Below are 40,643 nucleotides of genomic sequence, written 5' to 3'. Positions count from 1 at the left end.
CGGGGCGGGTTTCGATCAGGCCTTCCTGGTTGAGCAGGTCCACCACACGGGGTGTGGGGCTGGGCGACACCACAGCTGCTGCAGCGGCAGGCGGCGTCACCGTGCCTTCGGCTAGCAGCTTGAAGTCCAGCAGGCGCTGCGTGTAGTCGTAGGTGGGGCCCAGCACCTGGCCACCAGGCAGGTCCTTGAAGGTGGCGGAGATGCGGCGGTCCAGCGCCATGCGGCTGGTGTCCAGCGCGCAGGTGGTGCCCAGGCGTGGCAGCGTGGCGCGGTAGGCGCGCAGCAAAAAGATGGCTTCCACCAGGTCGCCTGCTGCCTGCTTGATGGCCAGGGCCGCAAGCTCGGAGTCGTACACCGATCCCTCGGTCATGACGCGGTCCACCGCCAGCTTGAGCTGCTGGCGGATCTGCGCTACCGAGAGTTCAGGCTGTGCGGCATCGCCCCGGCGCTGGCGAGCCAGCAACTGGTAGCTGTTGAGAATGGCGGCTTCTCCGCCTTTGACGGCTACGTACATGCTCAGGCCTCCTGAAGGGCTGCGGCGCTGCGCGTCGCCAGCGTGGTGCGTGGCAGGCCCACGATGTGGTCTGCAGTGGCCAGCAGCAGATCCACTCCGCGTGGAAACACCCCATGGTTGGCCGCCCACTGGGCCTCGAAGTCGTCGGGCAAACCATCCACCTGCAAGGCCGCCACCTCCTGGATGCCGGGGCCACGCAAGTGCCACGCATCACTCGCGTCCACCGTGGTGGCGGCACGCGATACATCGACCACGCAAGTCGCTGACTGATCGGGGTAGATGTCGGTACCCAGGGCCAGACGGTTCAGGGCAGGCAGCGCATCACCCTGCGCCACCCACACAAAACGAGCCTGCGCAGCGTCGGCCACCAGAGTGCAGCCTGTGTGAAAGCGCAGCCAGGCACCGGCATCGCTGTTTGCCAGTCTGGGGGAGAGCCACAACGTGCAGTCGCTGTCGAGCAGCGCCAGCAGCACGGCAGCCGATGCGGCATGCCCCACGGCAGGAGCCTGCGCGTCGTGTTCTACCGCCACCGTCCGACCAGGGTGCGACAGTGCCTGCAGCACCGAGCGGAATACCGCCTGGCTGCCAAAGGCTTCATTCGAAAATCCGGCACCCAGCGATGCCAAGGGGGGCGTGCTCATTCGGTGTCCTCATCGTTGTCAGAACCGCTCTCGCGCGCCACGGTGAAAAAGTCCACCTTGGTGCTGGCGGCCCGCGCCTGGCGCTCGGCCTGGGCGTTGCGCAGGTGGTTGCGGATGGGTTCGAGCAGTTCTGCGTCCAGCACCGGTTGCTGAACAGGGTCTTGCAGCAGCGCATCGGCCAGGGCCGCCAGCTGCACCTGGCGGTGCGACCGGCCCAGCACGTAGGCCACGCCCACAGTGGCCTCGGCGGCGTCCGATGTGTCGGCCACGCGCAGCGCGCAGCGGGTGACGGTAACCTCGCCCAGGTTGAAGCGCTCGCCCGTGCCACCGGCGCGGCCCTGCACCATCATCAGGCCGGTCTCTGGTGCACGCAGCCAGCGCGCGGGGCGCGTGGCGTGCTCGTGCAACGCAGATTCGAGCAGCCCCAGCGGCGCCCGGGCCAGCAGCGCCATCCACTGCGCGCGGCCCAGGGGGCGGCCCGGCCCCGGGTTGTCAAAGGCTTGAAACATGGAAGTGGTACCCTGAAAGTTGTATAGACAAATTGAACAACTGGCGCCAGCTTAAAGAGCGCGCATGTAGGTTTCATGACAGCCAGCACCACCTCTCTCACGACCCCGTTGCAGGTCCCGCAAGCACCACCACTGCGCCCTGCGCGCGACAGCTTCTGGACGCGCATTGCCGCCGAGTTGGCCGAGGCCATCGGCAGCGGCGTCTATCCGCCAGGCCAGCGACTGCCCTCGGAACACGCGCTGGCCGAGCAGTTCGGCGTGAACCGCCACACCATTCGCCGCTCGCTCGCCAGCCTGTGCAGCCAGGGGCTGGTGCGCATCACACAGGGCAGCGGCACCTATGTGGAAGACTTTGCGGTGGACCTGGTGCTGGGCAAGCGCACGCGCCACCAGCAGGGCCTGGCACAGGCCGGTCTGCGCGGCAGCCTGGTGGTGCTGCAGGCCCAGACCACGCGCGCCACGGCGGCGCTGGCCAAGGCGCTGCAGGTGCCCGCGCGCAGCCCGCTGCTGGCGCTGCGCGTGCGGGGCGACGCCGAGGGCCAGCCCCTGCACATCAGCGAGCGCTACTTTCCCCTGCCCCGATTTGAAAACCTGGCGGCCGTGGTGCGCGAAACGGGCTCCATCACCGCCGGCTTCACCGCCCACGGCGTTGCAGACTACACGCGCCGCGAAAGCCGCATCACCGCCGAGCTGCCCAGCGCCGAAGTGGCTGCCCAGCTGCGCCAGCCCACCTCACGCCCCGTGCTACAGGTAGAGAGCCTGAACGTGGACCTGGCAGGCAAGCCCATCGAATGGGCCCGCGCCTGGTTTGCGGGCGACCGCGTGAAACTGACCATTGACCACGATGAACACGCCTGACATGCCACCCACCCACCACCGCTATGCGGTCTATTTCGCACCCAACCCGGGCAGCCTGGGCTGGCTCGCCGGCAGCCACTGGCTGGGGCGCTGCGCTGCGCTGCTGCAGCCGCTGCAGCAGCTCGCCATCGACGGCGTGGCGGCGGACGACCTGCACCGCCTGACCGCAGCGCCCCGCCGCTACGGCTGGCACGCCACACTCAAGGCGCCGTTTGCGCTGGCGCCCGGCGCCGACTGGATCACGCTGCACCAGGCCGTGCAGTCCGTGGCGCGCGGGCTGCAACCCTTTGTGCTGCCGCCCCTGCAGGTGCAACGCATCGACGACTTTCTGGCACTGGTGCCCCCGGCGTTGCACCTCGCCAATGCGCAGATCCAGGAGACCGCCGCCACCTGCGTGACGGCGCTCCAGCCCTTGGCCGCTCCCTTGTCCGACGCCGACCTCGCCCGGCGCCGCTCGGTGGGGCTCACTGCCCGGCAAGACGCGCTGCTGCAGCAATGGGGCTACCCCTTTGTGCTGGACGAGTTCCGCTTTCACCTGTCGCTCACCGGCAGCCTGGCGCAGGTGGACACACAGACGCAGGCGCTGGTGTTCGAGGCCGCGCAGGAGTTCTTCTCGGACCTGCCCATCCTCAAGTTCAACAGCCTGGCCTTGTTCGCAGAGCCCACACCCGGCGCCGACTTTGTGCTGCTGGATCACCTGGAGATGGGCGCATGACCGCGGGCCGGCTGGTCTACTGCATGGGCCCCTCGGGTGCGGGCAAGGACAGCCTGCTGGACTGGCTGCGCGCCCACCTGCCCCAGCCCTGCCCCGTGCACTGGGCGCAGCGCACCATCAGCCGTGCCGCGACGTCTGCCGGCGAAGTGCATGAAAGCGTTTCGCCCCAAACGTTTGTTGCGCTGTGCAGCGACCACGCATTTGCCCTGCACTGGCAGGCCAACGGCCTGGGCTACGGCGTGCGGCATGCGCAACTGGCGCCGCTGGCGCAGGGCCACTGGGTGCTGCTCAATGGCTCGCGCGCCTACCTGCCCGAGGCCCTGGCGCGCTTCCCGGACCTGGTGGCCGTGCACATCACCGCCAGCCCGCAGGTGCTGCGCGGACGTCTGCTGGCGCGCGGCCGCGAGACGCGCGAAGAGGTGGAGGCCCGGGTGCAGCGCGCGCTGGCCTACAGCCCGCCGCCGGGCGCGGCCAGCCTGGAGGTGCACAACGACGGAGCGCTGGGCGATGCGGGCCTGCGGCTGCTAAACGCGTTGGAAAATTTACCGGGCTGGCCCCAGCGCAGTGGCAAACTTTCGCCCATTGTTTCCGTACTTTCCAGCACGCCATGACCACCATCACGATCTATCACAACCCCAAGTGCGGCACGTCCCGCAACACCCTCGCCATGATCCGCAACAGCGGCATGGAGCCCGAGGTCATCGAATACCTCCAAACCCCGCCCGACCGTGCCACGCTGGTGGCGCTGATTGCAGCGACAGGCGAGCCGGTGATCAACGCCGTGCGCACCAAGGAGGCGATCTTCGCCGAGCTGCAACTGGACGCACCGGGCGTCACCGACGCGCAGCTCATCGACGCGATGCTGCAGCACCCCATCCTCATCAACCGCCCCATCGTGGTCACGCCCCTGGGCACGCGGCTGTGCCGCCCGTCCGAGAAAGTGCTGGACATCCTGCCCGCACCGCAGCAAGGTGCCTTCACCAAGGAGGATGGCGAAGTCGTCATCAACGCGCAGGGCCAGCGTGTCTGAGGCAACCTCGCGCGCCCCCGCCATGGCCCACCGCGCGGCATGAGCGCCGCCTCGCAACGCTGGACCGTGGCGCGCCTGGGCACGGCCCAGACGCTGGCCTGGGCCTCGTCCTACTACCTGCCTGCCATGCTGGCCGCGCCCATGGCGCGCGACCTGGGTGTGGCCACCCCCACGGTGTTCGCCGCGTTTTCCGTGGCGCTCATCGTGTCGGCGCTGCTCGGGCCTTTCGCGGGTCGCGCCATTGACCGCCATGGCGGCCGCCCGGTGCTGATGGGCACCAACCTGTTGTTTGCAGCTGCTCTGGCGGGCATGGCCCTGGCGCAAGGCCCGGTGGGCCTGTTTGCCGCGTGGGTGCTGATGGGCGTGGCCATGGGGTCGGGCCTGTACGAGGCGGCGTTTGCCACGCTGGTGCGGCTGTACGGCCAGGGCGCGCGCAGCGCCATCACCGGCATCACGCTGATCGCGGGGTTCGCCAGCACCGTGGGCTGGCCGCTGTCGGCCTGGATGGAGACGCAGTGGGGTTGGCGCGGCGCGTGTGCGGGCTGGGCCGCATTGCACCTGCTGGTGGGCGTGCCGCTCAATGGCTGGCTGCCGCGCGCCGACGCCGCAGACAAGGCCCCCGAACCATCGACGGACGCCATCGCAGCGCCCGCCACAGAAACGGCCGTATCCGCCCCGCCCACTCCAGCACACCCGCTGCGCACCACCGTGCTGCTGTCCTTTGTGTTTGCGGTCACGTGGTTCACCAGCACCGCCATGGCAGCCCACCTGCCGCGCCTGCTGCAGGCCAGCGGTACGTCGCTGCATGCGGCAGTGGCCCTGGCGGCACTGGTGGGCCCTGCGCAGGTGGCGGCACGCCTGCTGGAGTTTGGTTTTCTGCGCCGCCTGCACCCGCTGCTATCGGCCCAGCTGGCAGCCGCCGCACACCCTGTGGGCGCGGGCCTGCTGATGGTGCTGGGCGGGCCTGCGGCAGCGGTGTTCACCGTGCTGCACGGGGCAGGTAACGGGATACTGACCATTGCCAAGGGCACGCTGCCACTGGTGCTGTTTGGGCCAGCAGGCTACGGCGCGCGCCAGGGCCTGATGATGGTGCCCGCCCGCGTGGCGCAGGCGTTTGCACCGGTGCTGTTTGGCATGCTGCTGGACAGCGCCGGGGCAGCGGCCCTGTGGCTCACCACACTGCTGGGCCTCGCCGCGTTGGGAGCGCTGTGGCTGCTGCGTCCCGTGGCGCGGGTCTGAACAATCAACCGCGCGGCACCACAAACGCCTTGCGCGCAGCGAGCGCAGCGGGGCGCGAGTGGCAGCCTTCCAGGTGGTCATTGACCAGCCCCATCGCCTGCATGAAGGCGTACACCGTGGTCGGGCCCACAAAGCTCCAGCCGCGCTTTTTCAGGTCCTTGGACATGGCAATGGAAGCCGGCGATGTGGACAGGGTGCGCGCCACTTCGCGCGTGATGCGCTCGGGCCGGTCGGTGGCAGCGGGCTCGTAGCGCCAGGCGTAGTGCGCCAGCGAACCAAACTCGCGCCGCAGCTCCAGCACACGGTGGGCATTGTTGATGGTGGACTCGATCTTGCCGCGGTGGCGCACGATGGCCGCGTCCTGCACCAGGCGCTCGACCTCGGCCGGGCCGAAGGCTGCGACCTGCTCGGCGTCGAAGTTCGCGAACGCCGCGCGAAAGCCCTCGCGCTTGTTCAGGATGGTGAGCCAGCTCAGGCCCGATTGAAAACCCTCCAGGCAGATCTTCTCGAACAGCCTGCGGTCGTCGGCCACCGGAAAGCCCCACTCGGTGTCGTGGTAGTGGCGGTACAGCGGCGTGGACTGGCACCAGGTGCAGCGCGGGCAACCGGCCTCGTCGGCGAACAGGCCGTCGGCCAGCGCGGGTTGGCGAGCAGGATCGGGAGCGGTCAAAGGGGTCATGCGCGGCATTCTAGAAACCACCACAGCCAGGCTGCTGACAGGGCGAGCGCAAAGGGTTCGATCTGCCCATAAACTGCCCCCATGCGCCAGCCACTTTCCCGCCTGCGGGCCACTTTCAGCCTGATGTTTTGCCTGGTGCTGGCCGGCTGCGCCAGCACCACCGGTCCCTCCAACGCGCTGGGCTACTACTGGCAGTCGCTGCGCGGGCACATGCAGATCATGCATGCCGCAGAACCGATTGACGACTGGGTGGCGCGCAAGGACATCTCGCCCGCCCTGCGCGAGCGGCTGCAGCTGGCGCAACGTGCGCGGGCCTTTGCTGTGGCAGAACTCGGCCTGCCCGACAACGCCAGCTACCGCCGCTATGCCGACCTGAAGCGCCCCGCCGCCGTGTGGAATGTGGTCGCCGCGCCGCCCTATTCGCTGACGCTGCACACCTGGTGCTTTCCGGTCACGGGCTGCATCGGCTACCGGGGCTATTTCACCGAGGCTGCGGCACAGGCCGAGGCCGCCGAGCTGTCCGCACAGGGCCTGGAGGTGGAGGTGTACGGCGTGCCCGCCTACTCCACGCTGGGCTACATGAACTGGGCGGGCGGCGACCCGCTGCTGTCCACCTTCATCGCCTGGCCCGAGGGCGACTTTGTGCGCCTGCTGTTCCACGAGCTGGCGCACCAGGTGGTCTATGCCAAGAACGACACCTTGTTCAACGAGTCCTTTGCCACGGCGGTGGAGCGCATTGGCGTGGCGCGTTGGCTGGCCACGCAGTCCACCCCCGCCGCGCGCGAGGCCTACGCCACCAGCGAAGCGCGGCGCAGCGCCTTCCGCATGCTCACCCGGGCCACGCGCACCCGCCTGGCGGCCATTTATGAGCAGAAGGAGCTTCAAGCGCCAGAAGATCATTCCTTGAGTGCTATGAAAAAAGAAGCAATGCAAGCGTTTCGAGACGACTATGCCGCACTGCGCGCACGCTGGCTGGACACGCCCGGCGGGACGCCCCCCCGGGCCACCACTGCCCAGGTGGCAGGCTACGACCGCTGGGTGGCCCAGGCCAACAACGCCAGTTTTGCCGCCCAGGCCGCCTACGACGAACTGGTGCCCGCGTTCGAGGCCTTGTTTGAACGCGAGGGGCGCAACTGGCCCCGGTTTTATGATGCCGTACGACAACTGACGCAGCAGCCCCTGCCCGAGCGGCACGACACACTGCGCGCCCTTTTACCTGACCCCCAACACCTCAAGGAGACAGCCGGTGCCTGACATTCATATCCACCGCGAACACCACCTGGGCTTCAAGGAAGCCCGCAAGGTCGCCTTCTCCTGGGCCGAAAAGGCCGAAGAAAAATTCGACATGGAATGCACCTACGAAGAAGGGGACAAGGAAGACCTGCTCACCTTCACCCGCTCGGGCGTCAAGGGCACGCTGCTGGTGGATGCGCACCAGTTCGAGATGAAGGCACAGCTCGGCTTTCTGTTCGGCGCGTTCAAGGACCGCATCGAGGCCGAAATTGGCGAACAGCTGGATGCACTGCTCAATGCACCGCACCCCAATGCCAAGAAGCCAGCGGCCGACAAGAAGAAAGCGGCGGCAGACGCGGATGCTGACAAGCCGGCACCCAAGGCAGCGGCCAAGCCTGCCGCCAAGGCCAAGAAGGCCTAGCCACCGCCATGACATCCACCGCGAGCGAGACCGCCGCCCACAGCCCGGCGTTTGACACCCTCTCCACGCTGCTCCACACCCGCTACAGCTGCCGCGCTTTTCTGCCCGAGCCGTTGCCGCGCGGCACCATCGAAGCCATCCTGGCCACCGCGCAGCGCACAGCATCGTGGTGCAACGCGCAGCCCTGGCAGCTCACCATAGCCAGCGGCGCCACGCTGGAGCGCCTGCGCAGTGCACTGCAGTCGCACATGACGACCACCGCAGCCCCCAACCCCGACCTGCCCTGGCCCCGCGAATACCGGGGCGTGTACCAGGAACGGCGGCGCGAATGCGGCTGGGGCCTGTACGAAGCCCTGGGCATTGCCAAGGGCGACCGCGAAGCCTCGGCCCGCCAGGCGGCGCAGAACTTCACGATGTTCGGCGCACCGCATGTGGCCATCGTCACCAGCGACGAGGCACTGGGCGTCTATGGTGCGGTGGACTGTGGCGCGTATGTGAGCAACTTCATGCTGGCCGCGCACAGTATGGGCGTGGGCTCCATCGCACAGGCGGCGCTCGCGTCCTACCCCGGCGTGCTGCGCGAGGTGCTGGGCATTGGCAACGACCGCAGCATCGTCTGCGGCATCTCCTTTGGCATGGCGGACCCGGCCCACCCGGCCAACCATTTCCGCACCACACGCGCCGACTCCGCCAGCAGCGTGGTCTGGAGGGACTGAGAACGGGTGACCGGACTGGCGTCAGGCCACAGCGCGCAGCAGGGGGTTGTGCGTGCGCAGCAGCCCAAACAGGTTCTTGGGGTCTGACAGCTGGGGGATGAGTTCGATGGGTTGGCCCATGCCCAGCTCGGCGGCCGTATCGCGCAAGAAGCGCAGCGCAGAAAAGTCCTCCAGCGCAAAGCCTACGGAGTCAAACACCGTTATTGCGGCATCGCTGGCCCGGCCGGTGTGTTGGCCTGCCAGCACTTCCCACAGCTCGGTCACCCCAAAGTCGGCCGGCAGCTGCTGGATGTCGCCTTCGATGCGCGTCTGCGGGGCGTATTCCACAAACACCTGGGCCTGGCGCAGCACGTCGGCATGCAGCTCGGTCTTGCCGGGGCAGTCGCCCCCCACGGCGTTGATGTGCATGCCGGGCGCCAGCATGCCGGGCGTGAGGATGGTGGCGTTGGTCTTGTCGGCCGTCACCGTGGTCACGACGTCGGCGCCGCGCACGGCCTCGGCCGTGCTGTTGCAGGCCACGGTGCGCAGGCCTGTGCCTTGCAGGTTGGCCTGCAGCTTGGCGGTGGCGGCCGGGTCGGTATCAAACAGCCGCAGCGTGGTGATGCCCAGCAGGTGGTGGAAGGCCAGTGCCTGGAACTCGCTTTGGGCGCCGTTGCCGATCAGCGCCATGGTGCGGCTGCCAGGCCGCGCCAGGGCGCGGGCGGCCACGGCCGACATGGCGGCGGTGCGCAGGGCGGTGGTGAGCGTGAGTTCGCTCAGCAGCAGCGGCGCGCCCGTGGCCACATCGGCCAGCACGCCAAACGCCATCACCGTAGGCAGGCCCCAGCGCGTGTTCTTGGGGTGGCCGTTGACGTACTTGAACGCATAGGTCTGGTCATCGGCAATGGGCATGAGTTCGATCACGCCGTCGCGCGAGTGGCTGGCCACACGTGCGGATTTGTCGAACGCGCCCCAGCGCAGAAAGTCGGCCAGGATGTAGTCGGCAATGCCGCGCAGGCAGGCCTCGACGCCTTTGCGCTGCACCATGTCGATGACATCGGTGGCACTGAGGTAGCGGGTGGAAAAAGGATGGTGTGAGGGCATGGCGCTTGTCTCCGAATGGGAATGGATACGGCTCCAAGCAGTGTCCCGAAGCGCCAAAACAATGGGAATCGCCCAATCTGCTGCATATTGCTGGGCTGTTTGCCGGTATGGCATCACAAATTGCCACTTTGTTCAAAACCCCCAGAGCACCTTCTGGCAGCGCCAGCGCGCTATCCTCGGCGGCATCCTCCGTCCAGCACCATGACGCAACCCCAAGTCCTCATCAGCGAAGTCGGCCCGCGCGATGGCCTGCAGTCCGTCAAAGCCACCATGCCCACGGCCGACAAGCTGCGCTGGATCGACGCCCTGGTGGCGGCCGGCCTGCGCGAGATCGAAGTCGGCTCCTTCGTGCCCGCCCGCCTGCTGCCCCAGATGGCCGATGTGGCCGAAGTGGTGCGGCACGCGCTCACCCACCCTGGCATCACCGTGATGGCCCTGGCGCCCAACCTGCGCGGCGCCGAGGCGGCGCTGGCAGCAGGGGTGCACAAGGTCACCCTGCCGGTGTCGGCCAGTGCTGCCCATTCGCTGGCCAATGTGCGCAAGACACGCGAGGCCATGGTCGAGGAGGTGCGCGCCGTGGCACAGCTGCGTAACGCGCAGGCGCCCGGCGTGCTGGTGGAGGTGGGGTTGTCCACCGCCTTTGGCTGCACGCTGCAGGGCGTGGTGCCCGAGGACGATGTGATCTGGCTCGCAGGCCTGTGCGCCGAGGCCGGCGCCGACGAGGTGGGCCTGTCGGACACCACCGGCATGGCCAACCCGGCGCAGGTGCGCCGCCTGTTCACGCGCCTGCGCGCCGAGCTGGGTGCCAAGGCCGGTGCGGCCCACATGCACAACACCCGCGGGCTGGGGCTGGCCAACTGCCTGGCGGCCTACGACGTGGGAGTGCGCACCTTTGATGCGTCGCTGGGCGGCCTGGGCGGCTGCCCCTATGCGCCGGGCGCGTCGGGCAACGTGGTGACCGAAGACCTGGTGTTCATGTTCGACGCCATGGGCATTGCCACGGGGGTGGACCTGGAGCGCCTGATGGCCGCCCGCGTGCCGCTGCAGGCGGGGTTGCCGGGCGAGGCGGTCTACGGCATGACGCCGGAAGCCGGGCTGCCCAAGGGGTGGGTCCAGCGTTAGGCGCCTCTGCCCCCAAAGAAAAAGGCGACCAAGGTCGCCTTTTTCTTTGGGGGTCACCGCCGTATCAGCTCAGCGAGGTGATCAGGTCCACATACAGTTGCTTGGCCTCGTCGGCACCCGTGCCCTTGAGCTTTTCCCAGGCGTCCCACTTGGCACGGCCCACCATGTCGGAGAAGCTGGGCTTCTTCTCGGTGTTGTCGCCGGCGGTGGCTTGCTTGTACAGCGCGTAGATCTTGAGCAGCGTGGCGTTGTCGGGACGCTCGCTCAGGTTCTTGGAATTGGCCACGGCGGCTTCGAAGGTGGCATTGAGGTCGGCCATGTCGGTGTGCTCCTTGGGATGTGTGGGGGGAGGGAAAGAACGGTGTCGGCAAGGGTTTGCTGCGTTGTATCTTACGGGCTGAGCACGGCCCGGGGCCGCTCAATCCATAGAGGCAAGCCCCCAAAAATCAAACAATAGGTGTACATCTGATGGTGACCCGCATTCCAGCCCCCCGCAAAGCCGCCCCAGGCCGCAGCACGAGCCCCCTGCGCACCATGCGCGACCAGGCGCCTGAGGTGGCACGCAAGGCCGCCCAGGCCCTGCCCCCCGCAGCCCGCAAGGCCGCCACCGTGGTGCAGAAGAACGTGCGCCGCGCGGCCACCGGCATGCTGGGCCTGTCGGGCGAACGCATGAGCAAGGTCGATACCGCCTGGCTGCGCATGGATTCGCACAGCAACCTGATGATGATCAACGGCGTGTGGACCCTGTCACCCGGCATCACCTGGGAGGCGTTGTGCGAACGCGTACAGCAGCGCCTGCTGCAGTACCCGCGCTTTCGCCAGCGGGTGGTGGAAGATGCCGCAGGCGCCACCTGGGTGGAGGACCGCAACTTCGACATTGCTGCGCATGTGCTGCGCGAAAAGCTGCCCCACCGCACAGGCCACAGCATGCAGCGCGCACTGCAGGACCGCGTGGGCGAACTCGCCATGCAGCCGCTCGATACACGCCGCCCGCTGTGGCAAATGCACCTGATCGAAGACTTTGTGGGTGATGACGGCGCGAAAGGCAGCGCGCTCATCGTGCGCATCCACCACTGCATTGCCGACGGCATTGCACTCATCTCGGTGACCATGTCGCTGGTGGACGGCGGCTCGGAGCCCCCCAAGCGCAAGGCGCGGGCAGACAAGGAAGCCGCCACCGCCGAGGACTGGATCGCCGACGCACTCATCAAACCCTTCACCGGCCTCACCGTCAAGGCTCTGGACCTGGCGGGCGACAGCGCCGCCAAGTCGTTGCAGATGCTGGGCGACCCGGAAAAGGCCATGCACCACGGGCTGACCGGCACCATGGACATGGCCCGCGTGGCCTACCAACTCGTCAGCGACGCGGCGGCATTGGCGCTGATGCCAGACGACTCGTCCACGCGCCTGAAGGGCCAGCCCGGCAGCGCCAAGCGCGTGGCCTGGTGCCCACCGATTCCGCTCGAAGAGGTCAAGGCCATCGGCAAAGCACTCAACTGCTCCATCAACGATGTGTTGCTGTCGTGTGTGGCGGGCGCCATCGGCGGCTACCTGCGCAGCCAGGGCGACGACCCCACGGGCCAGGAGATCCGCGCGATGATCCCGGTGAATCTGCGCCCCATGGAAGAGGCCTGGAAGCTGGGCAACCGCTTTGGCCTGGTGCCGCTGGTGCTGCCGATTGGCGTGGCCAACCCAGTCGAGCGCGTGTACGAAGTGCGCAAGCGCATGAACGCGCTCAAGGGCAGCACCCAGCCCATCCTGGCGTTTGCCATGCTCGCCGTGGCAGGCCTGATGATCAAGCCCGCGCAGGACGCACTGCTCAACCTGTTTGGCCGCAAGACCACGGCGGTGATGACCAACGTGCCCGGCCCCAAGGAGCAGCTCACGCTGTGCGGCGCACGCGTCACGCAGTGCATGTTCTGGGTGCCGCAGTCGGGTGACATCGGCCTGGGGGTCTCCATCCTCAGCTACGGCGGCGGCGTGCAGTTTGGCGTGATCACCGACACCACCCTGTGCCCCGAGCCGCAGCAGATCATTGATGCCTTTGCGCCCGAGTTCGACCAGCTGTCGCTGCTCACGCTGATGCTGCCGTGGGGCGACTGAACGCATCTGCGTTGCCAGAGCCACCACCCTGCGTGCGTCTGGGGTGGGTGGTGGCCTTGCTGCTGTCTGCGGGCGGGGCACACGCGGCCGTGGAGGAAGAAAGCACCCAGCGGCCCTACGTGGTGCGCGCCCAGCCCGGAGAGACACTGCGCGAGGCCCTGCATGCTGCAACCCCCATTTCGGTGGGTGGACAGCGCTTTCATGGCTACACCCGCTGGAACGTGCGCTGGACCTTCCGCTGGTGGCGCGAAGCCTCGGGCCGCTGTGCGATCACCGAAGTCAACACCCGGCTGCGCACCGAAGTGCAGCTGCCCGACCTGCAGGCCGCCAGCCCGTCGCAGCAGGCGGTTTTTGACCGCTATTTGCAGGCGCTGTCCCACCACGAGCAAGGCCATGTGCAGATCGGGCGCGACGCAGCGCAGGCCATTGACCAGGCCATCCGCCAGATGCCCGCAGCGTCCGACTGCGCCACGCTGGAGCGCGAAGCCAACGCCTTGGGCCACCGGCTGCTGCAGGACCACATGGCGCGCGAGAAGCAGTACGACCAGCGCACCCGCCACGGTGCCACACAAGGCGCGCGACTGGACTGACCGCCCGGTCGACCACCAGGAGCGTTCCCATCTTTTCTATCGACCGGCAGGCTCACCCCTTGCGCTGAGGAGGCGCCGCCACCAGCGCATCCGTCAGGCGGGACACTGCGGCCACCACAGAGGCCACAGGTTCGCCCATCTGCGCGCGCACGATGGCGCCCTCCACCACCAGGGTGAGCGCCTGCGCGTCCTGCGCACGGTGGGAAGGCGCAGGCAACAAGGCAGCCAGCAACGCCGTCATGTCGCGCTTGTGGCGCTGCGCAATCTCCAGCACCTCCGGCACTGTGTCTCCCAACTCGCTCACGCTGTTGATGAAGGCACAGCCCCGAAAGTGCTTGCTGCCCAACCATTCCGCCAGGGCAGGCGCCAATGCCCGCGTGCGATCCGCCCCTGAGGGCAGCGCGTGCGCATGGCGCTGCAGCGCGTCGGCGAACCAGCCCATCCAGCCCGCGTGCCGGTACTCCAGATACGCACAGATGAGCGCGTTCTTGCTCGGGAAATGCCGGTAGAAGGTCACCTTGGTCACGCCAGACTCCGCAATCACCCGGTCGATGCCCGTGGCGCGGATGCCATCCCGGTAGAACAGCGCGTGCGCCGTGTGCAGCAGGCGGTCTCGGGCGGGCAGGTCCTGCCAGCCGACAGGGAGAGGATCAAAGGTCATTCGCTCATTGTAGACAAGTCTGTCTACATGGCTTTATGATGGCACGTAGACAGACCTGTCTACATAACCCTTCATCGTCGAGGTTCCCATGGAAACACGCCCGCCTTTGCCCCCCTTTACCCAACACACCGCCGTCCAAAAAGTGCGCCTGGCCGAAGACGGCTGGAACTCGCGCGACCCTGCCCGCGTGGCCCTGGCCTACACCGAAGACACGCGCTGGCGCAACCGCGCCGAGTTCCCCGTGGGCCGCGAGGCCGCCCGGCAGCTGCTGGAGCGCAAGTGGGCACGCGAACTGGACTACCGCCTCATCAAGGAGCTGTGGGCGTTCAGCGGCCACCGCATCGCCGTGCGGTTTGCCTACGAATGGCATGACGACGCAGGCCAGTGGTACCGCAGCTACGGCAACGAGAACTGGGAGTTCAACGACGCAGGCCTGATGGCCGTGCGCCACGCCAGCATCAACGACCGCCCCATCCAGGCCGCAGACCGGCTGTTCTTCTGGCCGCTGGGGCGCCGGCCAGACGACCATCCGGGGCTGAGCGACCTGGGCCTTTAAGAATCGGCTGCCAGCCAGGGGGACGGCAAGGGCTCAGGCCTGCGGTGCCACCTGCGCCACCGCCAGTTCCCACAAGGACTCGGCCACTGGCGACATCTCGGCACGCTGGCGGTACAGGCGAATCTGCACCGGCACGTTCCAGTCGGCACCCCCGGCAGCCACCAGCGTGCCGGCGCGCAACTCGTCGGCAATCAGGCTTTCGGGCAGCCAGGCCACGCCCCGCCCTTCCTGGGCCAGGGTCTTGAGCAACACCGCGTGGTGCGCGGTGAACACCACCACCACCGGGCCGTCAGCACCGTCAGCGAACACCCCGCGCATGCGGGCCCGCATGATGCGGCCCAGGCCCGACGCCTCGCTGTAGGCCAGCACGGGCACCGGGGCCTGCTGGCCGAGGGCGTGCAGCGGCTGGCCTGCTGCGCCGCCGGGCTGCGGCGCACTGACTGGCAGCAGCCGGTCGTCCGCCAGGCGGCACATGGGGTACTGCGCCTCGTCCAGGCGCCCCGGCACCTCGGCGTGGCCATGGCACAGCACAAACTGCACACGCCGCTGGAGCATCAGGTCTTCGCAGGCCTGCGAGCTGTCGGACATGGTCTGGATGGGCCCCAGCCGCAGGCGTGCCTCCATGCCCACCAGCCAGCGCGGAAAGAACGTGAGCGAGAGCACGTGCGTGGCCGCAAAGCGCAGGCTGGCAGCCGCCAGGTCGTGTGCAGCGCGGGCCTTGATGCGGGCGGCCTCCAGATTGGCCAGGATGGTTTCGAGCAGCGGCAAAAAGCGCTGGCCTGCCGCCGTGAGCGCCGCAGGATGGGCACTGCGGTCGAACAGCTCCACGCCCACCCAGTCTTCCAGGGCGCGGATATGGCGGCTGAAGGCGGGCTGGGCAATGGCGCGGGCCTCCGCCGCACGCGAGAAATTGCCCGTCTCGGCCAGGGCGAGGAAATCCTCCAGCCATTCCAGGTCCAGGGGTCGGTTGCCGGGTCCCATGTGTCTCCGCGATGGATCGGTAGATAGTTGTATGCGATTCGAGTATTGGACCGCTGCAGCATGGCGCGGAATGATCCACCCCGTTGTTCACCAGCTTTTCCAACGGAGACAAGAAAGCATGCCTGCCATCTCGAATTATCGCGGGATCATCCCCGCCATCTCGTGCCCCTTCACCCCCGACCACCGCATCGACGAGCCCGCGCTGCGCAAGCTCGCCGCCTGGCTGGCGGGCCACGAGGGCGTGGTGGCCGTCATGACCAACGGCCACACCGGCGAGGTGTTCTCCCTCACCCCGGCTGAACGCGCCGAGGTCACCCGCATCGTGGCCGACGAACTCAAGGGGCGCATGCCTGTCATTTCGTCCATCGTCTGCGAAGGCCTGGCCGACGCGGCCGACCATGCCCGTGCTGCCGTCGAGGCTGGTGCCGTGGCGCTGGACGTGATGCCCCCGCACCACTGGCTGCGCTTTGGCTTCACGCCCGGCCATGCACTGCAGTACTTCGAGGCCATCCACAAGGCGGCGCCCAACGCCGATCTGGTCTGCCACGTCTACCCGGCCTGGACGCGTGCCTCGTACTCGTCGCAGCTGCTGGCCGACCTGGCCCGGTTGCCCTACCTGCAGGCCTTCAAGGTGGGCCAGCGCGACATGAACAAGTACGCCCGCGACATCCAGGCGATCCGCGAGGCCGACGCGTCCAAGGCCATCCTGACCTGCCACGACGAATACCTGCTGGCCTCGATGGTGCAGGGCGTGGACGGCGCGCTGGTGGGTTTTGCGACCTTCATCCCCCAGCTCATCATCGATCTGTGGAATGCGGTGAAGGCCGGCGACTTGAAGAAAGCCATGGCGGTGCAGGCTGTCATCACGCCCCTGAAGGACGCGGTGTACGGCGGCGGCGAGCCCACTGGCGAGGCCCACGCCCGCATGAAGGGTGGCATGTACCTGGCAGGCGTGATCGACGACGCCACCGTGCGCCCACCGACCGAGGCGCCCAACGCCAAGGAAGTCGAAGCGCTGCGCGCTGCAGTGAAGCAGGCCGGCCTGCTCAAGCGCTGAGCGGTCCCTCCGAGGCGCGGGGGATTTTGAGTCTCCCGGGGCCTGATTGCACACAAGAAAACCGACAAGGAGACAAGACACCATGCAACGCCACCTTTTCCTCCGCGCCGCCCTGGGTGTAGCCACACTCGCGATGGCGGCCAGCAGCTTTGCACAGGCTTACCCCACCAAGCCCATCCGGATGGTCATCCCCTTTCCGCCAGGCGGCACGCTCGACACCGTGGGCCGCATGCTCGCGCAAAAGCTGGGCGACCAGATGGGCCAGAACTTCATCGTCGAGAACAAGGCGGGCGGCAACGGCGTGATCGGCGGCGACGTGGTGGCCAAGGCCCCGGCCGACGGCTACACGCTGCTGTTCAACGCATCCACCTTCACCACGGCGCCCATGACCATGAAGTCCGTGCCCTACGGCGTGGTCAAGGACTTCACGCCCGTGGCGCTGGTGGCCAAGGCCCCGCTGTCGGTGGCCATCAACAAGAACCTGCCGGTCACCGACATCAAGTCGCTGATGGCCTACGCCAAAGCCAACCCCGGCAAGATGACCTTCGCCGTGGGTTCCATCGGGTCGGCCGGGCACCTCTCGACCGAACTGCTCAAGCGCGCAGGCAACCTCGACTACCTGATCGTGCCCTACAAGGGCACGGCGCCTGCGTTCCAGGACCTGATCGGCGGACAGATCGACGGGTTCATCGACCCCATCCTGGGGTCTCTGCAGTACCACAAGAGCGGCATGCTGCGCGTGGTGGCCGTCACCTCCGCCCAGCGCGCCGCGAGCTTGCCCGACGTGCCCACGGTGGGCGAGACGATTCCGGGCTACGAGTTCTACAGCTGGTATGGCCTGTGGGGCCCGGCCAAGCTGCCGGCGGACATCACCCAGCGGCTGAACACCGAGGTGAACAAGGCCCTGGCCGAGATGACGCCCAAGCTCAAGGAGCAAGGGCTGCTGACCACACCGGGCAGCGTGGAGGATTTTGCGAAGTTCCAGCGCAGCGACATGGAGCGCTCGCAGAAGATCGTCACCGAAGGGAACATCCGTGTCGAGTAATGCCCGCCACGCCATCGTCACCGGCAGCAGCAGCGGCATAGGCCGCAGCATCGCCGAGTCGCTGCTGGCCGTCGGCTGGCGCGTGACGGGCCTCGATGTGGCCCAGGCGACGGTCGTTCACCCCTCGTTCACCCATACACCGGTCAACCTGGCCGATGGTGCCGATATCGCCCGCGTGGCCGCTGCACTGCCCGGCGTGGACGCGCTGGTCCATGCGGCCGGCGTGCTGCGCGTGGGGCCGCTGGGCCAGCTCGACCATGCGGGCGGCGAGCTGATGTGGCGGCTGCATGTGGATGCCGCCACCCGGCTGGCCGATGCCATCGTGCCCGGCATGGCCCAGCGCGGCCAGGGGCGCGTGGTGTTCATTGGCAGCCGCGTGGCGCAGGGCATGGCCGGGCGCGGTCAGTACGCCGCGACCAAGGCCGCGCTGATTGCACTGGCGCGCAGCTGGGCGGCCGAGGTGGCCGCGCAGGGCGTGACGGTGAATGTCGTCTCGCCCGCAGCCACCGCCACCGGCATGCTGAACGACCCCGCCCGCCAGGGCAGTGCACCGCGCCAGCCGCCCATCGGCCGCCTGATCGAGCCTGCCGAGATTGCCGCACTGGTGGGCTTTCTTCTGTCTGAATCTGCCGCCGCCATCACGGGGCAGGACATCGCGATCTGCGGGGGCTCTTCGCTCGCCCGCTGATCTTTCCTTTTGATCCCGCCCCTTTCCCTCTTTGCCAACCAACGCGACCACCATGAAGATCGTCAACATCCTCGAATCGACCCGTCCCATCAAGTCGGACATCCGCAACGCCTACATCGACTTCTCGAAGATGACGCTGAGCCTCGTGGCCGTGGTCACCGACGTGATCCGCGATGGCAAGCCGGTGATCGGCTACGGCTTCAACTCCAACGGCCGCTACGGCCAGGGCGCGCTGATGCGCGACCGATTCATCCCCCGCGTGCTGGAGGCTGAGCCGGCCAGCCTGCTGGACGAGACGGGCGAGAACCTGGACCCGCACAAGGTCTGGGCCCGCATGATGATCAACGAAAAACCCGGCGGCCACGGCGAGCGCTCGGTGGCCGTGGGCACCATCGACATGGCCGTGTGGGACGCCACGGCCAAGATTGCCGGAAAGCCGCTGTTCCAGCTGCTGGCCGAGCGCTACGGCAACGGCACGCCCAACCCGCGCGTGTTTGTCTACGCCGCCGGCGGCTACTACTACCCCGGCAAGGGGCTCGACGGCCTCAAGAAGGAAATGGAAAGCTACCTGGCGCGCGGCTACTCGGTGGTCAAGATGAAGATCGGCGGGGCCACGCTGGCCGAAGACTGCGAGCGCATCGAGTCAGTGCTCAAGATCCTGGGCCCGGGCCAGCAACTGGCAGTGGACGCCAACGGCCGCTTCGACCTGAAGACCGCCATCGACTACGGCAAGGCCCTGTCGCAGTACCCGCTGTTCTGGTACGAGGAAGCGGGCGACCCGCTGGACTACGAGCTGCAGGCGAAGCTGGGCGAGGTTTACAAGGGCCCCATGGCCACGGGCGAGAACCTGTTCTCGATGCAGGACGCGCGCAACCTGATCCGCCACGGCGGCATGCACAAGGACCGCGACTGGCTGCAGTTTGACTGCGCGCTCAGCTACGGCCTGGTGGAGTACCTGCGCACGCTCGACATGCTCAAGGAATACGGCTGGTCCCCCAGCCGCTGCATTCCACACGGGGGCCACCAGATGTCGCTGGCGATCGCGGCAGGCCTGGGCCTGGGCGGCAACGAGAGCTACCCCGATCTGTTCCAGCCCTACGGTGGCTTCCCCGATGGCGTGAAGGTCGAGAACGGCTACGTGACGCTGCCGCCGCTGCCGGGCATCGGCTTCGAAGGCAAGTCGGACCTGATCGCAGAGATGCGCGCGCTGGCATCCTGACGACTGGACACAAAAAAGGCACGCCCAGGGGCGTGCCTTTTTGCATCCAGCACCGCGTTCAGGTCGCAGAGCAGGTAAAGCTCTCGGCCTTGGCCGGATCGCCCGTGCCGTTGTAGCGCGGGAACTTGGGGTACTCGCACACCGGGCGCTGGGCCACGGGGGTGCTGGTGCCGGGGGCGAACTTCGTGGCGACCAGTTTGTCAGGCGCCGCGCCCTTTTCCACCCAGGCGTCCATGGCGGCGAGCAGGTCGATGGAGCGCGGCTCGGTGCCTGCGCCGTCCAGGTCATGCCCGTTGGAGGGCGAGGTGACCATGCGCGCAAAGCCCTGCACCTTGCTGGCGCCCAGGCGCTGCTTGACCGTGTCGAAATAGTCTGCCGTGCGGTACAGCGACACGCAGGTGTCGCCCAGGCCGTACCAGATCAGCAGCTTGCCGCCGTTGTCGGCAAAGGCGGAGATGTCGGGGTCCGTGCCATCAATCATCTCGGCCAGCCGCGCGTACTGCGCCTGGTACTGCGTGGGGTCGTGGCTCAGGATGTTGGCGTTGGGGTTGCCCTCCACCAGGCGTGCGGCTTCCGTTACGGCCATGTGGTTGAACGAATCGGGCGCGTCAAAGCTGGTGCCGAACATGTACGACTGCCAGTCGGAGGTGGACGCCCCGCCCCGGCCATAGCGCGGGTAGCCCACGGCACCGCGCGACAGGGTCACGGGTGTCTTGTGGTCGCTGTAGATGAGGCGGATGGATTCGATCTGGCCGGCCGTGAGGCAGCTGTCGTTGTCCGCCCCCTGGCACAGCAGCTCAGTGGGCACGTAGTTGCACGCCTCGATGTTGCCGATGATGCCGTCCTTCAGGCCATCGAGGCCATCACACGCCGCCACCTCGGCCTTGGCATACAGCGCGATCTTGGCGGGGCTCATCCAGTTGTCGCGGCTCTTGAAGATGTGGCGCAGCACCGTGGGCCCCAGGTTGACCTGGTGCGCCTGCTGGCTGATGGCGGGCTCCATGGCCACCACGCCGTCGTAGTCCTTGGGGTACTTCTGCGTGGAGATGAGCCCCGACCGACCGCCGTTGGAATGGCCCATGTGGTAGCGCCGCACGGGGCGCTTGCCATAGAACTCGGTGGCGATGGAAGTGCCCACCTCCAGAACGAAATGGTTGGCGTCGAACGCGTGGTTGCGCAGCGCCACGTCGCTCTTGCCCCAGGCAAAGCCGCGGATCTGGTGGCCGGAGTCGGAGCTGATCTTCACGTACGGGTTGGCCGACGGGCCCACCAGCTGCTGGTACCACGGGTCGTCGGTGGGGATGAAGCCGTCAAAGCCGCCACCACCAATGGTCAGCGTCTTGCCGTTCCACTGGGTCAGCGTGGGCAGCTCCACCGCCCAGTTGATGGTGGACTCGGGCGACGAGACGATCTGCCCGCGCACGATGCACACGTCGGGCAACGTGCCCTCGGCCTTGCGCAGCTCGGTACGGGTGACCTTGGCGCCATGGGGCAAGGCGGTGGATGCGTAGGCGGCACAGGCCTCAGCCAGGGGCTTGCTGGCCAGCGGGGGATTGGCGTCGCTGCCGCCGCCGCAGGCGGTCAGGGCCAGGGCTGCCACAGCACCCAGGGTGCAGACAGCGGTCCATCGCCCTGCGCGTGCCAGGGGGTGAGGGTGGCGTCGGGACGCCACGGCGAAGGGGTGGGGGTTCGGGAACATGCAAGGGTCTCCTGTTATGGCGGTTCTTCAGGAGCCCAGCGGGGCGGCGGCATGACCGGCACCAGCGACTGGACTCCGGTGCGGACGATAGGAAAAGGCGGCGCGGTTGCAGCCTCTGCAAATGCAGAGGGAGCGGGAAACTACCGAGCCCTGCAAACCCGCGCGGGGCACCCCGCCGCCGATCGCTACTGGTGGCGCAGCGCGGCCACCAGCTCCAGCTTGTTGCTCACGCCCAGCGCGGCATAGGCCGTGCGCAGGTAGGTGCGCACCGTGGCGGGCGTGAGGCCCAGCGTGGCCGCAATGTCCTTGTGCGAGCGGCCCTGGGCGTACAGCATGGCGGCACTCAGCTCGCGCGGTGCCAGGGCTTGCTTGTGCTGGCGCGACGCCAGGCTCACGGCCACCAGTGGCCCGCAGGGCTCCAAGCGCAGGCGGCAGGCCTTGCCCACCGACAGGGTGCAGGGCGCACCCGCCAGCGCCTGCGCCACCACCGGCGGCAGGTGGGTGCCGTGCCAGCCGGGGCTGGCCTCGCCCAACGCCCGGCTGATGCGCAGCCCGGCAAACAGCAGTTCGCCCGACGGCCGGACCAGGGCAAAGCTGTCCCAGGGGCGGCCGGGCGTGTCGCTTTGCAGGCGCTGCAGCCGGTGGTGCCACTGCTGCAACAGGTGCAGGACGAATTCGCCGAACAGCACGGTCTCTCCGTCCGAGAATTCCGGCCGCGTTGGCGGGCGGTAGATGGAGACAAAAAACATGAGCCCGCTGTGGGGCAGCTCGGCCGTAAGGGCCATGCAGTGGTACAGGCCGTGGCGCTGGCTGAAGGCGGCCACCTCCGGGTGCTCGGGTAACGGGCCCACCACGTCACGCTCACGGATCACCACCCCCAGCTGCTGCATGGACTGCAGCCCAAACAGGTCCACCGCCGCCAGCGCATTCCACTCCTGCGCAAAACTGCGGCTCAGGCCAATGCTGCCGTGCAGCCAGTTGCGGGGTGCCACCTGCACATCGCCCGCCGAGACCTCGCCCCACCAGGCGGAATCAAACGGCACCAGCCCCTGCAAGGTCTGCATGGCCTGGTGCAGCAAGTCCTGCGGGGCCACCTGCTGGGCTTGCTCCGACAGCCGGAGCAGGCTGCGGCTCAGCGCACGCAGAGGGTCAGAGGCCATGGTGTCTCCTGGTTTTTGGGGCGATGGTAGCCGCCCCACGGTGGCAACCCCAACCCTCCTGAACCCGTACTACCCGCCAAACCCCTGCGCACCAACTACCATATTGATAGCATCTCAGGCATATAGCACTAGCGCCCGAGGCCTCTGGAACACAAAATCAGGCCGTCAACCCGTTCACCGCCTGGAACATCGACTGCCGTGCCTGGCTGATGATCTGGCCCTTCCACACATCCGTGTCGGTGTAGAAGGCCGCCAGCATTTGCGCCTTGATCTGGGCAGCCTTGTCAGCCGGAGTTTCGGGGTGCAGTTGGAGCCATTGCTCGGCACGGATGGCGTTCATCACATCGAGCACGGGCACGGTGCCGTACTCCATGGCAATGCCGGTGTATTCGGCATGGGGGCACTCGTCGTAGATCGAGGTCCACATCAGGCCGGTGAGGAAGGCCGAGGTGGACGAGCCGTCGTAGATCGACGTGACCGGCGTGGCGCCGCCGCCGTCCCACCAGGCGCGCGCCCGGGCCACGGCCACGGCGTTGTCATTGCCCGCGTAGATGCGCTCGCCATGGCCGCTGGGGCCCAGGCCCGTGTGCAGGTCGATCCAGGCGATCTTCGACGCGGCCGCACCGTGCTGGCGCAGCACCTGGCGCAGCGTGCGGTTGCTCCAGGTGGGCTCGGTGCCGCCAAAGAACACGCCCTGCGGAAACTCGTGCTGGCCTTGCGAGATGGCGGCCTGCCACGCGGCCTCGCCCTTGGTGGCGATGTACTCCGCCACCGCTGCCTGGTTCTCAGGGCCGGGTGGCCACTGCTCGGGCAGCAGCAGGGGCTGCACCTCGCGGTAGGCCGTGTTCACGGGCAGGGGCTTGCTGAAGTCCTGGAAGTTGCGGTTCAGGTCCACGTTCTCGTGTGTGAAGCGGCGCACGTGCGAGAAGCCATACGGGTTGAGCGCGTGGATGTAGAGCGTGGCCACACCGGCATCGCGCGCCTTCGCGCGCCACTCGGCATCGTGCAGCGCAAACACCTGCACGCCGCTGCCGCAGTAGCCCTCGACGCCATGGCAGGCGCTGCTCACGATGAGCAGCTTTTTGGCATCGGCCGGGCCGTCACGCACCACGTCCATGGCCAGGTCTTCGCCGTCGCGGCCCTTGAGTGGGTGGGCGTGCGATTCGATGGACAGGCCGGCGGCTGCGGCGGCCTCCAGAAACTTTGTGCGCGCCTGGGCGTAGCTGGGCGAGAAGGCTTCAACGATTCCGGTCATGGGCAGGGCTTTCAGGAGTCAGTGGGAAGACAAAAAGAAAACCCGGGCACGCGCGCTGCGCACGCCCGGGTGGAGGAGGATCAACGGCGCGCCAAGCTGCTTCAGGCCGCTTTGGCGGGCTGGGCCAGCCATTCCTCGGCCAGCTTGACCCAGTAGGTCGCGCCCAGCGGGATCAGGTCGTCGTTGAAGTCGTAGCTGGGGTTGTGCAGCATGCAGGGGCCGCCGCCGTGGCCCATCTCGCGGTGGGCGCCGTCGCCGTTGGCGATGAAGCAGTACGCACCGGGTTTGGCCTGCAGCATGTAGGCAAAGTCTTCGGCGCCCATGGTGGGCTCCTGAACCACCACACGCTCTTCCCCCACGATACCGGTCATGACCTTGCGGGCAAATTCGGCCTCGGCGGGGGAGTTGACGGTGGGCGGGTAGTTACGCACAAACTCGAACTCGCAGGTGGCATCGTGCGCAGCGCAGTGGTTCTCGGCGATCTGGCGCATGCGCTTTTCAATGAGGTCCGTCACTTCGGTGGTGAAGGTGCGCACCGTGCCCTGCAGCTCGACGCTGTCGGGAATCACGTTGGTGGCCTCGCCCGCGTGGATCATGGTGACCGAGATCACGCCGGCGTCCACGGGCTTCTTGTTGCGGCTGATGATGGTCTGGAAGGACTGCACCATGCCGCAGGCAATCGGCACCGGGTCAATACCGGTGTGCGGCAGCGCCGCATGGCCGCCCTTGCCACGCAGGGTGATCTTGAACTCGCTGGTCGATGCCATCACCGGGCCGGGGCTCACGGCAAAGGTGCCCACGGGCATGCCGGGCCAGTTGTGCATGCCGTACACGGCTTCCATGGGGAACTGCTCGAACAGGCCGTCCTCGATCATCACGCGGGCACCGCCGCCGCCCTCTTCGGCGGGCTGGAAGATCAGGTACACGGTGCCGTCAAAGTTGCGGTGCTTGGCAAAGTGCTGGGCCGCCGCCAGCAGCATGGCCACATGGCCGTCGTGGCCGCAGGCGTGCATCTTGCCCTGGTGTTTGCTGGCGTGGGCGAAGGTGTTGAACTCCTGCATGGGCAGTGCGTCCATGTCGGCGCGCAGGCCAATCGCGCGGCCACTGGCGCCACCGTCGCGCCCCTTGACGATGCCCACCACGCCCGTTTTGCCCATACCCCGGTGGATGGGAATGCCCCACTCGGTGAGCTTTTGCGCCACCACGTCGGCGGTGCGCACCTCTTCGAAGCACAGCTCGGGGTGGGCGTGAATGTCCCGGCGCACCGCTGCAATACTGGCCGCCTGGGTGACGATGGAGTCAATAACGTTCATGATATGTGTCCTTACGATCTCACAGTCTAGCCCGACAGCAACACACGTGCCAACCCGGGTTATTCGCTAGCCACTCCATGATTTCTGCCCACGCCCTCGAACTTGCGCAAACCCTGGTGCGCATGAACACCGTCAGCCACAACTCCAATCTGGAGCTGATCCATTTCATCCGCGACCACCTGGCCCGGCTGGGCGTGAAAAGCCGCCTGACCTTCAACGACGACAAGACCAAGGCCAACCTGTTCGCCACCCTGGGCGAGGGCAAGCCGGCGGGCGTGATCCTTTCGGGCCATACCGACACGGTGCCGTGGGATGGACAGGACTGGACCATGGACCCGCTGAGTGCCTTGGTCAAGGACGGCAACCTATACGGGCGCGGCAGTGCCGACATGAAGGCCTTCATTGGCATTGCCGTGTCGCACGCAGAGCAGTTCCTGAACAGCGACGCGCCTTTTGCGGTCCATCTGGCATTCAGCTACGAAGAGGAGATCGGCTGCTTTGGCGTGAAGGAACTCATCGCCGACCTGCGCGACGCGAGCATCAAGCCCCTGGCCTGCATCGTGGGCGAGCCCACCAGCATGATCCCCGCCATCGCGCACAAGGGTGTGTACCGCTACAAGTGCTGCGTGCGTGGCAAGGAGGCGCATTCGTCCCTCACGCCGCATTCGGTCAACGCCATCGAGATGGCCGCCCGCGTGGTGGGCCGGGTGCGCGACATGGCGGAAGACTTTGAAAAGAACGAGCCCCGCTTTGAGGGCTTTGACGTGCCGTTCTCCACCAGCAGCGTGGGCCAGTTCCACGGTGGCATTGCCGACAACGTGGTGCCGCGCGACGCCGAGTTCCGCTACGAGTTCCGCGACCTGCCCACGGCCAACGCCGCGCAGATGCAGTCCGAGGTGGTGGCCTACGCCAAATCGCTGGAGCCCGCCATGAAGAAGGTGGCGCCTGCAGCGGGTTTCGAGTTCGAGACCATCTGCGAAATCCCGAGCTTCCTGGGCAGCAAGGACGACCCGGTGACGCGCCTGGCGCAAGAGCTGTCGGGCGAAAAAGGCACCACCCTGGTGGCCTTTGGCACCGAAGCGGGGCTGTTCAAGAACGCGGGCATCTCCACCGTGGTGTGTGGCCCCGGCAGCATCCAGCAGGCCCACCAGCCCGACGAGTACGTGAGCCTGGAGCAGCTGGGACGCTGCGAGGCGTTCATGCAGGGGCTGGCGCGCACGCGCACGCTGGGTTGATAACTGCGCAGCGGCGGGGGCCAACGCGCCCCCTCCGGAATGGGATCAGGTCCTGACCCGGCCGTCCCCGGTCAGCATCGACATCTCGACAAACTTCGAGGCTGCGTGGCTGGTGCCACTGAACGACACCGGAAAGCCCGAGATCACCTGGTTGCCGATGGACTCGGTGCCAGTGATGAAGCTCTCGCGCGTGATCTTTCCGCCGGCCTGTGCCTGGCGCAGGCCCTCGGCGAACACGCGTGCAGCCAGATAGCCTTCCATGCTGGAGTAGTTGGGCTGCACCTTGTCGCCACCCTTCTTGATGGCCTCCAGAAACTCGCGCGTGATCTGGCGCGAGGGCTGGTAGGGCGAGGGCACCACCTGCGACACCACCACACCCGCACCGTCCTTGCCCAGCTCGTCGGCCAGCGCCTGGGTGCCCACAAACGACACGTTGTAGAACGTGCCGCCAAAGCCCGCCTTGCGCGCCGCACGCACAAACGCGGCGGCCGACGCATAGGCCGTGATCTGCACCACGGCATCGGGCGTGGCGGGCACCAGCTTGTCCACGGCCGCTTTCACGTCCGTGGAGTTGCGCTCCACGGTGGCCGTCGCCACGGGTGTCAGCTTCAGCTCGGCCAGCGCGCGGTTCACGCCATCGAGCCCCGCCTTGCCATAGGCGTCGTTCTGGTAGAACACCGCAATCTTCTTGAGCCCCAGGTTGGTGAGCTGGCGCACGATGAGTGCGGTTTCGTCGTAGTAGGAAGCACGCACATGAAAGATCAGCCGGTTGAACGGCTGGCGCAGCGCCTCGGCACCGGTAAAGGGGCCAAAAAACGGCACCTTCTCCTTGGTGAACAGTGGCAGCGCCGCCAGGCTGGTGGGAGTGCCGATGTAGCCAAACAGGGCAAACACCTCGTCGGCAATCAGCTTGCGGGTGTTCTCGGCGCACCGGTCGGGCTCATAGCCGTCGTCCATGGTGCGGATTTCCACCATGCGCTTGCCCACGCCGCCCTGGGCGTTGAGCTGGTCAAAAAAGAGCTTGGCACCCTGGTTGAACTGCACGCCCAGCTGCGCCGCCGGGCCGGTGAAGGCGGCAGACTGCCCCAGCACGATGCGCCCCTCGCCCTGCGCACGCGCCAGGCCGAACCCGCCCAGCGCCACGGCGCCCATGCCCACCGAAAACTGCCTGCGCCCCAATACTGTCTGGTTCATGGTGAAATCTCTGCTCTTGTAAGAAGAAAGAAGGGGCATGCCCCTCTGCACTGCCGGTAGGCAGCCCCTTGGAAACGGGGGACCCATATGCACGCCCGTTCCAACCCTGACAGCCAGTTTAACGATCCAGCCCCCGAATGCCCACGCCTTCTGACGCTAATTCCCCTCCATCGGCACTGATTCAGGTGCGCGGCGCCTGCCCCCACGACTGCCCCGACACCTGCGCCCTGCTCACCACGGTGGACGAGCACGGCGTGGCTACCCGCGTGCAGGGCAACCCCGACCACCGCCACACCGATGGCGCGCTGTGCGCCAAGGTGAGCAAGTACACCGAGCGCAGCTACCACCCCGAGCGCGTGCTCACGCCGCTCAAGCGCACGGGCGCCAAGGGGGCTGGCCAGTTCGTACCTGTGACCTGGGACGAGGCGCTGGCCGACATCGCCCAGCGCCTGCAGTCCATCGCCGCACGTGCGCCCGAAGCCATCCTGCCCTACAGCTACGCGGGCACCATGGGCATGGTGCAGGGCGAGAGCATGGACCGGCGCTTCTTCCACAAGCTGGGTGCCTCGCAACTGGACCGCACCATCTGCGCATCGGCCGGGGCCGAGGCCCTGGTGCAGACCCTGGGTGGCAAGGTGGGCATGAAGGTGGAGTTCTTTGCCGAATCGCAGCTCATCATCATCTGGGGCAGCAACTCCATCGGCAGCAACCTGCACTTCTGGCGCTACGCCCAGCAGGCCAAGAGGAATGGCGCCAAGCTGGTGTGCATCGACCCGCGCAAGAGCGAGACGGCCGACAAATGCCACGAGCACATTGCCCTGCGCCCCGGCACCGACGCCGCGCTGGCCCTGGCGCTGATGCACGAGCTGATCGCGAACGACTGGCTGGACCACGACTACATCGCCCGCCACACGCTGGGCTGGGACCAGCTGCGCGAGCGCGCACTGCAGTGGCCGCCCGAGCGCGCGGCCGAGGTCTGTGGAGTGCCCGTGGAGCAGATCCGCCAGCTCGCCCAGGACTACGGCACCACCCAACCCGCCGCCATCCGCCTGAACTACGGCATGCAGCGCGTGCGCGGCGGCGGCAATGCGGTGCGCGCCGTGGCCTGCCTGCCTGCGCTCACGGGCGCCTGGCGCCACCGCGCGGGCGGTGTGCTGCTGTCCAGCTCGGGCCAGTTCCCGGCGCAGCGCGCCGTGCTGCAGCGGCCCGACCTGATGCCCGCCCAGACACCGCGCACCATCAACATGTCCACCATTGGCGACGACCTGCTGCGCGAGGCATCACCCACCTTCGGCGCGAAGGTGGAGGCCATCGTGGTCTACAACAGCAATCCCGTGGCCGTGGCGCCCGACTCGGGCAAGGTGGTGCAAGGGTTTGCGCGCGAAGACCTGTTCACGGTGGTGCTGGAGCATTTCAAAACCGACACGGCCGACTACGCCGACTACATCCTGCCCGCCACCACGCAGCTGGAGCACTGGGACATCCACCTGAGCTACGGCCACACCGACGTGCTGCTCAACCGCCCCGCCATTGCGCCCCAGGGCCAGGCACGCAGCAATGCGCAGATCTTCCGCGACCTGGCGGCGCGCATGGGCTTTGCCGAGCCCTGTTTTGCCGAGAGCGACGAGGCCCTGTGCCGCCAGGCGTTTGGCGACGCAGTGGACTACGCACTGCTCGAAAGCCAAGGCTTTGCCACGCTGGCGCTGCCCGATGCGCCGTTCGCCGAAGGCAACTTCCCATCACCCTCTGGAAAGTGCGAGTTCTACAGCGCCCGCCTGGCCGCCCAGGGCCTGGACGGCCTGCCCGACCACCTGCCCAACTACGAACTGCAGGGCACGGACGCCCGCTACCCGCTGGCCATGATCTCGCCGCCCGCGCGCAACTTCTTGAACTCCACCTTCGTGAATGTGCAGAGCCTGCGCAACATCGAGGGCCGCCCCGTGCTGGAGATCCACCCCGACGATGCCGAAGCACGCGGCATTGCCAACGACGCCGTGGTGCGCGTGTTCAACGACCGGGGCAGCTACCTGTGCCACGCCACCGTCTCGCGCCGCGCACGGCCGGGCGTGGTCAACGGCCTGGGCATCTGGTGGCGCAAGCTGGGGCTGAACGGCACCAACGTGAACGAGGTGACCAGCCAGGCCCTCACGGACTTGGGCCGCGCGCCCACGTTTTATGACTGTCTGGTGGAAGTGGAGGCCACAGGCGCCGCCGATGCCGGCATGGATGCCGGGGCCCGCGTCGGCACCACGGCCTGAGCGCAGCTTGAGATGCTGGGTTTGCTATTTATTCAATAGCTGTTTGCGCAATATCCACTAACGCTTGCAGCTATTTTTACCCTTAACCTGCGCAAACACCCGTTCTGCGCAGGATCTGCGGCTGTGCAGGGTTCCTTCGCGGCACCTTACCCCAACAGCTTCAGCAACGCATGGGCACCCTGCTCGGACGATGCCGGGTTCTGCCCTGTGATCAGCGTGCCGTCGGTCAGCACATAAGGCGCCCAGTCGGGGCCCTTGGAATACACACCACCGTTGGCCTTGAGCATGTCCTCCACCAGGAACGGCACGATCTGGGTCAACTGCACAGCGTCTTCTTCGGTGTTGGTGAACCCAGTGACCTTCTTGCCCTTGACCAGGGGCGTCCCGTCGGGCGCCTTGGTGTGGCGCAATACGCCGGGTGCGTGGCACACCAGTGCCAGCGGTTTGCCGGCCGCAAAGGTCTTTTCGATGAGTGCAATGGACTGCGCGTCTTCGGCCAGGTCCCACAGGGGGCCGTGGCCGCCGGGGTAGAACACGGCGTCAAAGTCCTCGGCCTTCACGCTGGACAGGGGCACGGTGCTGGCCAGTTGCTGCTTCGCTGAAGCATCGGCCTTGAAACGGCGCGTTGCGTCGGTCTGGGCGTTTTCGTCGTCGCTCTTGGGGTCCAGCGGCGGCTGGCCGCCGTGGGGCGATGCGAGCGTGATCTGTGCGCCAGCGTCTTTGAACACGTAGTACGGGGCGGCAAACTCTTCCAGCCAGAAGCCCGTCTTTTTGCCGGTATCGCCCAGTTGGTCGTGAGATGTGAGAACCATGAGGATGTGTGCCATGGAGGTCGCTTTCTGTAGGGGGTGGATCGGAAAACCAAACCACCACCGTAGCAGCCATTGCGCATCTTGTCCCGCGATGCGGGCAGGTTTGCGGCATTGGCTTACAGCGCGGCGCGGCCGTGCTTGCCACGCCGTTCGCCCTTCAACGCAGCTGCCGGTCCAGAAACTCCGCCACCTCGTTCTCCAGCATGGCGTGGTAGACCACGCGGTCAAAGCCCTCGGGGTTGGCAGCGGCGTCTCCCGCCTCGGAGGCCAGCGGCCAGACGGACTGGGCCATGAAGGCAAAGTGGCCCGCGCCCGGCACGGTGCTGGCCTGTGCAGCAGGCAAATGGGCCGCCACATAAGCGCCGTGGTACTTGCCCGTGAGCACGGCATCGCGCTCGGCCACCATGAGTCGCACTGGCACGCTGATGGCCTTCAGGCTGTCCGGCGTGAACACCACGGCCATGGGCGCCATGGCCACCACGGCACGGATGCGGGGGTCTGCCACGGAGACCAGCGGGCCGTCCTGCACGGCGGCTGGGCCCTGCGCGGGCGCCGCAGCCACAGCCGCCGCCGGTGTTGCCTGGCCTGACTGGGAACGGCTGGGCAGCTTGCCCAGGCTGCAAAAGCCGGGGTCGTCCGACACGCTGCGGCAGTGCTGCGCCGCACGGGCCGGTTCGGCCTGCGCACCGGCCAGGGCCAGCACGGTGTAGCCACCTGCCGAATGCCCCACGGCACCAATGCGCCCGGCCGGAATGCGGGGGCCCCATTCGGGGCTGGCCAGCAGCGCGTCCAGCACGCGGCTCACCTGGCGGGGGCGCTCGCTGAAGTAGCGGCCCGAGGTAATCATCGACCGGTCTTCCCAGTTATCGCCTGGGTGGCGCAGCGCTGCCACCAGATAGCCGTCAGCCGCCAGGCGCGTGGCCAGGTTGTGGTGGCCCAGTTCATGGCCGCCTGTGCCGTGCGAGATGAGGATCAGGCCCTTGAGGGGCGCGGTTGCCACCGGGGCGCCCGGCGTGACCACGGGCCGCCAGGGCCCCATGGGCTGGGTGCGCGCCACCACCGGGGTGGGGTAGAAGAGCGCCACGGTCACGGGCTCTGCGCCCGGTACCACCAGGGTGCGCAGGCCGGCGTGCTGGGCCGATGCCGGCGCGGCCCAGGCCAGCATTGCCACAAAAGCTGCCAGCAGCGGGGCACGGGCGTTGCGCCACGCGGAGCGGAGGGCCAGGATGAGGATGAGGGTCACGGTGCGCCTTTCGTCAAATGCCACCCAAGGAGGTGGCTTGACGGCACTGTAGGCGGCGCAAGGGGCAGGCTCCAGCGCCCTGCGACGAAACGCTGTTGCGCGGCGCGAAATGCAGCGCAGGCGGGGCGAGCAGGAGAGAGGACCATAGGCCCGCCCTCCCCGCCCACCACCATTTACAGCGCAGCTTCGAGGATGCGGCGGCTCACCGCCGGGGTGATCTCGCGTTGTTCGCCCAGCGTCACCATGCCGTGCGCTTCCAGCTGCGCCACCACGGTGTTCACCACCTCGCTGCCCAGGCCGTAGCCCGACAGGCGCGTGGCGATGCCCATGCTCTCAAAGAAATCGCGCGTGCGCTCGATGGCGGCGTTGATGCGCTCGTCATCCGTGCCGGTGGTGATGCCCCATACGCGCTCGCCGTACTGCAGCAGCTTGGCGCGCTTGGCCACCCGGCGCTCGTTCAGCAGCGCGGGCAGCACGATGGCCAGGGTGCGCGCGTGGTCGATGCCATGCAGCGCCGTCAGCTCGTGGCCAATCATGTGCGTGGCCCAGTCCTGCGGCACGCCCGCGCCGATCAGGCCGTTGAGCGCCATGGTGGCGGCCCACATCAGGTTGGCGCGGTCGTCGTACGCCGGCTCGGGGGCGGTCAGCAGGCGCGGGCCGATCTCGATCAGCGTCTGCAGGATGCCTTCGGCAAACCGGTCCTGCACGGGTGCGTTGACCTGGTAGGTCAGGTACTGCTCGACCGTGTGCACAAATGCATCCACCACGCCATTGGCCAGTTGCTGGGGTGGCAGGGTGTAGGTCTTGGTGGGGTCGAGCACCGAGAACACCGGGTAGGTGTGCACGCTGCCAAACGACAGCTTGGCGCCCTTGGCGCGGTGGGTGATGACGCCGCCGTTGTTCATCTCCGAGCCCGTGGCGGGCAGCGTGAGCACGGAACCAAACGGCATGGCGCCCTTGATGTTGCGGCCGTGCTTTTCGAGGATGGCCCACGGGTCACCGCCTTCAAAACGGACAGCGGCCGCGATGAACTTGGTGGCGTCGATCACCGAACCGCCACCCACGGCCAGCAAGAAGTCAAACCCGCCTTCGCGGATCTGCGCAACGGCCTTCATCGAGGTCTCGTAGCTCGGGTTGGGCTCGATGCCGCTGAAGGTGGCGTGCTGGCGCTCGCCCAACGCGGCGCGCACCTCGGCCAGGGTGCCGGTCTTTTCGGCGCTGGCACCGCCCACCAGGATCAGCACCTTGGCGGCAGCGGGCACGAGCTTGGCCAGGTCGGCAATGCGGCCTTGGCCGAAGGCGATGTGGGTGGGATTGTGGAAGTCGAAATTCAGCATGTTGGTCTTTCTCCGTCAAAGGCCGTCGCTGCATCACCAGGAACCCGGCCGCGCGGGTGGGCGCAGGGGGCGCGCCGCCCTGGGTTGCGACAGCAAGGGCGCGATTGTGCGTCGCACGGGGGCCGGGTGCCGGTCGCGCGTGCGATAGCCCTGCCGCCAGCAGAGCCTCACGCAGCACGTCGGGCGCAGCGCATGCGACTGCTGCTAGCGCAGGGAGCCTGTTGACGATCCAGCGGGGGTCGTCAACAGGCACTCAGTGCGGCGCCCGCTCCATCAGCGCCTGCAGCCGCTCGGCCATGAAGTCGCGCAGCGCCCGCACCAGCGGCGTGAACTGGCGGCGGCTGGGGGCCACCAGGAAGAGCGGCACGGCCTCGGTGGTCCAGCCGGGGCACAGCGGCACTAGGCGCCCGGCGGCCAGGTCGTCGGCCACATCAAAGTACGACTTGTACGCAATGCCCCGGCCCAGCACGGCCCAGCGGCGCACCGCGTCGCCGTCGTTGGCCACGTTGCGGCTGCGCACGCGCACCACCACTTCCTGGCCCGATGCGTCCCAGAAGCGCCAGCGGTCGTGCACGTCCTCGCCCAGCATGAAGCACAGGCCATCGTGCGCAGCCAAGGCGTGGGGCGTATCGGGCGTGCCGTGCGCTGCCAGGTAGGAGGGTGCGGCGCAGAGCACGCGCCGGTGTTCGGCGACCAGCGGCAGCGCCACCAGACTCGAATCCTGCGGCTTGCCGTAGCGGAAGGCGGCGTCCACCGGTTCGCCGTAGACATTGGCCATGCGGTCCGACAGCTGCAGGCGAATGTCGATGCCGGGGTGCAGTGCCTGGAAGGCATCCAGCCAGGGCAGCAGCACATTGCGCCCCAGGTCGGACGGGGCCGCCAGTTGCAGCATGCCACGCAGCTCGCCCGCCCGGCCGCTGGCGAGCTGGCCCTGCACCTGCTGCAGCGCGGCGAGTGCGGGGCGGCAGTGCTCCAGGAACAGCGCGCCCTCCTGCGTGAGCCGCAGGCTGCGCGTGGAGCGCACGAACAGCGCCACGCCCAGCTCGGCCTCCAGCCGCTTGAGCGCGGCGCTCGTGGCGGCGGGGGTGAGGTCCAGCGCACGGGCCGTGGCCGAAAGGCTGCCGCTGTCCACGGTGCGCACAAAGATGTCGAGGTCTTGCAGGCTTTTCATGGCGAGGGTGGATGGGAAAGGGAAGACGACGGCGATGGAACGACACCACCACCAGGGGCTGATATTCAAATTTTCTTTGAATATTCTTTCAATCAACCGTCTATTTAAAAACTATTGCAGAAATCCCACCATTCACGTCATGTTCCACACCGGCCTGCCGCCGACCCGAGCCCCTGCCATGACCACCACCCCACACACCGCCACACCCGCCCTGTTCCGCCCCCTGCAGATGGGGCCGCTGGCACTGCCCCACCGCATCGTGATGGCGCCCATGACGCGCGCCCGCAGCAACCAGCCGGGCGACGTGCCCAACGCGCTCATGGCCGACTACTACGCCCAGCGCGCCAGTGCGGGCCTCATCGTCAGCGAGGCCAGCCAGGTGTCTCGCCAAGGCCAGGGCTACAGCTTCACGCCCGGCATCTACAGCGACGCGCAGGTGCAAGGCTGGCGCCGCGTGACCGAAGCGGTGCACGCCGCGGGCGGGCGCATGGTGCTGCAGCTGTGGCACGTGGGCCGCATGTCGCACGCCAGCTTCCATGCCGATGGGCTGCCCGTGGCGCCCTCGGCCCTGGCCCCGGCGGCACGGGTATGGGTGGCAGGCGAAGACGGCGTGGGCCGCATGCTCGACTGCCCCGTGCCCCGCGCGCTGGAGGCCGCCGAGATTCCTGGCGTGGTGGACGACTTCCGCCGTGCCGCCGCCAACGCCATGCGCGCAGGGTTCGACGGCGTGGAGATCCACGGCGCCAACGGCTATCTCCTTGACCAGTTTCTGCGCACGACCTCCAACCACCGCATCGACGCCTATGGCGGCCCGCTGGAAAACCGCACCCGCTTCGCCCGCGAAGTGGCCGCAGCCGTGGCCAGCGAGGCCGGCGCCGAACGCACGGGCATGCGCCTGGCCCCGTTCATCACGCAGCGCGGCATGGACTGCCCGGAGATCATCCCCACCATCCTGCACCTGGCGCGCGAGCTGGACACGCTGGGCGTGGCCTACATCCACCTGGCAGAGGCCGACTGGGACGACGCCCCCCGCATTCCAGATGAATTCCGCCAGGCTCTACGCACCGCCTTCAGCGGCCGAGTGATGGTGGCGGGCCAGTACACACCCGAACGCGCGCAACAGATCCTCGCGTCCGGCATGGCCGACCTGGTGGCGTTTGGCCGCCCGTTCATTGCCAACCCCGATCTGCCTGCGCGCTATGCCGCCGGGCTGCCACTGGCCCCGTTCGATGCGGCCACGCTGTTTGGCGGCGACGCACATGGCTACAGCGACTACACACCGGCCCCGCTGGCTGCGCCCAAGGCCCGGGCTGGCGCGGCTAAAGTGGCCTGAAAACGGCACCACGCGCCCTTCCGGACTCCGCATATCCCCCGCTTCAACTCCCTTTGCACCTCAAGGAACCCATCATGAAAGCCGTTGGCTACCAAACCGCCCACCCCATCGACCACCCCAAGTCGCTGCTCGACATCACCCTGCCCGACCCGGTGGCCACCGGCCGCGATCTGCTGGTGGAAGTGCACGCCGTTTCGGTCAACCCCGTGGACACGAAAGTGCGCAAAAGCAGCTCGCGCAGCGGCGACGGGCCCGACTACAAGGTGCTGGGCTGGGACGCCAGCGGCATCGTCCGCGCCGTGGGCCCCGATGTGACGCTGTTCCTGCCCGGCGACCGCGTCTGGTACGCGGGCTCCATCGCACGCCAGGGCACCAACAGCGAACTGCACCTGGTGGATGAACGCATCGTGGGCCATGCCCCCCAATCGCTCGACTTTGCCGAAGCCGCCGCGCTGCCGCTGACCACCATCACCGCGTGGGAGCTGCTGTTTGACCGCCTCGGTGTGGCCCCTGGCAAGCAGCCCACCCACAAGACCCTGCTCATCATTGGCGCGAGCGGCGGCGTGGGCTCCATCCTCACGCAGCTGGCGGCGCGACTCACCAGCCTCACGATCATCGGCACCGCATCGCGCCCCGAAACGCAGCAGTGGGTGCGCGACCTGGGCGCCCACCACGTCATCGACCACAGCCAGCCGCTCACACAAGAGCTGGCCCGCATCGGCCACCCCACGGTGGACATCGTCGTGAGCCTCACGCAGACCGACGCGCACTTCGACCAGATCGTCGAGGCCATCGCGCCGCAGGGCCAGTTCGCGCTGATCGACGACCCCGTCTCACTCGACGTGACGAAGTTCAAGCGCAAGTCCGTGTCGGTGCACTGGGAGCTGATGTTCACCCGCGCCCTGTTCGGCACCGCCGACATGATCGGCCAGCACCGCCTGCTGACCGAGGTGGCACAGCTGGTGGATGCGGGGCTGATTCGCACCACGCTGGACCAGCGCTTTGGAACGATCAATGCCGAGAACTTGAAACGCGCGCATGCGCTGATCGAGAGCGGCAAGGCGCGGGGCAAGCTGGTGCTGGAGGGGTGGGCCTGAAGAACTGCGGGCCACGCAGGGGGCGTAGCACCACCCGCGCGGCAGATTGTGTGTCGGACTGAAAAATACTGTATTTATAAACAGTCTTTCAGGTATAAATCAGGGCACCACAACCCGAGGAGACCTCCCATGCTGGACCACATGACCTTCCGCGTCACCGACATCGCCCGCACCAAGGCGTTCTACACCGCCGCCCTCGCGCCTTTGGGCTACAGCCTGTGTTTTGAAGGCAACTACGGCTCGAACATGCTGGGCTATGCCTACCCGGCTCCGTCCGAGCCCGACGGCAAGAAGGCGGATGTGTGGTTCATCGACGGCCCCTCGCCCTACGGCGGCCCGCCCGCCACCACGGGCTGCCACCTGGCGTGGCGGGCCACCACGCGGGCCCAGGTCGATGCCTTCTACCGAGCCGCCATCGAAGCCGGGGGCCAAGACAACGGCGCCCCGGGCCTTCGGCCCGACTACCACCCCCACTATTACGGCGCGTTTGTCATCGACCCCGAGGGCAACAACATCGAGGCGGTGTGTCACCTGCCGGAGTAAGAAACACCGCTGCACCCTCCGCAGAGGGCGCGTCGCCAAGCGAGTGCACCCGTGGAACTGGCTTTGCCAGGCCACCGGGTGCGTCCCCCTGGGGGGAAGCGGCGCAGCCGCTCAGGCGGGTCAGTCGAGTTTCACGCCTGCCGCTTTGATGATCTCGCCCCAGCGCTTGGACTCGGAGCGTGCCATGGCGCGGAACTGCTCCGGCGTGCCGGGCAGGGCTTCCATGCCGAAGTCGGCCATGCGCTTGACCACGGCGGGGTTGAGCAGGGCCTTGTTCAGGTCGCCGTTCAGGCGCGCCGTGATCGCAGCGGGCAGACCGGCGGGCGCCAGGATGCCCTGGAACGCGAACACCTCCGTGTTGGGCACACCGGCTTCGGCCAGCGTGGGCACGTCCGGCAGCGCGGCCACGCGCTTGGCCGAGCCGATGGCCAGCGCACGCACCTTGCCCGAGGTGATGACCGGCAGGCCAGCGGCCAAGTCCAGGAACATGCAGGGCACCTGGCCGCCCATCACGTCCTGCAGCGCAGGCGCCGCGCCGCGGTAGGGGATGTGGGTGAGGAAGGTCTTGGTGCGGTTCTTGAACATCTCCATCGCCAAGTGGTGTGGCGAACCATTGCCGGGCGATGCGTAGTTGAGCTTGCCGGGGTTGGCGCGCGCGTAGGCGAGGAATTCCTTCACCGTCTTGGCTTCAAACGCCGGGTGCACCACCAGCGCCAGCGGAAAGCGGCTGATGCCGCCCACGTAGGTGAAGTCCTTTTCAGGGTTGAACGGCAGCTTGGTGAACAGGTGTTCGTTGTAGGCCAGGATGGCGTTGTCGGCCGACATGAAGGTGTTGCCATCGGGCTTGGCCGTGGCCACCATCTGGCCACCGATGTTGGTGGATGCGCCAGGGCGGTTGTCCACCACGATCTGCTGGCCCAGCGTCTGGCGCATGGCCTCGGCCACGGTGCGGGCCAGCACGTCGGTGCCGCCACCGGCGGGGTAAGGCACCACCCAGCGCAGGGGCTGGTCGGGCCAGGCGGATTGGGCGGCGGCCCAGGGCGCGGCGGTAGTAGCGCCTGCGGCGGCCAGGGCGGACAAGAGGGTACGGCGTTGCATGGGGTTGTCTCCTTGATACTATGAATTTGATAGCTGCAAGCGCATGTTCCTCTAGCGCATGCAGCCGTTTCTATTCAAAATTTGCTCTGCGGGGCCTCAGGCGGCCGGTGCGGCAATGGTCTGGTCGATGGCGCCAAAAATGCTGGCGCCGTCCTTGCCTTTCACCTCGATGCGGATGGTGTCGCCAAACTTCATGAAGTCGGTGCTGGGCTTGCCGTCCTGGATGGTTTCGATGCAGCGCTTTTCGGCGATGCAGCTGTAGCCCTTGGGCCACTCCATGCGGCCGTTCTGCTCCACGCCCTTGTTGCTGACGGTGCCGCTGCCCACGATGGAGCCGGCGCGCACGTTGCGCGTCTTGGCGATGTGGGCAATGAGCTGGCCGAAGTGGAAGGTCATTTCAGGACCCGCGTCGCACATGCCGACCTTGCGGCCGTTCCAGGTGGACTGCACGGTGAGGTTGACGCGGCCGTGGTCCCAGGCGTCGCCCAGCTCGTCCAGTGTGACGGCCACGGGGCCGAAGGCGGTGGCGGGCTTGCTCTGGAAGAAACCAAAACCCTTGGCCAGCTCGGCCGGGATCAGGTTGCGCAGGCTCACGTCGTTGGCAATCATCACCAGGCGGATGCCGTCCAGCGCCTGGTCGGCGGTGGTGCCCATCTTCACGTCGCCGGTGATGACGGCGATCTCGGCCTCGAAGTCGATGCCCATGGCTTCGCTCGGCACCACGACATCATCGCAGGGGCCGATGAAGTCGTCGCTGCCGCCCTGGTACATCAGGGGGTCGGTGTAGAAGCTTTCGGGCACTTCGGAGTTGCGCGCTTTTCGCACCAGTTCAACGTGGTTGATGTAGGCCGAGCCGTCGGCCCACTGGTACGCGCGGGGCAACGGGGCCATGCACTGGGCGGGGTCAAACGGAAAGGCGTGGCGCGCGCGGCCGCTGTTGAGCTGGTCGTACAGGTCCTGCAGCTGGGGCGAGATGAAGCCCCAGTCGTCCAGCACCTGCTGCATCTTGCTGGCAATGCCGGTCGCATAATGGGCCGTTCCCAGGTCGCGGGAGACGACAACCAGTTGGCCGTCGCGCGAGCCGTCTTTGTAGGTAGCGAGTTTCATGGTGGCAGGACCTTTGTCTCAAGGGGTTGAAGGTTTCACCCAACACGAATTACGCTTGGGTAAATTGATTTAACTAAACAAAACTCGCAAATTTTAGTGCACATGGACAAAGAACGTGCAGGAATTCAATCGGTCGAGGTGGGTTTTGCCCTGCTGGAGGGGCTGACGCGCTCGCGCGGACCGCTGATGCTCAAGGATGTGGCGGCTTCGGCGGGCATGAGCGCGGCCAAGGCGCACCGGTATCTGGTGAGCTTTCAGCGGCTGGGTCTGGTCACGCAAGACCCCCGCACCGCGCGCTATGACCTGGGCCCGGCCGCTCTCAAGCTGGGGCTGGCCTCGCTGACGCGGCTCGATGGCGTGCGCCTGGCCCGCGAACGCATGCCCGCGCTGATGGAAACCATCGGCCACACGCTGGCGCTGGCCGTGTGGGGCAACCACGGCCCCACCATCGTGCACTGGGAGGAATCGCCCCAGGCCGTCACCGCCAACCTGCGCCTGGGCGACGTGATGCCGCTGCTGTCGTCGGCCACAGGGCGGTGTTTTGCGGCCTTCATGTCGCCCGAGGTGGTGGCGCCGCTGCTGAAAGAGGAGCTGGCCCGCGCCGTGAAGATGCGCCGCACCGACCTGCCCGCCACCATGGCCGAAGTGAACGCACTGCTGGCCGAGGTGCGCGAGCGCGGCGCCGCCCGCGTGGTGGACACGCTGCTGCCGGGCATCGTCGCCTTCTGCGCGCCGGTTTTCGATGCCGACGGTCACCTGGAGCTGGGCATCACCACGCTGGGATCCATCGCCACCTTTGACCCCGAATGGGGCGGCGCCATTGATGCGCCGCTGCGCGCGGCCGCAGCCCAGCTGTCCAGCGACCTGGGCGCAGGCAGCGCCTGACGGTCCCGTACCCGCACACACAAGCAGCGAGCAGATGCCACGGCGCGCGCTGGTTTTCATCACGGCCCTGGTGCTGGCCCTGCACTGGCTGGTGCTCAGCGGCGTGCCCCTGGCCTGGGACAGCCCTGCACAGCCGTCCAGCCAAGTGTTCAGCACGCGCAGCATCGCGCCCGCACCGCCCCCACCAGCCGTTGCGCCCTCCGGCGTGACCGCCGTGCCCGCCGCCGCACCGCAGCCTCCGGC

The 40,643-nt window shown here is 67.5% G+C and carries 41 protein-coding genes and 1 pseudogene; 23 read left to right on the top strand and 19 right to left on the bottom strand.

Annotated elements, in window-relative coordinates; translation table 11 throughout:
• From AC07X4_RS15200 to phnG, 3 genes are all read right to left on the bottom strand, one after another.
• Positions 1-514: carbon-phosphorus lyase complex subunit PhnI (locus tag AC07X4_RS15200; RefSeq protein ID WP_494740545.1), on the bottom strand; the 514-nt coding region annotated here is incomplete at its 3' end.
• 2 nt (positions 515-516) lie between these two features.
• Positions 517-1,155, bottom strand: coding sequence for a phosphonate C-P lyase system protein PhnH (phnH, locus tag AC07X4_RS15195; protein ID WP_494740544.1), 639 nt, complete (start codon positions 1,153-1,155; stop codon positions 517-519).
• The gene (phnG, locus tag AC07X4_RS15190) at positions 1,152-1,664 is read right to left on the bottom strand and encodes a phosphonate C-P lyase system protein PhnG (protein WP_494740543.1); all 513 of its coding nucleotides are present in this window, start codon (positions 1,662-1,664) and stop codon (positions 1,152-1,154) included. The genes phnH and phnG overlap by 4 nt, the downstream gene beginning before the upstream one ends.
• Before the next feature lie 75 nt (positions 1,665-1,739).
• Here phnG and phnF point away from each other — a divergent pair, with 75 nt between their 5' ends.
• From phnF to AC07X4_RS15165, 5 genes are read left to right on the top strand one after another with little or no spacing between them, the layout of a single operon-like run.
• Positions 1,740-2,522 carry a phosphonate metabolism transcriptional regulator PhnF gene (gene phnF / locus AC07X4_RS15185; RefSeq protein WP_444824042.1) on the top strand — a complete coding sequence of 261 codons (783 nt, stop codon included), beginning with the start codon at positions 1,740-1,742 and terminating at the stop codon, positions 2,520-2,522.
• The gene (locus AC07X4_RS15180) at positions 2,509-3,237 is read left to right on the top strand and encodes a DUF1045 domain-containing protein (protein WP_494740542.1); all 729 of its coding nucleotides are present in this window, start codon (positions 2,509-2,511) and stop codon (positions 3,235-3,237) included. The genes phnF and AC07X4_RS15180 overlap by 14 nt, the downstream gene beginning before the upstream one ends.
• Complete coding sequence (gene phnN, locus AC07X4_RS15175; protein WP_146870143.1) at positions 3,234-3,848, top strand: phosphonate metabolism protein/1,5-bisphosphokinase (PRPP-forming) PhnN; 615 nt, start codon at positions 3,234-3,236, stop codon at positions 3,846-3,848. The genes AC07X4_RS15180 and phnN overlap by 4 nt, the downstream gene beginning before the upstream one ends.
• Positions 3,845-4,267 (top strand): arsenate reductase (glutaredoxin), encoded by a 423-nt coding sequence (gene arsC, locus AC07X4_RS15170; protein WP_494740541.1) that lies wholly within the window; start codon positions 3,845-3,847, stop codon positions 4,265-4,267. Before phnN ends, arsC begins: the two co-directional genes overlap by 4 nt.
• 39 nt (positions 4,268-4,306) lie before the next feature.
• Complete coding sequence (locus AC07X4_RS15165) at positions 4,307-5,506, top strand: MFS transporter (protein ID WP_146870145.1); 1,200 nt, start codon at positions 4,307-4,309, stop codon at positions 5,504-5,506.
• Between the two features lie 4 nt (positions 5,507-5,510).
• Here AC07X4_RS15165 and AC07X4_RS15160 read toward each other — a convergent pair whose 3' ends face one another.
• Positions 5,511-6,185, bottom strand: a complete 675-nt coding sequence (locus AC07X4_RS15160) for a DNA-3-methyladenine glycosylase I (protein WP_146870146.1) — start codon at positions 6,183-6,185, stop codon at positions 5,511-5,513.
• 81 nt (positions 6,186-6,266) lie between these two features.
• Here AC07X4_RS15160 and AC07X4_RS15155 point away from each other — a divergent pair, with 81 nt between their 5' ends.
• From AC07X4_RS15155 to AC07X4_RS15145, 3 genes are read left to right on the top strand one after another with little or no spacing between them, the layout of a single operon-like run.
• Positions 6,267-7,439, top strand: coding sequence for an aminopeptidase (locus AC07X4_RS15155; RefSeq protein ID WP_494740540.1), 1,173 nt, complete (start codon positions 6,267-6,269; stop codon positions 7,437-7,439).
• Entirely contained in the window at positions 7,432-7,839 is a 408-nt protein-coding gene (locus AC07X4_RS15150) for a polyhydroxyalkanoic acid system family protein (RefSeq protein ID WP_108498749.1), read from the top strand. Before AC07X4_RS15155 ends, AC07X4_RS15150 begins: the two co-directional genes overlap by 8 nt.
• Positions 7,840-7,847: 8 nt before the next feature.
• On the top strand, positions 7,848-8,555 hold the full coding sequence (locus tag AC07X4_RS15145; protein ID WP_108498750.1) for a nitroreductase: 708 nt from the start codon (positions 7,848-7,850) through the stop codon (positions 8,553-8,555).
• Between the two features lie 21 nt (positions 8,556-8,576).
• Here the strand turns inward: AC07X4_RS15145 and ocd are convergent, their stop codons facing one another.
• A complete protein-coding gene (gene ocd / locus AC07X4_RS15140) occupies positions 8,577-9,638 on the bottom strand; it encodes an ornithine cyclodeaminase (protein ID WP_436074367.1) in 1,062 nt (353 codons plus the stop codon).
• A 201-nt stretch (positions 9,639-9,839) separates the two neighbouring features.
• Between ocd and AC07X4_RS15135 the strand changes: the two genes are divergently transcribed.
• Complete coding sequence (locus tag AC07X4_RS15135) at positions 9,840-10,760, top strand: hydroxymethylglutaryl-CoA lyase (RefSeq protein WP_494740539.1); 921 nt, start codon at positions 9,840-9,842, stop codon at positions 10,758-10,760.
• 64 nt (positions 10,761-10,824) lie between these two features.
• Here the strand turns inward: AC07X4_RS15135 and AC07X4_RS15130 are convergent, their stop codons facing one another.
• Positions 10,825-11,079 (bottom strand): acyl-CoA-binding protein, encoded by a 255-nt coding sequence (locus AC07X4_RS15130; protein ID WP_056745710.1) that lies wholly within the window; start codon positions 11,077-11,079, stop codon positions 10,825-10,827.
• 149 nt (positions 11,080-11,228) lie between these two features.
• Between AC07X4_RS15130 and AC07X4_RS15125 the strand changes: the two genes are divergently transcribed.
• Both AC07X4_RS15125 and AC07X4_RS15120 read left to right on the top strand, forming a co-directional pair.
• Positions 11,229-12,863, top strand: a complete 1,635-nt coding sequence (locus AC07X4_RS15125; RefSeq protein ID WP_494740538.1) for a wax ester/triacylglycerol synthase family O-acyltransferase — start codon at positions 11,229-11,231, stop codon at positions 12,861-12,863.
• Positions 12,851-13,453: a DUF922 domain-containing Zn-dependent protease gene (locus tag AC07X4_RS15120; protein ID WP_494740537.1), complete on the top strand. Its 603-nt coding sequence runs from the start codon at positions 12,851-12,853 to the stop codon at positions 13,451-13,453. Before AC07X4_RS15125 ends, AC07X4_RS15120 begins: the two co-directional genes overlap by 13 nt.
• A 52-nt stretch (positions 13,454-13,505) precedes the next feature.
• Here AC07X4_RS15120 and AC07X4_RS15115 read toward each other — a convergent pair whose 3' ends face one another.
• The gene (locus AC07X4_RS15115; protein ID WP_494740536.1) at positions 13,506-14,114 is read right to left on the bottom strand and encodes a TetR/AcrR family transcriptional regulator; all 609 of its coding nucleotides are present in this window, start codon (positions 14,112-14,114) and stop codon (positions 13,506-13,508) included.
• A gap of 88 nt (positions 14,115-14,202) precedes the next feature.
• On the opposite strand from AC07X4_RS15115, the gene AC07X4_RS15110 reads away from it, so the two are divergent.
• Positions 14,203-14,670, top strand: a complete 468-nt coding sequence (locus AC07X4_RS15110) for a nuclear transport factor 2 family protein (RefSeq protein ID WP_056059789.1) — start codon at positions 14,203-14,205, stop codon at positions 14,668-14,670.
• Between the two features lie 33 nt (positions 14,671-14,703).
• Here AC07X4_RS15110 and AC07X4_RS15105 read toward each other — a convergent pair whose 3' ends face one another.
• Complete coding sequence (locus tag AC07X4_RS15105; protein WP_494740535.1) at positions 14,704-15,651, bottom strand: LysR family transcriptional regulator; 948 nt, start codon at positions 15,649-15,651, stop codon at positions 14,704-14,706.
• Between the two features lie 118 nt (positions 15,652-15,769).
• Here AC07X4_RS15105 and AC07X4_RS15100 point away from each other — a divergent pair, with 118 nt between their 5' ends.
• From AC07X4_RS15100 to AC07X4_RS15085, 4 genes are all read left to right on the top strand, one after another.
• Positions 15,770-16,708 (top strand): dihydrodipicolinate synthase family protein, encoded by a 939-nt coding sequence (locus tag AC07X4_RS15100; protein ID WP_056745719.1) that lies wholly within the window; start codon positions 15,770-15,772, stop codon positions 16,706-16,708.
• A gap of 82 nt (positions 16,709-16,790) precedes the next feature.
• Positions 16,791-17,753: a Bug family tripartite tricarboxylate transporter substrate binding protein gene (locus tag AC07X4_RS15095; RefSeq protein WP_099731431.1), complete on the top strand. Its 963-nt coding sequence runs from the start codon at positions 16,791-16,793 to the stop codon at positions 17,751-17,753.
• On the top strand, positions 17,743-18,441 hold the full coding sequence (locus AC07X4_RS15090) for an SDR family NAD(P)-dependent oxidoreductase (protein ID WP_494740534.1): 699 nt from the start codon (positions 17,743-17,745) through the stop codon (positions 18,439-18,441). The genes AC07X4_RS15095 and AC07X4_RS15090 overlap by 11 nt, the downstream gene beginning before the upstream one ends.
• 52 nt (positions 18,442-18,493) lie before the next feature.
• The gene (locus tag AC07X4_RS15085; protein WP_146870160.1) at positions 18,494-19,660 is read left to right on the top strand and encodes a mandelate racemase/muconate lactonizing enzyme family protein; all 1,167 of its coding nucleotides are present in this window, start codon (positions 18,494-18,496) and stop codon (positions 19,658-19,660) included.
• A gap of 58 nt (positions 19,661-19,718) precedes the next feature.
• Here AC07X4_RS15085 and AC07X4_RS15080 read toward each other — a convergent pair whose 3' ends face one another.
• The 4 genes from AC07X4_RS15080 to AC07X4_RS15065 all read right to left on the bottom strand — a co-directional run bounded on the left by AC07X4_RS15080 (position 19,719) and on the right by AC07X4_RS15065 (position 25,087).
• Entirely contained in the window at positions 19,719-21,359 is a 1,641-nt protein-coding gene (locus AC07X4_RS15080) for a tannase/feruloyl esterase family alpha/beta hydrolase (RefSeq protein WP_494740533.1), read from the bottom strand.
• A 185-nt stretch (positions 21,360-21,544) separates the two neighbouring features.
• The gene (locus AC07X4_RS15075; RefSeq protein ID WP_494740532.1) at positions 21,545-22,519 is read right to left on the bottom strand and encodes a helix-turn-helix transcriptional regulator; all 975 of its coding nucleotides are present in this window, start codon (positions 22,517-22,519) and stop codon (positions 21,545-21,547) included.
• A gap of 157 nt (positions 22,520-22,676) precedes the next feature.
• Positions 22,677-23,774 (bottom strand): M14 family metallopeptidase, encoded by a 1,098-nt coding sequence (locus tag AC07X4_RS15070; RefSeq protein WP_444824055.1) that lies wholly within the window; start codon positions 23,772-23,774, stop codon positions 22,677-22,679.
• 101 nt (positions 23,775-23,875) lie between these two features.
• A complete protein-coding gene (locus AC07X4_RS15065) occupies positions 23,876-25,087 on the bottom strand; it encodes a M20 aminoacylase family protein (protein WP_121941800.1) in 1,212 nt (403 codons plus the stop codon).
• A gap of 77 nt (positions 25,088-25,164) precedes the next feature.
• Here AC07X4_RS15065 and argE point away from each other — a divergent pair, with 77 nt between their 5' ends.
• Positions 25,165-26,322: an acetylornithine deacetylase gene (gene argE, locus AC07X4_RS15060; RefSeq protein WP_099731437.1), complete on the top strand. Its 1,158-nt coding sequence runs from the start codon at positions 25,165-25,167 to the stop codon at positions 26,320-26,322.
• Between the two features lie 45 nt (positions 26,323-26,367).
• Here argE and AC07X4_RS15055 read toward each other — a convergent pair whose 3' ends face one another.
• The gene (locus AC07X4_RS15055; protein ID WP_056745736.1) at positions 26,368-27,516 is read right to left on the bottom strand and encodes an ABC transporter substrate-binding protein; all 1,149 of its coding nucleotides are present in this window, start codon (positions 27,514-27,516) and stop codon (positions 26,368-26,370) included.
• A gap of 137 nt (positions 27,517-27,653) precedes the next feature.
• Here AC07X4_RS15055 and AC07X4_RS15050 point away from each other — a divergent pair, with 137 nt between their 5' ends.
• Complete coding sequence (locus AC07X4_RS15050) at positions 27,654-29,774, top strand: molybdopterin-containing oxidoreductase family protein (RefSeq protein ID WP_494740531.1); 2,121 nt, start codon at positions 27,654-27,656, stop codon at positions 29,772-29,774.
• Positions 29,775-29,920: 146 nt separating this feature from the next.
• On the opposite strand, the gene AC07X4_RS15045 is transcribed toward AC07X4_RS15050, so the two are convergent.
• From AC07X4_RS15045 to AC07X4_RS15030, 4 genes are all read right to left on the bottom strand, one after another.
• Positions 29,921-30,601 carry a type 1 glutamine amidotransferase domain-containing protein gene (locus AC07X4_RS15045; protein WP_494740530.1) on the bottom strand — a complete coding sequence of 227 codons (681 nt, stop codon included), beginning with the start codon at positions 30,599-30,601 and terminating at the stop codon, positions 29,921-29,923.
• A gap of 142 nt (positions 30,602-30,743) precedes the next feature.
• Positions 30,744-31,829 (bottom strand): alpha/beta hydrolase family protein, encoded by a 1,086-nt coding sequence (locus tag AC07X4_RS15040; RefSeq protein ID WP_494740529.1) that lies wholly within the window; start codon positions 31,827-31,829, stop codon positions 30,744-30,746.
• A gap of 173 nt (positions 31,830-32,002) precedes the next feature.
• The gene (locus AC07X4_RS15035; RefSeq protein WP_494740528.1) at positions 32,003-33,166 is read right to left on the bottom strand and encodes an iron-containing alcohol dehydrogenase; all 1,164 of its coding nucleotides are present in this window, start codon (positions 33,164-33,166) and stop codon (positions 32,003-32,005) included.
• 253 nt (positions 33,167-33,419) lie between these two features.
• Entirely contained in the window at positions 33,420-34,337 is a 918-nt protein-coding gene (locus tag AC07X4_RS15030; protein ID WP_192421009.1) for a LysR family transcriptional regulator, read from the bottom strand.
• Positions 34,338-34,515: 178 nt separating this feature from the next.
• On the opposite strand from AC07X4_RS15030, the gene AC07X4_RS15025 reads away from it, so the two are divergent.
• The 3 genes from AC07X4_RS15025 (at position 34,516) to AC07X4_RS15015 (ending at position 37,310) form a co-directional block, all read left to right on the top strand.
• On the top strand, positions 34,516-35,670 hold the full coding sequence (locus tag AC07X4_RS15025) for an alkene reductase (protein WP_494740527.1): 1,155 nt from the start codon (positions 34,516-34,518) through the stop codon (positions 35,668-35,670).
• A gap of 74 nt (positions 35,671-35,744) precedes the next feature.
• A complete protein-coding gene (locus AC07X4_RS15020) occupies positions 35,745-36,767 on the top strand; it encodes a zinc-binding alcohol dehydrogenase family protein (RefSeq protein ID WP_494740526.1) in 1,023 nt (340 codons plus the stop codon).
• Between the two features lie 129 nt (positions 36,768-36,896).
• On the top strand, positions 36,897-37,310 hold the full coding sequence (locus tag AC07X4_RS15015) for a VOC family protein (RefSeq protein ID WP_056745754.1): 414 nt from the start codon (positions 36,897-36,899) through the stop codon (positions 37,308-37,310).
• 120 nt (positions 37,311-37,430) lie between these two features.
• Here the strand turns inward: AC07X4_RS15015 and AC07X4_RS15010 are convergent, their stop codons facing one another.
• Both AC07X4_RS15010 and AC07X4_RS15005 read right to left on the bottom strand, forming a co-directional pair.
• Positions 37,431-38,408, bottom strand: coding sequence for a Bug family tripartite tricarboxylate transporter substrate binding protein (locus AC07X4_RS15010; protein WP_056745756.1), 978 nt, complete (start codon positions 38,406-38,408; stop codon positions 37,431-37,433).
• A gap of 96 nt (positions 38,409-38,504) precedes the next feature.
• A complete protein-coding gene (locus tag AC07X4_RS15005; protein WP_108499870.1) occupies positions 38,505-39,515 on the bottom strand; it encodes a fumarylacetoacetate hydrolase family protein in 1,011 nt (336 codons plus the stop codon).
• 102 nt (positions 39,516-39,617) lie between these two features.
• Between AC07X4_RS15005 and AC07X4_RS15000 the strand changes: the two genes are divergently transcribed.
• Entirely contained in the window at positions 39,618-40,400 is a 783-nt protein-coding gene (locus tag AC07X4_RS15000) for an IclR family transcriptional regulator (protein WP_056059824.1), read from the top strand.
• A gap of 34 nt (positions 40,401-40,434) precedes the next feature.
• A pseudogene (locus AC07X4_RS14995) lies at positions 40,435-40,643 on the top strand (DUF3108 domain-containing protein); the annotation flags it as partial.

The sequence above is a fragment of the Acidovorax sp. GW460-11-11-14-LB4 genome (genome assembly GCF_059423685.1).
This window is presented reverse-complemented; position numbering and strand designations above follow the sequence as displayed.

Coding starts and splice junctions, on each gene's coding strand:
- AC07X4_RS15145 (WP_108498750.1), top strand. CDS start 7,848: ATGACATCCACCGCGAGCGAGACCGCCGCCCACAGCCCGGCGTTTGAC.
- phnN (WP_146870143.1), top strand. CDS start 3,234: ATGACCGCGGGCCGGCTGGTCTACTGCATGGGCCCCTCGGGTGCGGGC.
- AC07X4_RS15070 (WP_444824055.1), bottom strand. CDS start 23,774: ATGACCGGAATCGTTGAAGCCTTCTCGCCCAGCTACGCCCAGGCGCGC.
- AC07X4_RS15020 (WP_494740526.1), top strand. CDS start 35,745: ATGAAAGCCGTTGGCTACCAAACCGCCCACCCCATCGACCACCCCAAG.
- AC07X4_RS15030 (WP_192421009.1), bottom strand. CDS start 34,337: ATGAAAAGCCTGCAAGACCTCGACATCTTTGTGCGCACCGTGGACAGC.
- AC07X4_RS15075 (WP_494740532.1), bottom strand. CDS start 22,519: ATGGCCTCTGACCCTCTGCGTGCGCTGAGCCGCAGCCTGCTCCGGCTG.
- phnH (WP_494740544.1), bottom strand. CDS start 1,155: ATGAGCACGCCCCCCTTGGCATCGCTGGGTGCCGGATTTTCGAATGAA.
- AC07X4_RS15025 (WP_494740527.1), top strand. CDS start 34,516: ATGACCACCACCCCACACACCGCCACACCCGCCCTGTTCCGCCCCCTG.
- AC07X4_RS15095 (WP_099731431.1), top strand. CDS start 16,791: ATGCAACGCCACCTTTTCCTCCGCGCCGCCCTGGGTGTAGCCACACTC.
- AC07X4_RS15065 (WP_121941800.1), bottom strand. CDS start 25,087: ATGAACGTTATTGACTCCATCGTCACCCAGGCGGCCAGTATTGCAGCG.
- AC07X4_RS15160 (WP_146870146.1), bottom strand. CDS start 6,185: ATGACCCCTTTGACCGCTCCCGATCCTGCTCGCCAACCCGCGCTGGCC.
- AC07X4_RS15045 (WP_494740530.1), bottom strand. CDS start 30,601: ATGGCACACATCCTCATGGTTCTCACATCTCACGACCAACTGGGCGAT.
- phnF (WP_444824042.1), top strand. CDS start 1,740: ATGACAGCCAGCACCACCTCTCTCACGACCCCGTTGCAGGTCCCGCAA.
- AC07X4_RS15010 (WP_056745756.1), bottom strand. CDS start 38,408: ATGCAACGCCGTACCCTCTTGTCCGCCCTGGCCGCCGCAGGCGCTACT.
- AC07X4_RS15100 (WP_056745719.1), top strand. CDS start 15,770: ATGCCTGCCATCTCGAATTATCGCGGGATCATCCCCGCCATCTCGTGC.
- AC07X4_RS15005 (WP_108499870.1), bottom strand. CDS start 39,515: ATGAAACTCGCTACCTACAAAGACGGCTCGCGCGACGGCCAACTGGTT.
- phnG (WP_494740543.1), bottom strand. CDS start 1,664: ATGTTTCAAGCCTTTGACAACCCGGGGCCGGGCCGCCCCCTGGGCCGC.
- AC07X4_RS15155 (WP_494740540.1), top strand. CDS start 6,267: ATGCGCCAGCCACTTTCCCGCCTGCGGGCCACTTTCAGCCTGATGTTT.
- AC07X4_RS15080 (WP_494740533.1), bottom strand. CDS start 21,359: ATGTTCCCGAACCCCCACCCCTTCGCCGTGGCGTCCCGACGCCACCCT.
- AC07X4_RS15085 (WP_146870160.1), top strand. CDS start 18,494: ATGAAGATCGTCAACATCCTCGAATCGACCCGTCCCATCAAGTCGGAC.
- AC07X4_RS15180 (WP_494740542.1), top strand. CDS start 2,509: ATGAACACGCCTGACATGCCACCCACCCACCACCGCTATGCGGTCTAT.
- AC07X4_RS15055 (WP_056745736.1), bottom strand. CDS start 27,516: ATGAACCAGACAGTATTGGGGCGCAGGCAGTTTTCGGTGGGCATGGGC.
- AC07X4_RS15135 (WP_494740539.1), top strand. CDS start 9,840: ATGACGCAACCCCAAGTCCTCATCAGCGAAGTCGGCCCGCGCGATGGC.
- argE (WP_099731437.1), top strand. CDS start 25,165: ATGATTTCTGCCCACGCCCTCGAACTTGCGCAAACCCTGGTGCGCATG.
- AC07X4_RS15000 (WP_056059824.1), top strand. CDS start 39,618: ATGGACAAAGAACGTGCAGGAATTCAATCGGTCGAGGTGGGTTTTGCC.
- AC07X4_RS15130 (WP_056745710.1), bottom strand. CDS start 11,079: ATGGCCGACCTCAATGCCACCTTCGAAGCCGCCGTGGCCAATTCCAAG.
- AC07X4_RS15165 (WP_146870145.1), top strand. CDS start 4,307: ATGAGCGCCGCCTCGCAACGCTGGACCGTGGCGCGCCTGGGCACGGCC.
- AC07X4_RS15105 (WP_494740535.1), bottom strand. CDS start 15,651: ATGGGACCCGGCAACCGACCCCTGGACCTGGAATGGCTGGAGGATTTC.
- ocd (WP_436074367.1), bottom strand. CDS start 9,638: ATGCCCTCACACCATCCTTTTTCCACCCGCTACCTCAGTGCCACCGAT.
- AC07X4_RS15125 (WP_494740538.1), top strand. CDS start 11,229: ATGGTGACCCGCATTCCAGCCCCCCGCAAAGCCGCCCCAGGCCGCAGC.
- AC07X4_RS15110 (WP_056059789.1), top strand. CDS start 14,203: ATGGAAACACGCCCGCCTTTGCCCCCCTTTACCCAACACACCGCCGTC.
- AC07X4_RS15015 (WP_056745754.1), top strand. CDS start 36,897: ATGCTGGACCACATGACCTTCCGCGTCACCGACATCGCCCGCACCAAG.
- AC07X4_RS15050 (WP_494740531.1), top strand. CDS start 27,654: ATGCCCACGCCTTCTGACGCTAATTCCCCTCCATCGGCACTGATTCAG.
- AC07X4_RS15115 (WP_494740536.1), bottom strand. CDS start 14,114: ATGACCTTTGATCCTCTCCCTGTCGGCTGGCAGGACCTGCCCGCCCGA.
- arsC (WP_494740541.1), top strand. CDS start 3,845: ATGACCACCATCACGATCTATCACAACCCCAAGTGCGGCACGTCCCGC.
- AC07X4_RS15035 (WP_494740528.1), bottom strand. CDS start 33,166: ATGCTGAATTTCGACTTCCACAATCCCACCCACATCGCCTTCGGCCAA.